General features: G+C 61.8%; 45 protein-coding genes and 1 pseudogene (2 of these 46 only partly in view). 28 read left to right on the forward strand and 18 right to left on the reverse strand.

The genetic code is table 11. The features are described 5' to 3' along the window. Together NFC98_RS07860 and NFC98_RS07865 are read left to right on the forward strand one after the other, a co-directional pair. A protein-coding gene (locus NFC98_RS07860) for a hypothetical protein (RefSeq protein ID WP_254277527.1) crosses the window boundary here: on the forward strand, nucleotides 1-65 show its end. The gene continues 4,714 nt to the left of window position 1, outside the view; 65 of the gene's 4,779 nt are visible here — the last part of the coding sequence; its start codon lies off the left edge, out of view; the stop codon is at nucleotides 63-65. Between the two features lie 27 nt (nucleotides 66-92). Beyond that, on the forward strand, nucleotides 93-2,909 hold the full coding sequence (locus NFC98_RS07865) for a hypothetical protein (protein ID WP_254277528.1): 2,817 nt from the start codon (nucleotides 93-95) through the stop codon (nucleotides 2,907-2,909). Between the two features lie 80 nt (nucleotides 2,910-2,989). Here NFC98_RS07865 and NFC98_RS07870 read toward each other — a convergent pair whose 3' ends face one another. After that, nucleotides 2,990-4,213: a sensor domain-containing diguanylate cyclase gene (locus NFC98_RS07870; RefSeq protein WP_254277529.1), complete on the reverse strand. Its 1,224-nt coding sequence runs from the start codon at nucleotides 4,211-4,213 to the stop codon at nucleotides 2,990-2,992. A gap of 156 nt (nucleotides 4,214-4,369) precedes the next feature. Between NFC98_RS07870 and NFC98_RS07875 the strand changes: the two genes are divergently transcribed. From NFC98_RS07875 to NFC98_RS07890, 4 genes are all read left to right on the forward strand, one after another. Continuing rightward, nucleotides 4,370-7,024, forward strand: a complete 2,655-nt coding sequence (locus NFC98_RS07875; protein ID WP_254277530.1) for an EAL domain-containing protein — start codon at nucleotides 4,370-4,372, stop codon at nucleotides 7,022-7,024. Nucleotides 7,025-7,400: 376 nt separating this feature from the next. Continuing rightward, nucleotides 7,401-9,389, forward strand: a complete 1,989-nt coding sequence (locus NFC98_RS07880) for a nucleoside-diphosphate sugar epimerase/dehydratase (RefSeq protein ID WP_254277531.1) — start codon at nucleotides 7,401-7,403, stop codon at nucleotides 9,387-9,389. Nucleotides 9,390-9,631: 242 nt separating this feature from the next. After that, a complete protein-coding gene (locus NFC98_RS07885) occupies nucleotides 9,632-13,243 on the forward strand; it encodes a bifunctional diguanylate cyclase/phosphodiesterase (RefSeq protein WP_254277532.1) in 3,612 nt (1,203 codons plus the stop codon). A gap of 67 nt (nucleotides 13,244-13,310) precedes the next feature. Continuing rightward, a complete protein-coding gene (locus NFC98_RS07890; RefSeq protein WP_254277533.1) occupies nucleotides 13,311-15,005 on the forward strand; it encodes a diguanylate cyclase in 1,695 nt (564 codons plus the stop codon). A gap of 352 nt (nucleotides 15,006-15,357) precedes the next feature. On the opposite strand, the gene NFC98_RS07895 is transcribed toward NFC98_RS07890, so the two are convergent. The 6 genes from NFC98_RS07895 to NFC98_RS07920 are packed head-to-tail and all read right to left on the reverse strand — an operon-like array spanning nucleotide 15,358 to nucleotide 20,851. Next, entirely contained in the window at nucleotides 15,358-15,921 is a 564-nt protein-coding gene (locus NFC98_RS07895; RefSeq protein WP_254277534.1) for a cob(I)yrinic acid a,c-diamide adenosyltransferase, read from the reverse strand. A 22-nt stretch (nucleotides 15,922-15,943) separates the two neighbouring features. Then, the gene (locus NFC98_RS07900; RefSeq protein WP_254277535.1) at nucleotides 15,944-16,861 is read right to left on the reverse strand and encodes an ArgK/MeaB family GTPase; all 918 of its coding nucleotides are present in this window, start codon (nucleotides 16,859-16,861) and stop codon (nucleotides 15,944-15,946) included. 4 nt (nucleotides 16,862-16,865) lie between these two features. After that, nucleotides 16,866-18,044, reverse strand: coding sequence for a CaiB/BaiF CoA-transferase family protein (locus NFC98_RS07905; RefSeq protein WP_254277536.1), 1,179 nt, complete (start codon nucleotides 18,042-18,044; stop codon nucleotides 16,866-16,868). Beyond that, nucleotides 18,041-18,436, reverse strand: a complete 396-nt coding sequence (locus tag NFC98_RS07910) for a cobalamin-dependent protein (protein WP_254277537.1) — start codon at nucleotides 18,434-18,436, stop codon at nucleotides 18,041-18,043. The genes NFC98_RS07905 and NFC98_RS07910 overlap by 4 nt, the downstream gene beginning before the upstream one ends. 34 nt (nucleotides 18,437-18,470) lie before the next feature. Next, nucleotides 18,471-20,078 (reverse strand): methylmalonyl-CoA mutase, encoded by a 1,608-nt coding sequence (locus tag NFC98_RS07915; RefSeq protein ID WP_254277538.1) that lies wholly within the window; start codon nucleotides 20,076-20,078, stop codon nucleotides 18,471-18,473. Next, nucleotides 20,075-20,851 (reverse strand): enoyl-CoA hydratase/isomerase family protein, encoded by a 777-nt coding sequence (locus NFC98_RS07920; RefSeq protein WP_254277539.1) that lies wholly within the window; start codon nucleotides 20,849-20,851, stop codon nucleotides 20,075-20,077. Before NFC98_RS07920 ends, NFC98_RS07915 begins: the two co-directional genes overlap by 4 nt. A 143-nt stretch (nucleotides 20,852-20,994) precedes the next feature. On the opposite strand from NFC98_RS07920, the gene NFC98_RS07925 reads away from it, so the two are divergent. Further along, nucleotides 20,995-22,260 carry an MFS transporter gene (locus NFC98_RS07925; protein ID WP_254277540.1) on the forward strand — a complete coding sequence of 422 codons (1,266 nt, stop codon included), beginning with the start codon at nucleotides 20,995-20,997 and terminating at the stop codon, nucleotides 22,258-22,260. On the opposite strand, the gene NFC98_RS07930 is transcribed toward NFC98_RS07925, so the two are convergent. Further along, nucleotides 22,233-23,021 carry an IclR family transcriptional regulator gene (locus NFC98_RS07930; protein ID WP_254277541.1) on the reverse strand — a complete coding sequence of 263 codons (789 nt, stop codon included), beginning with the start codon at nucleotides 23,019-23,021 and terminating at the stop codon, nucleotides 22,233-22,235. The two genes, NFC98_RS07925 and NFC98_RS07930, sit on opposite strands and share 28 nt — an antisense overlap. A gap of 306 nt (nucleotides 23,022-23,327) precedes the next feature. Between NFC98_RS07930 and NFC98_RS07935 the strand changes: the two genes are divergently transcribed. From NFC98_RS07935 to NFC98_RS07950, 4 genes are all read left to right on the forward strand, one after another. Beyond that, nucleotides 23,328-24,347: a TAXI family TRAP transporter solute-binding subunit gene (locus NFC98_RS07935; protein WP_254277542.1), complete on the forward strand. Its 1,020-nt coding sequence runs from the start codon at nucleotides 23,328-23,330 to the stop codon at nucleotides 24,345-24,347. A gap of 108 nt (nucleotides 24,348-24,455) precedes the next feature. Next, nucleotides 24,456-26,459, forward strand: coding sequence for a TRAP transporter fused permease subunit (locus NFC98_RS07940; protein ID WP_254277543.1), 2,004 nt, complete (start codon nucleotides 24,456-24,458; stop codon nucleotides 26,457-26,459). 264 nt (nucleotides 26,460-26,723) lie between these two features. Beyond that, complete coding sequence (locus NFC98_RS07945) at nucleotides 26,724-27,419, forward strand: SDR family NAD(P)-dependent oxidoreductase (protein WP_254277544.1); 696 nt, start codon at nucleotides 26,724-26,726, stop codon at nucleotides 27,417-27,419. A gap of 51 nt (nucleotides 27,420-27,470) precedes the next feature. After that, nucleotides 27,471-28,232, forward strand: coding sequence for a glucose 1-dehydrogenase (locus tag NFC98_RS07950; protein ID WP_254277545.1), 762 nt, complete (start codon nucleotides 27,471-27,473; stop codon nucleotides 28,230-28,232). Between the two features lie 256 nt (nucleotides 28,233-28,488). Here NFC98_RS07950 and NFC98_RS07955 read toward each other — a convergent pair whose 3' ends face one another. Next, entirely contained in the window at nucleotides 28,489-29,922 is a 1,434-nt protein-coding gene (locus tag NFC98_RS07955; RefSeq protein WP_254277546.1) for an aldehyde dehydrogenase family protein, read from the reverse strand. 271 nt (nucleotides 29,923-30,193) lie between these two features. On the opposite strand from NFC98_RS07955, the gene NFC98_RS07960 reads away from it, so the two are divergent. The 7 genes from NFC98_RS07960 to NFC98_RS07990 all read left to right on the forward strand — a co-directional run bounded on the left by NFC98_RS07960 (nucleotide 30,194) and on the right by NFC98_RS07990 (nucleotide 38,449). Next, nucleotides 30,194-31,279, forward strand: a complete 1,086-nt coding sequence (locus tag NFC98_RS07960; protein WP_254277547.1) for a TRAP transporter substrate-binding protein — start codon at nucleotides 30,194-30,196, stop codon at nucleotides 31,277-31,279. Nucleotides 31,280-31,325: 46 nt separating this feature from the next. After that, complete coding sequence (locus tag NFC98_RS07965) at nucleotides 31,326-31,895, forward strand: TRAP transporter small permease subunit (RefSeq protein ID WP_254277548.1); 570 nt, start codon at nucleotides 31,326-31,328, stop codon at nucleotides 31,893-31,895. A gap of 3 nt (nucleotides 31,896-31,898) precedes the next feature. Next, entirely contained in the window at nucleotides 31,899-33,227 is a 1,329-nt protein-coding gene (locus NFC98_RS07970; RefSeq protein WP_254277549.1) for a TRAP transporter large permease subunit, read from the forward strand. A 63-nt stretch (nucleotides 33,228-33,290) separates the two neighbouring features. Beyond that, on the forward strand, nucleotides 33,291-34,922 hold the full coding sequence (locus tag NFC98_RS07975; protein WP_254277550.1) for an AMP-binding protein: 1,632 nt from the start codon (nucleotides 33,291-33,293) through the stop codon (nucleotides 34,920-34,922). 56 nt (nucleotides 34,923-34,978) lie between these two features. After that, nucleotides 34,979-35,599 (forward strand): TetR/AcrR family transcriptional regulator, encoded by a 621-nt coding sequence (locus NFC98_RS07980; RefSeq protein WP_254277551.1) that lies wholly within the window; start codon nucleotides 34,979-34,981, stop codon nucleotides 35,597-35,599. Nucleotides 35,600-35,604: 5 nt separating this feature from the next. Beyond that, nucleotides 35,605-36,375 carry an enoyl-CoA hydratase/isomerase family protein gene (locus tag NFC98_RS07985; protein ID WP_254277552.1) on the forward strand — a complete coding sequence of 257 codons (771 nt, stop codon included), beginning with the start codon at nucleotides 35,605-35,607 and terminating at the stop codon, nucleotides 36,373-36,375. A 118-nt stretch (nucleotides 36,376-36,493) separates the two neighbouring features. Continuing rightward, a complete protein-coding gene (locus NFC98_RS07990; protein ID WP_254277553.1) occupies nucleotides 36,494-38,449 on the forward strand; it encodes an NAD(P)/FAD-dependent oxidoreductase in 1,956 nt (651 codons plus the stop codon). Here the strand turns inward: NFC98_RS07990 and NFC98_RS07995 are convergent. After that, the gene (locus NFC98_RS07995; RefSeq protein WP_254277554.1) at nucleotides 38,440-40,122 is read right to left on the reverse strand and encodes an amidase; all 1,683 of its coding nucleotides are present in this window, start codon (nucleotides 40,120-40,122) and stop codon (nucleotides 38,440-38,442) included. The genes NFC98_RS07990 and NFC98_RS07995 overlap by 10 nt on opposite strands. 329 nt (nucleotides 40,123-40,451) lie before the next feature. Between NFC98_RS07995 and NFC98_RS08000 the strand changes: the two genes are divergently transcribed. The 8 genes from NFC98_RS08000 to NFC98_RS08035 all read left to right on the forward strand — a co-directional run bounded on the left by NFC98_RS08000 (nucleotide 40,452) and on the right by NFC98_RS08035 (nucleotide 47,899). Further along, nucleotides 40,452-40,817 carry a transposase gene (locus NFC98_RS08000; protein ID WP_254277555.1) on the forward strand — a complete coding sequence of 122 codons (366 nt, stop codon included), beginning with the start codon at nucleotides 40,452-40,454 and terminating at the stop codon, nucleotides 40,815-40,817. A gap of 144 nt (nucleotides 40,818-40,961) precedes the next feature. Continuing rightward, nucleotides 40,962-41,150 carry a transposase gene (gene tnpB / locus NFC98_RS08005; RefSeq protein ID WP_254277556.1) on the forward strand — a complete coding sequence of 63 codons (189 nt, stop codon included), beginning with the start codon at nucleotides 40,962-40,964 and terminating at the stop codon, nucleotides 41,148-41,150. Nucleotides 41,151-41,230: 80 nt separating this feature from the next. Continuing rightward, nucleotides 41,231-42,760 carry an IS66 family transposase gene (locus tag NFC98_RS08010; RefSeq protein ID WP_254277557.1) on the forward strand — a complete coding sequence of 510 codons (1,530 nt, stop codon included), beginning with the start codon at nucleotides 41,231-41,233 and terminating at the stop codon, nucleotides 42,758-42,760. A gap of 243 nt (nucleotides 42,761-43,003) precedes the next feature. Further along, nucleotides 43,004-43,849, forward strand: coding sequence for an ABC transporter ATP-binding protein (locus NFC98_RS08015; protein ID WP_254277558.1), 846 nt, complete (start codon nucleotides 43,004-43,006; stop codon nucleotides 43,847-43,849). Beyond that, complete coding sequence (locus NFC98_RS08020; RefSeq protein ID WP_254277559.1) at nucleotides 43,846-44,682, forward strand: ABC transporter permease; 837 nt, start codon at nucleotides 43,846-43,848, stop codon at nucleotides 44,680-44,682. The genes NFC98_RS08015 and NFC98_RS08020 overlap by 4 nt, the downstream gene beginning before the upstream one ends. A gap of 61 nt (nucleotides 44,683-44,743) precedes the next feature. After that, the gene (locus tag NFC98_RS08025) at nucleotides 44,744-45,724 is read left to right on the forward strand and encodes an ABC transporter substrate-binding protein (protein ID WP_254277560.1); all 981 of its coding nucleotides are present in this window, start codon (nucleotides 44,744-44,746) and stop codon (nucleotides 45,722-45,724) included. A 72-nt stretch (nucleotides 45,725-45,796) separates the two neighbouring features. After that, entirely contained in the window at nucleotides 45,797-46,585 is a 789-nt protein-coding gene (locus NFC98_RS08030) for a sulfite exporter TauE/SafE family protein (RefSeq protein ID WP_254277561.1), read from the forward strand. Nucleotides 46,586-46,624: 39 nt separating this feature from the next. Next, on the forward strand, nucleotides 46,625-47,899 hold the full coding sequence (locus tag NFC98_RS08035; RefSeq protein ID WP_254277562.1) for an amidase: 1,275 nt from the start codon (nucleotides 46,625-46,627) through the stop codon (nucleotides 47,897-47,899). 147 nt (nucleotides 47,900-48,046) lie between these two features. On the opposite strand, the gene NFC98_RS08040 is transcribed toward NFC98_RS08035, so the two are convergent. From NFC98_RS08040 to NFC98_RS08050, 3 genes are all read right to left on the reverse strand, one after another. Beyond that, nucleotides 48,047-49,342 carry a TRAP transporter large permease gene (locus tag NFC98_RS08040; protein WP_254277563.1) on the reverse strand — a complete coding sequence of 432 codons (1,296 nt, stop codon included), beginning with the start codon at nucleotides 49,340-49,342 and terminating at the stop codon, nucleotides 48,047-48,049. Nucleotides 49,343-49,353: 11 nt separating this feature from the next. Next, the gene (locus tag NFC98_RS08045; protein WP_254277564.1) at nucleotides 49,354-49,908 is read right to left on the reverse strand and encodes a TRAP transporter small permease; all 555 of its coding nucleotides are present in this window, start codon (nucleotides 49,906-49,908) and stop codon (nucleotides 49,354-49,356) included. A 61-nt stretch (nucleotides 49,909-49,969) separates the two neighbouring features. After that, nucleotides 49,970-50,974, reverse strand: coding sequence for a TRAP transporter substrate-binding protein (locus NFC98_RS08050; RefSeq protein ID WP_254277565.1), 1,005 nt, complete (start codon nucleotides 50,972-50,974; stop codon nucleotides 49,970-49,972). A gap of 790 nt (nucleotides 50,975-51,764) precedes the next feature. Between NFC98_RS08050 and NFC98_RS08055 the strand changes: the two are divergent. Further along, a pseudogene (locus tag NFC98_RS08055) lies at nucleotides 51,765-52,016 on the forward strand (IS481 family transposase); the annotation flags it as partial. 219 nt (nucleotides 52,017-52,235) lie between these two features. Here NFC98_RS08055 and NFC98_RS08060 read toward each other — a convergent pair. Genes NFC98_RS08060 through NFC98_RS08080 form a run of 5 tightly spaced genes read right to left on the reverse strand, consistent with a single transcriptional unit; the run spans nucleotide 52,236 to nucleotide 56,924 of the window. Next, nucleotides 52,236-53,192 (reverse strand): D-2-hydroxyacid dehydrogenase family protein, encoded by a 957-nt coding sequence (locus tag NFC98_RS08060; protein ID WP_254277566.1) that lies wholly within the window; start codon nucleotides 53,190-53,192, stop codon nucleotides 52,236-52,238. A gap of 11 nt (nucleotides 53,193-53,203) precedes the next feature. Further along, nucleotides 53,204-53,911: a 4-carboxy-4-hydroxy-2-oxoadipate aldolase/oxaloacetate decarboxylase gene (locus NFC98_RS08065; RefSeq protein WP_254277567.1), complete on the reverse strand. Its 708-nt coding sequence runs from the start codon at nucleotides 53,909-53,911 to the stop codon at nucleotides 53,204-53,206. Between the two features lie 31 nt (nucleotides 53,912-53,942). Next, complete coding sequence (locus tag NFC98_RS08070) at nucleotides 53,943-55,448, reverse strand: tripartite tricarboxylate transporter permease (RefSeq protein ID WP_254277568.1); 1,506 nt, start codon at nucleotides 55,446-55,448, stop codon at nucleotides 53,943-53,945. Nucleotides 55,449-55,451: 3 nt separating this feature from the next. After that, complete coding sequence (locus NFC98_RS08075) at nucleotides 55,452-55,895, reverse strand: tripartite tricarboxylate transporter TctB family protein (protein WP_254277569.1); 444 nt, start codon at nucleotides 55,893-55,895, stop codon at nucleotides 55,452-55,454. Between the two features lie 57 nt (nucleotides 55,896-55,952). Continuing rightward, on the reverse strand, nucleotides 55,953-56,924 hold the full coding sequence (locus NFC98_RS08080) for a tripartite tricarboxylate transporter substrate binding protein (protein ID WP_254277570.1): 972 nt from the start codon (nucleotides 56,922-56,924) through the stop codon (nucleotides 55,953-55,955). A 248-nt stretch (nucleotides 56,925-57,172) separates the two neighbouring features. On the opposite strand from NFC98_RS08080, the gene NFC98_RS08085 reads away from it, so the two are divergent. Further along, a protein-coding gene (locus tag NFC98_RS08085) for a FadR/GntR family transcriptional regulator (RefSeq protein ID WP_254277571.1) crosses the window boundary here: on the forward strand, nucleotides 57,173-57,671 show its 5' portion. 215 nt of this gene lie beyond the right edge of the window; 499 of the gene's 714 nt are visible here — the first part of the coding sequence; it begins with the start codon at nucleotides 57,173-57,175; its stop codon lies off the right edge, out of view.

Consider the following 57,671-nt stretch of genomic DNA (forward strand, 5'->3'; position numbering starts at 1 on the left):
CGCCGCTTGTGGATTTCAATCATGCCGCGGCCGTGGCGCTGCAGCATGCGATCAACTGTCAGTAGACAAGGCTTATCTTATCGGAGGATACCATGACGTCGTCAGCGCCCATTTCATCCCCCAGGATGGACCTGCGGACCAATGTCATCGACCTTGGCTTGGATCCGCATCGCCCTGGCGCCGGCGATCGTGCTGCACAGCTGGCCGAGCGGCTCCTCTCCTACTGCCATGCGCAACTGTTGCCTGGCGAATCACTGGCAATTGTGCCGCTGCTGTATCCCGAAGAGCAGGCGATTCCCGGTGAGGTGGATGTGGACCCGGACGCGCCTGAACAGGCCGCGCGTCAGGAGGAAGAGGGCGGCGACGATCCGTTGGCGGTGAGCGTGGGGGAGACGCGCGCTTCTAGTCGGCTGGCGTCGCAGTTATCGGGCGCTGAAGTGGCGGAGCAGTTGGAGTTGGGCAGTGGCGATGTGATGGGTGCTGAGTCACTGGACTGGGACGCTGCATGGGTTGACCCCATTAGCGATACCATTTCGGGGGCACGCTTGGGTCGTATGGCTGCTGCCAGGGCCACTCGGCTGATTGCCCTGACTCATGGATATGGGCGCACACAGGCGCGCTCACTACGTTTCGCCTGCGTGCTGGATGTCGGTATGTGGGGGAACCGGCCTCAAGATAGAGCCGCCAGTGTCATGGGGATCTTCGGGGGGCATCGGCCGGATCAGCCGATGGACACGCTCTGGAGGCAAGCCACAAAGATGGATGGAGCGCCTCAGTGGCGCAAGTGGGTTTATGACAACCAGATTCATGAGTGGGGCGGTAGGCGCGGGATGCAAGGCAAGATCGCACTGGTAAGACTCATGACGCTGGCGTTCCGAGTCTCGCTGCGGCGGGCCGGTCTCGATGGGGATGCTCGGGATCATGATATGGGGCTGCTGCTGGGTGAGGCGGTGTTGCTGCAGGCCTCGCTTGATCGCTCGAGGGATGGTGCGGGCGTTCTGAGGGGCTACGAGGTACGCCTTGAACTCGATGCTCGAGGCCGGCTGGTTGTTGAAATGCCCCGGCGAGTGCAGCGACTACCAGCCGAGCTGGCGGATGCCCTGTCAGAGGCGCCGTATCGGCTGGGGTCGAGGGCGGTGGCGGTGCACAGCCTATGTCTGGCACGCCGTTACAAGTTGAATGCCACCCGGTTCGGCAGCCAGATGGAGTTCTTCTATTTCCTGTCGGGATCGCGCCAGTCGCGACTGGAGCACAGGGTACGGACGCGCGGTGTGGATCCAGAAGCGGCGGCGGCGTGGCAGGACGACCAGACGAGACGCGTCATGAACAGCGGGTTGGTGCTCAAGAATCGCGGCATGGATCTCGTCGAGGCCTTTCTTGATGAGCTGGGAGAGGATGTTGAATGGAAGTCCGAGCGATTCCAGCCAACTCAAGTCACCCAGGTGGCGATTCGAAAAGCAGGGACGCAGCAGCCAGCCTTCCGAGACGTTCCGGTCACTGACCTGCAGATTGTGTATTCACCAGAGCTCCGGCGAGATTCGCGTTGGCCACGCCTGCACGATGGATTGATCCAGGCGCTGGAGCAGAAAGTGGCGGCTGGTGGTTCTGCAACTGAGCTTAATTGGCGAGTGGTTGACACCCTCGAAGAGACAGTGGCGGCGAACCCTGTGCTCTACGTGCAGTTGCCGGAGACGCTTCGCACGTCCTCGGGGGCTCAGCGCCCTTCGAGTGCCTGGTACGAATTAACCAGAGGGCAAGGGAGGAAACCGCTGGTCGGGTTTTCTCATGCCCTGGCGGTTCGCGAACTTGAGCGGGAGCGGGGCAGGGGGGCTGCATTGACCTTTGACCCTTATACGACCCTGAAGCTTGAGATTCACGACGCGGTATGGTCCGCCTGGCGGCCGATCCAAGGGCTGAATCTCACCCTTGACATGGTGGATGCGCTCAGTGAGGGAGTGGTGGTGGAGAAGTCGCTGCTGGCGCACAAGCTGCGAGAAATCATCCAAGAGCTCCGCCTGAAGCAGGGGCTGGGAGTGCGGCGCGCGTTTGTCGTGCGACATCAGCCACCTGGCGTTGCACAGGATGCGGGACTGATCGCCATGCGCCCAAGCGACAAGCACTACGTGTGCCTGAAAGCACTGTCGCACCGTGGTGCGCCGGCACGAGCTGCCATCATGGAGTTCTGGTGGCACCAAGGGGAGCTGCATATTGGGCAGGTGGCGATTGCGAGCCATCGGCTTCCCCGTGATGAGCGGGTGGGCGGTGGCAGGCGAATGAAATCTGCTGATGTCGCCCGGCGCCAGATCGCCAGGGCTTATGAAGATGCACTGACCAGTCTCGAGGCGCCCTGGTGCGCCCCCTTGTGTGAGCACGTCGACCATCTGGCAGCCTCCAAGGCACTGACGAGCGGCCAGACACTGCTCTACTCGGTAGTCGACGACACCCTGCTGAGAGAGGAGCAGGTGACACATGGTAAGCCGGAGTTGCTGGGTGCCACCTGGCGAGACTTTCCTTTTGAATCATTGCTCACCGATGGCCAGCTTGGTAGTGAACACCTTGGGCTGAACATGGGACGCTCGGGGAGTAGGGGGCGGGTGCCGTTGGCTCAACAGTTGATCGGCAATGCCCGTGAGGATGTCTATCTTCAGCCTGAGGAAGCGGCCGTGAGGGGGTTTCGGGCCTTGATCAGTACCCAGCAGTCGGTACTGCGCAACAATCCTGTGATCGAATGGCGGGTCCAGGGCCGAGACCCTGAGGCGCCAGACCGCATAGGTGATCTGCATGACCCTCACCTGGCGCCGGTCTTCAAGACCTATGTCGAGACGTTAACTCGAGATTTGCTCAAGGTAGGCCAGGTGAGCCGCATGAGCCTGCCTGGCAAGCTGGTGAGTGTCCTGGTCGGGAATTAGCCATGCCCGCCCTTGCGCTCCCGACTGTGTTTCAACTGGTTTGCTTCACTCCCCTGAGGCTCTCCCGGCATGCCCTGCCACTAAAGGCGAGCATCCTCGTGGGGCGCCTGCCACAGCGCCCGGTTTCGTCCTGCTTCCTTGGCGGCGTAGAGCCCCCGGTCAGCGCGTTTAATGGCGGGTTTCAGTGACTGCTCACCCGTGCTGACCAGCGTCACGCCCAGCGAGGCGGAGTAGGCGAGCCGGCCCCCTTCGACGACTTCGTGCCCGACTTCGGCCGGGCTGGCCTCCACCGCCTGGCGCAGGCGTTCGGCGACCTGCATGGCCTGCTCGCGGGTCGTGTCGGGCAGCAGGACGGCAAATTCCTCGCCGCCCATGCGGCACAGCACATCACCGTCGCGAAGCTGATGGCGTGCCGTGCCGGCGAAGGCCTGCAGCACCAGGTCGCCGACGTCGTGGCCGTGTGTGTCGTTGATGCGCTTGAAGTGGTCCAGGTCGACGGCAATCAGGCAGAGTGGGGTTCCGCTACGCCGAGACCGGGCGATTTCCAGCGCGGCCTGGCCCTCCAGGTAGCGCCTGTTGCCCAGCCCGGTCAGCGGGTCGGTCAGGGCCTGCCGTTCCAGGCGTGCCTCCAGCTGTTTGCGCTCGCTGAGGTCGAAGACGGTAGCGCGGGTGTACTGAAACCCGTCGTCGGTGACCTGGGCGGTGGCCTGAATCGCCACCGGCAGGGTGGTGCCATCGCGACACAGCAACTCGCATTCGGCGGCCCCTTCCTGCGCCTGGCCCAGCACCTGCTGGAAGGCGGTATCGAAGGCGCCACGGGTCTCGGGGGTGATGAAGTCCCGATAGTGGCGCTGGCCGATGACCTCGTCGGCGCGATAGCCCAGCCAGTCGAGCTCGGTGCGATTGATCTTGATCACCCTTCCCTCGGCGTCCAGCGAGTGGTAGCCACAGGGGGCATTCTCGTAGAGATCCTGGACCTCACCGGCGTACTGGCGGGCTTCACGGGACAGCAGCAGCGCGCGCTTGCGCAGTTCGCGTTGACGATGATGGCTCAGCACCCAGAAGACCGCGAAGGTGACCGACAGCAGGTAGAGCAGGGCGATGGCCAGCAGTGGATAGAGGCTCTCGTTCATGCCCAGGTGCAGCACCCCGGACTCAATCTCGAGGGTGGTTTCCGCCATCACGCGCAGCTCCTCGGCCCGATGGTGCCGATGAGCCCGGAAGATCGGGTAGAGCAGTGTGCTCACCAGCACCACCGGAACGAGGATGGCCGCCACCAGGCGAGCCCAGAGCGATGTCAGCATCAATGACAGACTCTCAAAAGGGTCCAATAACGAAGAGCGCGCGTCGACGGCCTGAAAGGCAAGTCAACACCTGGCATCGGCTGCCGCTGCGTCGTCGCGTGCAGTATCAGGCAATCGCCTCGGCAACGCCATCCAACTCGAGCAGCGGTGTGGTCAATGGATACTCCCCTCTTGCCCATCGCGCGCCGATATCTCACTATCGACCCTGCTGAATGGAAGCAGGATAACGATGTCGTGCAGGGAGGCACGCGAGTGCTCAATGAACTTACGCTCATGGAAACCCAGCAGGAGGTGCATGAGCTGATCGCTCGGCAGGCACCTCTGGAGCAGACGCTGGCGGCCATCGGTCGCTGGATTACGGCGATGCTGCCCGATGCCATCGTCGCCTTCATGCGCTTCGATCCGGCCAGCCAGACGCTGAACCTCTATCCCAATCCCGTGCTCTCCGAGGCCTACCAGGCACGCCTGCAGCAGGTGCCGATCGGGCCAGACTCGGCCTCCTTCGGCTGCGCCGCCTTCCAGCGTGAGCTGGTGGTAACCGAGGACATTGCCAGCGATCCGCGCTGGACTCGGTTCTGTGAGGCGGCAGGTCGCGAAGGCCTGAACGCCTGTTGGTCGAGTCCGGTGATGACCACCGACGCCGAGCTTCTCGGCACCTTCGGCACCTACTACCGAGAGCCCTGCTATCCCTCGGACACCAGCAAACGGCGGCTGAAGCAGGCTGCGGCCCTGGTCGCTCTGGCGCTGATCCGCGATCGCGACACTTCCCGCCATCGGGCCCTCTCCGAATGGCACCGCTCGCTGTTTGTGAACCACCCGGATGGCGTCTATGAATTTGACCTGGAAGGGCATTTCCAACGCGGCAACGTCGCCCTCAGCAGGATCACCGGCTATCCGGAAGCCGCCTTGATCGGGCGCCACTTCAACGAGTTCATCGAACCCGACTACTGGGCGGTGACCCAGGCCGGCTTCGATGCCGCGAGGGAGGGGGGCTCACGTCAGTACGAGACCATGGGCTCCCACCGCGATGGCCACCCCTACCACCTGGAGATCATCAACTTCCCGGTGACCCTCGACGGCGAGGTCGTCGGGGTCTACGGCATCTGTCGTGATATCACCGAGCGCAAGCGCCAAGATGCCGCACGGCATCTGCTGGAACGAGGTATCGAGGCCACGCCCAACGGGGTGCTGATGGCGGATGCCACCCAGCCGGATATGCCGCTGGTGTATGCCAACGAGGCTTTCTGTGCGCTGACCGGCTATGTCCCCGATGAGGTGCTGGGACGTAACTGCCGCTTCCTGCAGGGGCCCGATACCAACCCCACGGCGGTGACCACGATTCGCCAGGCGATTGCCGCCCGGCAGCGCCATGAAGTGACCCTGCTCAACTATCGCAAGGATGGTACCCCCTTCTGGAACCACCTCTCGCTGAGCCCGGTGGTCGACGAACAAGGCGTCTGCACCCACTATGTTGGCATCCAGCAAGACATCACCCGGCAACGGGACCATGAAGCGAAGATCGCCTATCAGGCGACCCATGACCTGCTGACAGGCCTGCCCAATCGTACCGCCTTTGATGAACGCCTGGCGGCCGCCTTTGCCCAGGTCCAGCAGACCCAAGGGCTACTCGCGGTCATGCACCTGGACCTCGACGGCTTCAAGGCCGTCAATGATGGCCTTGGCCACCACATCGGCAACCGGGTGCTGAGCGAGGTCGCCGGACGCCTGACACACCTGATCGGGTCGGGGGACAGTCTGGCTCGCCTGGCCGGTGACGAGTTCGTACTGCTACTGCCAAACCTGGCGAGTCAGCAGGACGCTATCGCCCTGGCCGAGCGTATTCTGGAGGCGCTGAACCGCCCCTTCCTGATTGAGGGCAAGCCGCTGCATGTCACCGCCAGCATTGGCATCGCCTGTAACTGCCCCGTCACCGAACAGGCCCACGAGCTGCTGCAGCGCGCCGATCTGGCCATGGCCCGGGCCAAACGGGAAGGACGCAACACCTGGCACTGGTACCGGGGCAATGGCCAAGCCACCACCGAAGACAGCGTGCTGCTGCGTCATGACCTGCACACCGCGCTGCGTGAGGATCAGTTCGAACTGCACTATCAGCCCATCGTGGATGCCATCAGCGGGCGAATTCGCGGTGTCGAGGCGCTGGCCCGATGGCGCCACCCCCAGAAGGGTATGCTGTCCCCCGGCATGTTCATCCCCCTGGCCGAGCAGACCGGGCAGATCATCCCGCTCGGGCGCTGGGTGCTACACCGGGCGTGTGAAGATCTTGCTACCCTCAATGCTGCGGGAGGCCCGGTGGTCCCGGTGGCGGTGAACATCTCCTCGCTGCAGTTCCGCCGCGAGGGTTTTGTGGAGGAGGTGCAGCAAGCACTGGCCCAGTCGGGCATGCCTGGTAAGTTCCTGGAGTTGGAGGTCACCGAGAGCGTGCTGCTGGACGGCGCCGATCAGGCAATTGCGCTGGTTCAACGGCTAAAGGCGCTGGGGGTCCGCGTTGCCCTGGACGACTTTGGCACCGGCTTCTCCAGCCTTAGCTATCTCCGCGACCTTCCGATCCACAAGGTCAAGTTGGACCGCGCCTTCATCCAAGACATCCTGACCAGCCGCAGCAATGCTGCCATCGTGCAGGGCATCATCACTATGGCGCACCATCTGGACCTAATCGTGGTCGCCGAGGGGATCGAGGAGAGGGCACAGCAGCAGGATCTGGTTCGGCGAGGCTGTGATCTACTTCAGGGCTATCTGTTCGCTCGACCGATGCCGCTACAGGCACTATTCGATTCGGTGCCAATCGCGTAGTGAAAGCTGCATTACGTGGTCTCCAGCCTGCGTTACAGGCGCCAAGATCGCCTTGTTCGACTAGTCCGGACAACGTGGTTCGTCGGCATTCGGATCGCGTGCGATATGGCTGTGCCCACCGGAAGGAACCTTGGTGTAGCCACAGTGGCTACTTCCTAAGTAGCCAGAGGAAGGGGGATATCATCTCTCAATCTTCTAGAGTTGCCTCCCGGCTGAGCATCCGGCTCCACTTGCTTTCGTTGTAAGCCCTGTCTTACAGCGCTTGTCGGCAATCAGCTCGGTTCAAGAAACTGAACCCCGGGCCGGTGACTGGTAGAATCGCTCCTTCTTCTGGTATTTCTCCTTCCTCAAGGATGAGAGGTCTCACCCTGTGCTCATGAGTTTTCTTCAACCGCTGTTCCGGTTGCCCCGGCCGCACAAGCGGGCGATCCAGCTGCTGGCGGATGCCGGGCTGATCGTGGCGAGCTTCCTGCTGGCGATGCTGCTGCGCCTGGACAGCTGGGCGTTCGCCCGCGATCCGCAGGTCTGGGCGGTGCTGCCGGTGATGATCCCGGTAAGCCTGGCGATCTTCATTCGGCTGGGCTTCTACCGCGCGGTAATCCGCTACATGAGCATGAAGGCGGTGAAGGCGGTACTGGCCGGGGTGGCCGGCTCCGCGCTCACCCTGGTGGTGGTGAACTACCTGTTCAACCTGCCGGTGCCGCGCTCGGTGCCGTTCATCTACGCCATGCTGGCGATGCTGACCATCGGCGGCGTGCGCTTTGCACTGCGCGCGCTCTATCTGCGCAACCAGCTGCGCTACAAGACGCGGGTCGTGGTCTACGGCGCCGGGGCGGCGGGCCGCCAGCTGGTGGTGTCGCTTCGCCACGGTTCGGAATACGAGCCAGTGGGCTTCGTGGACGATGCCCCGGGACTGGAGGCTGCCTTCATCCAGGGCCTTAAGGTCTATGCGCCCGGCGATATCCGCCGGCTGATCGACGACTACGGCGTCGAGAAGGTGCTGCTGGCCATCCCCAGCGCCACGCGGGCGCGGCGTCGCGAGATCCTCGAGCGCCTGGAACCGCTGGACGTGCCGGTGCAGACCATTCCCGGCATGGCCGACGTGGTGGCCGGCCGGGCCCAGATCAATGACCTGCGCGATGTCTCGGTGGAGGACCTGCTCGGCCGCGACCCGGTGCCGCCGGAGCCCGAGCTGATGGGCGCCAACATCACCGGCAAGGTGGTGATGGTGACCGGTGCCGGCGGCTCCATCGGGAGCGAGCTGTGCCGCCAGATCCTGCGCCAGGCCCCGGCGCAGCTGCTGCTGCTCGAGCTCTCCGAGTTCAGCCTCTACCGCATCGAGCAGGATCTTGTGCAGATCGCCCGCGAGGAGGGGATCGCCTGCCCGGTGAAGGCGCTGCTGGGTTCGGTGCAGCACCGCAACCGGGTGCAGAAGATCCTTGATGCGTTCAAGGTGCAGACGATCTATCACGCCGCCGCCTACAAGCATGTGCCGATGGTGGAGCACAACGTGGTGGAGGGGCTGCGCAACAACGTGATGGGCACCCTGGAAACCGCCCGGGCGGCGGTGGAGACCGGGGTGGAGAGCTTCGTGCTGGTTTCCACCGACAAGGCGGTGCGACCCACCAATGTGATGGGGGCGAGCAAGCGCCTGGCCGAGCTGGTCTGCCAGTCCATGGCGCGGGCCCAGAGCGCCACCCGCTTCAGCATGGTGCGCTTCGGCAACGTGCTGGGCTCCAGCGGCTCCGTGGTGCCGCTGTTCCGTCGCCAGATCGCTGCCGGCGGCCCGGTGACCGTGACCCACCCCGAGATCACGCGCTACTTCATGACCATTCCCGAGGCCGCCCAGCTGGTGATCCAGGCGGGCGCCATGGCCCGCGGCGGCGACGTCTTCGTGCTCGACATGGGCGAGCCGGTAAAGATCGCCCAGCTGGCCGGTCATCTGATCCGCCTCTCGGGGCTGGAGCCCAGCTATCCGGGCATCGACGACAACGACCGGGTCGCCGGCGACATCGAGATTCGCTACACCGGCCTGCGCCCCGGCGAGAAGCTCTTCGAGGAGCTGCTGATCGGCGAGAACGTCAGTGCCACCCGCCACCCGCGGATCATGACCGCCAGCGAGATCTCTCTGGGCTGGAACGAGATGGAAGGGTTGTTGGAGTCGCTGTTCGACGCCTGCCTGATCTTCGATGCCCCGCGGATCCGCGATCTGCTGATGCAGGCCCCGCTGGGCTATCGCCCCCAGAGCGAGCTGGCCGACCTGGTGTGGGAGCAGCAGGGGTTTCGGAGCGAGATGCGCGTTCCCGCGCCGGAGGATACCAAGGTCGTTGCGATGCGCCCACGGTCGACGTCCACGGCCAGCTGACGCGGATCCTGCCTCGGCATGATGTCGTCAGGTTGGCCCCGACCAGAAGCCGCCGCTTCGAGCCCTCGAAGCGGCGGCTTCTACGTTGATGGCCCGCCTGCCACGGCGGTGATGGTGCGCTGAAACCGTATTCGCGGTAGCTTCATCAGGGGCTGCTGTCGTCAGGGCCGGCAATCGTGCTGGCGAGAGAAGATGTCATCACGGCGACCTTAGCGCCGAGGGGCGGGATCCAGGGAGGGGTCATGCCGATTACCACACGTCATCTGATGTTGGACAGCCTGCTGCTGCTGCTGGCGGCCTCGTTCATCATCGTGGGTCTCAACGGACTGCTGCTGGGCTGGATGGAGCTCGTCTATTCGCCGCTGCACCTGCTGCTGGTGGCCGACGGCTTCATGGCCATGCTGCTGGCGGGGGCGGGTCTGATGGCCCTGCTCGCCGGGTCGTCGGGCGCCCGCCTGTTGGCCGGCGGGCTGCTGATGGTCCTGTTGCTGCATACCCTGGCCCATGCGCTGCTGAGCCCCATCGGCATCATGCCGGCCGGAATCGAATCGCGGCTGGCGATATTGCCCGCCGTGGCGATGTTGCCGGTGGCGGTGTTTCTGCTCATCGGCCGGTCCGGCGGGCCCTGGCGGCGGCTGTGGCTGTCCCTCGGGAGCGTGCTGGCGGTTCTCGGTGGGGTCGCGATGTTGCCGCTGATCCCCGTGCTCCGCCCCTGGTTTCTGACTCGCTTCGATCCGGCGCTGCTGGTGGCGCTGGTGGTGGCCGGACTGCTTGGCGTTGGCATCATGGTAGCGGCCCTGCGCGACGAGCGGCCCCTGCAACTGGGGCGCTATGCCGTCATCACCGGTCTGGTGGGCGTCATGGCCAGCAGCCTGGCCTGGTTCGTGCTCAGCTCCCAGCAGGATGAGGCCCTGGAACGCCAGGCGACCTACCTGCTGGATAACATCCAGTTCAACGCCGAGCAGGCGATGATGTCACGGCTGGCCCTGATGCGCCGCATGGCCGAGCGTCTGGATGCCGGCAATGGGGAACTCGACTCGCAGGTGCTGCAGCGAGACCTCATGGCCTATCTGCGCGACGTCAGTAGCTTGAAGGCCGTGGGGCTCTATCGGCCGGGTGCCGAGTGGGCCTGGCTCAGCGGACGGGATGCCGCCAGCCAGCGGGTGCTGGTGGAGAAGGTGGAGCAGGCGTCGGTGCAGGAGTGGCTGAGGGTGGATATCGGTCAGCCGCGCCTCATGCTTGCCGCGCCCGAAGCCCCGTGGATGGGACTGCTGGCCGTTGCCGTTCCCAGCAGCGGCCACCAGCTCCTGTCGCTGGTGGATCTCTCCGAGCTGCTGTCCCAGGAGCTGCAGTGGCAGCTGGGGCTCTATCGGGTGGTGGTCCTGCGTCAAGGCGAGACGTTGACCGAGCTTCGCCAGTCGACGCTTGCCGCGGGGGAGGCAGAGAGCGCTTTCGTGCATCACCTGATGCAGCGGCGTGATATCGGGCTGCCCGGCGGACCCATGCTGACGCTGGAGGCCTATCCGGGCAGCCAGCATGACTGGTTGCTGGCCGGTCTCATGCCGGTGGGGGTCGCCAGCGGGGGGCTGACCCTCAGCGGCATGCTGGTGTTCAGCCTGGCGCTCGCCGGCCAGCTGCTGGGGCGCACGCGTGCCCTCGGTGAAGCCCGCCAGCAGCTCGAGGCGCAGCAGGCCGTGCAGACACTGATCCTCCGCGAGGAGCCGCTGGCGGATATCCTGTCGGCCATCTGCCGCATGCTGGAGCAGCAGGTGCCGGGTTCGTTCTGCTCGATCATGCTGGTCAATGACAAGCGTACGGCCCTGGCGCTGGCGGCGGGCGATAGCCTCCCCGAGGCGTTTCGGGAGGCTGTCGCGACGCTCCCGATCGGCGACGGCATCGGCGCCTGTGGCAGCGCGGCCCAGCTCGCCGATACCGTGATCTGCGAGGACCTGGGGGAGGATCCGCGCTGGGAGGGCTACCAGGGGCTGGCACTGTCCAACGGGCTGCGGGCGTGCTGGTCATTTCCGGTATTCGGCAGTGATGGCAAGGTGCTCGGTACCCTGGCGAGCTATCTGCCCGAGCCTGGGGCGCCCGGCGTCGCATCGCGTCTGTTGCTGAGCAAGGCGGCCGACCTGGTGGCCCTGGCCGTGGAGCGCCACCAGAGCCGGCGCACCCTCCGGCTGCTCGAGCGCAGCGTCGAGGACAGCATCAATGGAGTGGTGATCGCCGATGCGATGCAGCCGGACCTGCCGATCATCTTCGTCAACCCCGCCTTTACTCGAATCTGCGGTTACACCAGCGACGAGGCGCTGGGGCGAAACTGTCGCTTCCTGCAGGGACCGGACACCGACGCCGGGGAGGTGTCCCGTCTCCGGGAGCAGCTACGGGGGGAAAGCCAGGTCCATGTCACGCTGCTCAACTATCGCAAGGACGGCACGCCGTTCTGGAACGCGCTTTCCATCTCTCCGGTGCGCGATGACCGGGGCCAGGTGACCCATTTCGTAGGCATGCAGCATGACGTGTCGGAGCAGAAGGCCTATGAATCCCGGCTGGCCCACCACGCCAGCCATGATGCCCTGACCGGCCTGATCAACCGTAGTCGCTTCGAAGAGCGCCTGGCCCAGGAGGTGGCGCTGATGAATCACCTCGACGCGCGGCTGGCAGTGCTCTTCGTCGACCTCGACGATTTCAAGCCGATCAACGACACCCTGGGCCATGCGGTGGGCGACGATATGCTACGTGAGGTCGCCCGGCGCCTTCAGGCCTCGGTGCGACCGGGAGATACGGTCGCGCGCATGGGCGGCGACGAATTCGTCCTGCTGATGCGCGATATCTCTCGCGAGGGACAGGTGCTGAGTCTGGTGGAACCTCTGATGCAGGACATCGCGCGTCCCTATCGGGTCGATGACCATGAGCTCTACCTGACCTGCAGCGTGGGCATCGCGCTGAGCAACCCGGCGATGAATGAGCCCCGCGAGCTGATCCAGCAGGCCGACATGGCCATGTACAAGGCCAAGCAGCAGGGCCGCAACGCGTATCACTGGTATACCCACGAGATCACCGAGCAGCTGGGCGAGCGGGTGGCGCTGCGCAACGAGCTTCAGGAGGCCATCGAGGCTCGCGGCCTGGAGCTGCACTATCAGCCACTGATCGCGCGGGATGGCTCGCTGGCTGGTGTCGAGGCGCTGCTGCGATGGCAGCATCCGGATCGCGGCTATGTCTCGCCGGAGGTCTTCATTCCCCTGGCGGAGTCCACTGGCCAGATCATTCCGCTCAGCCGCTGGGTGCTCGAGCGGGCCTGCTGCGACATGGTCCTGCTGGGTCGGCAGGGCGTCGGCACGGTGAGGGTGGCGGTCAACCTGTCACCGCTGCAGTTCCACCGACCGAACTTCCTGGCGACATTGCGCGAGGTGCTGCAGCAGACCGGCATGCCAGCGCACCTGCTGGATCTGGAGCTGACCGAGGGCATCCTGATGGACAATACCGAATCGGCCATCGATATCCTGCATGCGCTGAGGGGCATGCAGATCGGGGTCTCCATCGACGACTTCGGTACCGGTTTCTCCAGCCTGAGCTATCTGCGTGATCTGCCGATCAGCAAGGTGAAGATCGATCGCAGCTTCATTGCCGAGATCACCAGTAACCCCCATGACGCCGCTATCGTGCAGGGCATGATCTCCATGGCGGGGCACCTGGGGCTCGAGGTCGTGGCCGAGGGCGTCGAGACGCCGGCCCAGCGCCAGCAGCTTGACGCCTGGGGCTGCGATATCTATCAGGGGTTCCTGCTGGCCCGGCCGATGCCGCTCTCGGCGTTGTCACGGTGGATTACCGAGTCAACGGAACCATCAGGGTAAGATGATGTGTCATGCCTGATCCCCGGCTGGGCCCGCCAGATGACGTCCAACAATCAAGGAGAGCACCTTGAGCCTGAAATTGCGCTTCATGCTGGTGGCGGCTGTGCTCATGCTGGGGGCCTCGCTGCTTGCCTGGCTCAGCTTTCAGTACATGGCCGAACGTATCGTCGAACAGTGGGGGCGACGGGTCGCCGAGGTTCAGGTGCAATACGACAGTGCCAGGCTGTTGCAGCCCCTTCAGCGTGAAATCGCGCTCGCCCAGCAGCTGGCCAACTCTCAGGTGTTGCGCAGCTGGATACACCATCCCGAGGATCCGGAACTTGAGGCACGGGCGTTTCGTGAGATGGAGAGCTTTCGTCGCAACTTCCGCGATGGCAACTACTTCGTGGCCCTGCTGGAGAGCGGCGGCTACTACCACAACAACGCGGCCAATGAGTTCGGGGAAGATCCGCTGCGCTACCATCTGCGCGCCAACCGTCCGGCCGATGCGTGGTTCTACCAGCTGATCGAGGAGGGGCGAGACTTCCACCTCAACGTCAATCCCGACGTGGAACTGGGCGTGACCAAGCTGTGGATCGATGTGCTGATACGCGACGAGCATGGCGACATTCTCGGGATGGTGGGCACCGGCATGAATCTCGAGACCATCCTCGAGCAGATCGTGGACATCGACCAGCAGGGTATCACCACGGTGTTCGCCGATTATAACGGCGCCATCCAGCTCTACCGTGACCCACGATTCATCGATTTTGCCAGCCTGGTCAAACCCGAAGGGCAGAAGCGTACCGTGGACCTGCTGTTCGACCTGTCCCGGGACGGCGAACGAGTGCTCGACCGGATGCGCTCCATGCGCGACAACCCCCTCGACAATCCTCTCGTCTATACCGACTTCGTGACCGTGGACGGCAAGCGCCACCTGGTGGGTATCGCCTTTCTCTCCAGCATCGGCTGGTTCGAGATCACGCTGCTGGACCTCGATGAGGTGATGCCCGTGGCCAGTTTCGCGCCTGCGATCGGCTTGATGATGGCCTTCATGCTGTTGAGCCTGCTGCTGTTCTACTGGGTGCTGCGTCGCCTGCTGCTCAACCCCATGGCGGCGCTGGAGCGTGCCATGGTGGGACTGCGTGAGGGCCGTCAGGATGTCGCCCTGCCTCGAGGCGTCGGCGAGATGGGCCGCTTGATCAACCACTATCGAGACATGGCCAGCGAGGTCATCCGTCACACCGGGGAGCTGGAGGCGCAGGTCAAGGCACGTACTGAGCAGCTTGAGGAGCTTGCCCGGGTGGATGTGCTGACGGGGCTGCTCAATCGCCGCGGCATGACCCAGCGGCTCGAGGAGCAGGCGTCCCGCGCGACCCGGGACGGGGAGTGCTTCGGGCTTGTCTGGGTTGATATTGACCGGTTCAAGGAGATCAACGATACGTTGGGCCATGCCGCTGGCGATGAGGCGCTCTGCCAGGTGGCCGAGGTACTGCAGACCAGCCTGCGGCCCTATGATCAGGCGGCGCGCTGGGGAGGTGACGAGTTCCTGGTGCTGCTGATGCCCTGTCGGCCGGAGGACCTGGTGACCATTGCGTCGCGCCTGCGTGAGGTGGTGGCCGAGAGGACGCAGCGGTCGGAGGGCGGCATCACGGTCAGCGTCGGGGCCAGCCTGGTTCGCCCGGGCGAAGCGCTGGCCGGCGCACTTCAACGCGCCGACGATGCGCTCTATCGCGCCAAGGCGGCCGGACGCAACCGGCTGGTGGTGGCCGAGACGGAGTGACCCCGTCACATCTCATGCAATGGACCAGCTCGGAAATACGGGGCATCCCGTTTGATACATCGACGATTTCGCTGATGCGCAGGTCGCCGCACACCGGGCAGAGCATGCAGGTCTGCTCGGCCGGCAGGTTCCGCGTCTTGCCTATGCCAGGCGATGGCGCCTTCTACCGCCTGGCGAGCACCGGTCATCAGGTCGGGTCTGCGTGAACGCCTTATGGCCGGCGACGCTCAGCGTGCCGTGGGTGGGCTTGAACCCCGCGACACCGATGCCTCGCAGTGCCGCGGCAGATGACGTGGCGCTGCCTTGCGCGTGTGTCTCTTCCTCGGCCGGCGCCGATCCCGGGCATGGTGGGTCAACGGTTGGCTCCCGGTACCCAGAGCACGTCATCAGTGCCGTTGGCATTGGCCTTGCGGGCTGCGACGAACAGCAGGTCCGAGAGCCGGTTCATGTAGCGCAGTGCCTCATAGTGGGCCGGCGCCACTTCCAGCAGCTGGCTGATCAGCCGTTCGGCCCGGCGGGTAATCGTGCGAGCCATGTGCAGGTGAGCGGCCAGCGGCGTGCCGCCGGGCAGGATGAAGGAGCGAAGGCTGGCCATGTCCGCATTGAGCTCATCGATGCGCGCCTCGAGAAATTCCACCTGCGACGCGCTAACCCGCAAGGGCGGGTAGGGCGGCGCCTCCCGCTCGGGGGTGCAGAGGTCGGCACCGACATCGAACAGGTCATTCTGCAGAATGGCCAGCAGGCGGTGCATGTCACCCTCTGAATAACACTGCGCCAGGCCGATCGCGGCATTGGCTTCGTCCACCGTGCCGTAGGCGGCCACTTGCAGGTCATGCTTCGGTACCCGGGTGCCATCGCCGAGGCCGGTTTGCCCCTTGTCCCCGGTGCGGGTATAGATCTTGTTGAGCTTTACCATCCCATGTCCTCCCGCCGGCGCTTCATTGCCGGCTGTCCAGGGCGAGCGTCCGCAAAATGTCTGCATAGGCCTCTGGCAGCGTCGGCGCATCGAGCAGCTGCGGGTGGTGATCCAGTAGCTCGGAAACGCGGCGAACGATCAGCGACTGGACGTGGTAATGACGTCGCCGCCTAAGCGTTTCGCCCGCATTGCGATGGTCCGATTGCCAGGCGAGATGCTCTGTCACCGCCGAGTCCAGTGCCATCAGCCCTTTCTCCTCGGCCTGGCTGACTTCGATCACCGGTGGGTGCCAAGCTCCCTGAGGCTGCGACCGCTGAACGATGCCACGAATCTCCGACGCACTCTTTTTGGCACCGGGCAGGTCGGCCTTGTTGATCACGTAGATATCGGCCAGTTCGAGAATCCCCGACTTCATCGCCTGGACCGCATCGCCGGCGTTGGGCTGCAGCACCATGACCAGGGTGTCCACCGAATGGCGTATGGCATGCTCGGCCTGACCGACGCCGACGGTTTCCAGCAGCACTTCGCTGAACCCATAGCCCTCCACGGCTTCCAGAAGGTCCAGTACGTTGTCGGCGAGGCCGTCGTTGGAGCTGCGACTGGCTAGTGAGCGGATATACAGGTCCGGCTCATTGGCGATGGCATCCATGCGGATGCGGTCGCCCAGAATCGAGCCGCCCGAGAGGGGGCTGGTGGGGTCGATGCCGAGGATGGCCACGCCCCCCTGGTCGCGGCATGCGGCCAGTCGGTACTTGGCCAGACGGCTGATCAGGGTGCTCTTGCCGGCACCCGGCGCCCCGGTAAAACCGATACGCGAGGTGTCAAGGGAGGGTTCCGGCCGCTGGGCTCGGTAGGTCAGGCTCTCGGTCACCGAGGCCTGGGACAGGCGGGTCAGTTCTCGGCCGAGCGCGCGGCGCGTGCGAGGGGCGAGACCACTCATGATGTCAGCCTCCGCGGACGTTATTGGAAGGGTCAATACGCCAGCCCAACTCCGTTAGCTGGCCTGCATCCTCGTCAAGCAGCGGTGGTGCACCGTATTGAGTCGGCTGACCCTGGAGCTTGATGGGGTTACCCACCATGCGAATCTCGCCATGGGCCGTAGGTACCGAGACCACCATCTCTCGGGAGCGGGTTAGCTCTGACTCAAGGGCGTCCTCAAGGCTCTGCACACCGGCGACGACGACGCCGAGCGGAGCGAGCCGTGTCACCCAGCTGTCGGTGGAGCCCGTGGCCAGCACCGCCTGGACGTCAGCAATGACCGCTTCGCGGTTCGCGGTCCGGGCGGTCATGGTGGCGTAGCGCGGATCCGTGATCCACGCCTCGCGGTCGATTTCCCGACAGAAATCGGCCCAGAAGCCGTCATGGGTGATGAACAACGCCAGGTGTCCGTCGCGGGTGGGAAAGATCTGCGCCGGTACGATGTAGGGATGCCCACCACCGGGATATCGCTGTGCCTTCTGGCCAGCGTTGAGATAGGCGCCAGCCAGGTAGTTGAGCTGAGAGAGCATGGTGTCGTAGAGCGAGACATCTACCTGGCCGCCCTTGCCCTCGACCAGCTTGGCGGCTAAGCCAAGCGCGCCCATGATCCCGGCGGAGTTGTCGACGACCGAGTAGCCCGTCTTTACCGGCGGTCCATCGGGATCACCGGTCATGGCCATGACGCCGGCCAAGGCCTGAATGACGTAGTCGTAGGCGGGTTTCTCGGCGAAAGGGCCATCGAGGCCGAAGCCTGTCAGGGCAAGACAGACGATCTTCTCGTTATGTCGGCGCAGGGCCTCGTAGGTGAGCCCCAGCTTGCGGATTGCCGCGGGCCGAACATTCGTGATCAAGGCGTGAGAGCTAGCCGCAAGCTCGCCCAGCCGCTGTTGACCTGCCTCGCTGGTGAGATCAAGGCTGACGCTGCGCTTGTTGCGGTTGAGGCTGGCAAAGTAGGCGTTGTGGGGGCCGATGAAGTGGGGGCCGATCTGGCGGCCGATGTCCCCCTTGCCGGGAGCCTCGATCTTGATCACTTCGGCACCCAGGTCGGCCAGCAACATGCCACAGTAGGGGCCCGCCAGCATGTGGCTGACCTCGAGGATGCGAATCCCGCTGAGGGGGCCAGAGGGGGTAGCCGTCTGTGTCATGATAGCTCCCTCTCGATGGCAAGAATGACTTCATCCAGCGGCATGTCGGCGGTGAACACGCCGCACACGCCGGCCTCCAGCAGCGCCTCTCGGTCCTTTTCGGGAATGGTGCCCCCGACGAAGATCTTGATGTCGCCGGCGTCATACGCTTCGAGGCAGCGCATGGTGTCGCTGACCAGTGCCATATGGCTGCCGGACAGCATGCTCAGTCCCACGACATCCACGTCCTCGTCTACCGCCACCTTGGCGATGTATTCCGAACTCTTGCGCAGCCCGGTATAGATGACGTCGGCGCCGGCATCTCGAAGCGCCAGGGCGATCACCTTGGCGCCCACGTCATGGCCGTCGAGGCCGGGTTTGGCGATCAGGATTCTCTTGCCTTTCAAGCTCATGGGGTGTCTCCACTGGTGGCGGGGGATAGTCGGCTCACAGTCGAATGGGTTCCTGAAACTCGCCCCACTGCGACTTGAGCGTGGCGACCATCTCGCCCACCGTGGCGTAGGCATGACAGCAGTCGATGAGATAGGGCATGAGGTTCTCGTCATCCTGCGCTGCTGCTTTCTCGAGGGCCCTCAGCGTCTGCTCCACCTTCGACGCATCGCGTTCGTCCAGCAGGCGTTGATACTTTTCCTGCACTCGCTGCGCGGCCTGGGGGTCCACCTTGAAAACTTCCCCGAAGTCGTCCGTCTGGTCGTCGCGGCGGAAGTAGTTCTGTCCGACGATCACCGTCTCGCCCTTGTCGACCTTTTGCTTGCGTTCATGGGCCCGCTCGGCGATACGCGCCTGCAGGTAGCCATCTTCAATCGCTTTCTCCACACCGCCGTATTCGTCGATCTCGTCGATGACTCGGCGTGTCTCCTCTTCCATCTTGTCGGTCAGCCACTCCACGTAGTGACTGCCGCCCAGGGGGTCCACCATCTTCGAGATACCGCTCTCGTAAGCGATGATCTGCTGGGTGCGCAGCGCGATTTCCGCGCTGAACTCGGTGGGGATCTGGAAGGCCTCGTCGTAGGCGCAGGTGAATACCGACTGTGCGCCACCCAAGGTGGCGGCCAGCGTCTCGATGCCCACGCGAACGATGTTGTTGTAAGGCTGGGCGGCGGTCAGCGAGGAGCCTCCGCAGACCACCCCGAACCGGAAACGCTGCGCCTTGGGGTCGGTGATGCCGAAGCGCTCCTCGAGCAGTGTCGCCCAGAGCCGCCGTGCCGCGCGGAACTTGCAGATTTCCTCGAAGAAATCCATGTGCACATAGAAGAAGAAGCTCAGCCGGTTGGTGAACTCGGTGGCGTTTCCGCCGCGCCGAATCAGTTCTTCCACGTAAGCCAGGCCGTTGGCCAGGGTATAGCCGAGTTCCTCCACCGCAGTGGCGCCGGCGTCTCGCACATGGGCGCCGGCGATGCTGATTGGGTTGAAGCGTGGGGTCTCGCGGTTCGAGAACAGGATGGTGTCGGAGATCAACCGCATCGAGGGCCGCACCGGGAAGATCCAGGTGCCGCGGGCCACGTACTCCTTGAGAATGTCGTTCTGGATGGTGCCGGTAAGTTTCTCGCGTGGCACCCCCTGCTTGTCGGCCACTGCGCAGTACATGGCATAGACGATGGCCGCGGTGCCGTTGATGGTGAAGGAGGTCGAAATACCCCCCAGGTCGATGCCATCGAACAGGATCTCCGCTTCGGCGAGGTTGGACAACGAGACGCCCACCTTGCCCACCTCGGAGCGCGCCATGGGGTCGTTGGGGTCGAACCCGCACTGGGTCGGCAGGTCCAGCGCCACCGACAGCCCGGTCTGGCCGCTCTCCAGCAGGAAGCGATAGCGTGCGTTGGTGTCTTCCGCGGTGCCGAATCCCGAGTACTGGCGAAAGGTCCATAGCCGCCCCCGGTAGCCGTTGGCGAAGATGCCTCGCGTGTAGGGGGGCTCACCGGGGCTGCCGGGGTCGGGATGGTGAAGCATGTCGGGCGTGATCCGCTCGGGAATCTCGATGCCGGAGGCGGTTCGCGGTGTCGGGATGGGCGGCGTGCGGTTGGTATCGCTCATGAAGACTTCCTCGCTTTCAGGATCTTGTCGGCGGCTTCCCAGTGATCGTCATGGGTCCAGGTGGCAACCAGGTGGCGCGTCTCGATATCGGCCAGCGCCTCTGTCGACAGACCGTCGGCATGCCCCAGCGCGAGTGCCTTGAAAGCCCGGAGAACCTGTGGGGCCTGAGCGAGCATGGGCTGTGTGAAGTTCTCAACGCACTGCTCTAGCGTCTGCCCATCATGGGCCACGTGATCGATCAGGCCGATGCGCTCGGCGGCATGGGCGTCGAGCAACTCGGAGCGGGTGAGCAGGCGCAATGCCAGCGGTGGCGGCAGGCGACGGAAAAGCCGAACGCCACCTCCCCAGGCGGTGGAAATGTTGAGCTTGCCCTGAATGAAGCCGATGCGGCTGGTCGGCGGGGCGACGATGAAGTCACAGGCCACGGCGAGTTCAGCGCCTCCGCCGAGCGCATCTCCGTTGAGAGCGGCAATCACCGGGACCGGAAAGTGACTTACTGCATCGAGGGCGCGTCTTGCCTCATGGCTCATCTCGGCGGCTTGCGCTTCGCTGCGAACCTGAGCCAGATCCTTCAGATCGCCACCGGCCGCGAAGCTCTTGTCACCGGCACCCGTGAGCACGACGGCTTTCCACTCGGTCCCGGCGGCGTATTCGGTGAAGACGTCAGCGATCTCACTGAGTACCGCCCGCGACAGGGCATTGCGCTTCTCGGGGCGATGGATGGTGATCCTCAGGAGAGGGCCTTGCGAGTCGACAAGGAGGTGTTCGGCCATGGAGGCGCTCCGACGGAAGATGTTGTGGTTGTTAATTTCCGCATAGTGAATAAACATACTTATATGTGAAATTATCTGTCAAGTTATGGTTCCCCGGACGTTACCTCGTTCAGGGAGGTCAGCCCTGCGGCAGGAGGCGCGGCATGTCGAAATTCTCACCACCACCACCGAAGTCCCTGGCGGGTCAGCCAGCCAAGCCTTGGGGGGAGGCTTGGGTGGTGGTGGCCGCGACCACCTGGGTCCAGGCGCTCACCAGTGCCGCCATGCTGCTGGTACCCGTGTTGGCGCCGCAGATCGCTGCCGATTTCGGTGTCCCCACCGGTCTGGTGGGGATGCAGGTGAGCCTGCTCTATGGGGTGGCGATGCTGGTGTCATTGCAGGCAGGATCATTGGCGAAGCGCCTTGGTGCCTGCCGGGCCAGCCAGGTGGCCATGGTGCTGGTGATGACAGGATGTGCGGTGGCGGTGGCAGGAACCCTGGCCACCCTGCTGGTTTCGACGTTGTTGCTTGGCGTGGCCTATGGACTGACCAATCCGGCGGCGGCGCAGCTCCTGGCTCGCTATACGCCGCTGCAACATCGCAACCTGCTCTATTCCATCAAGCAGTCCGGCGTGCCGCTGGGTGGTGTGCTGTCGGGTGCGCTGGCACCGTCAATGGCTCAGGCCTGGAGCTGGCACGTGGCCTTTGGGGTCCTGTGTCTTGCCGCGTTGGTTACCGCTCTGGTACTGCAGCTGCGTCGTCGCGAGTGGGACAGTGATCGCGTCCCGGAGGCGCGTTTGCGGGGCGCCGGCAGCCTGGGTGTGCTCTACCGGCGTCCACCGATTCTGTGGCTGGGAATGACCGGCTTCTGCCTGGCCGCGGCGCAGCTGTCCCTGTTGAGCTTTACCGTGGCGTTCATGGTGGAAGAGCTATTGATCACCCTGGTGACAGCCGGGGTGATCATGTCGGTCATACATGCATCGGGGGTGTTTGGCCGCGTCGGCTGGGGGATGCTGGCTGATCGGCTAGGCAAGAGCATGCCGGTGCTGTTCGGTCTGGCCATCGCCATGCTGGCGGTCTTTGTGGCGGTCTCGCTGCTGGGCCCCGGCACACCGAGCTGGCTGGTGATCGTGCTGCTGAGTGCCGCGGGGGCTACCGCGATAGGCTGGAATGGGGTGTACCTGTCCGAGGTGGCACGACGAAGCCCTCAGGGAGAGGTGAGCGAGGCCACTGCCGCGGTACTGGTACTGACCTACATGGGGGTGCTGACCGGGCCGGCGCTGTTCAGCGTCTTCGTTTCACTGGGGGGCAGCTATGCGCTGGGCTTTCTGCTTCCGGGATTGGCATCACTGTTGGCGCTGTTCTGTCTGCGTTGTGCGGTTCGGGTGCCCGAGGCGAGATCTCAGAGGGCGGCAAGCCGGTCGCCATGACGCATCAGCGCCTCGCGATAGCGGTCATAGTGACGGGACATGCGCTCCATGGGGCCGGCGATGGCCAGCCCCAGTGTTTCACCGAATACCGGGCGCGCGATGGCGAGCGCCATTACATCGTCGACGTTCTCCCCGCGGGTGACGAAGTAGCCACGGCGCTGGCCATTGAGGATGTCGTCGAGTAGCTGGTCGCGGTCGGTGATCGTGCTCGAGGTCACGGAAGGCATGGTCAGGCGCTCCAGCAGGCGCTTCAGTTGCTCGCCATGTTCCTCGCCGAGCATGGCCTTGCCGATGGCGCTGGAGTGCAGTGGCTTGGCGTCTCCCGGCGTCGCCGCATAGCGCACGGTATGGGTGCCTTCGATGATGTCCAGGTAGACCACCCCGTCACCCTGGCGCTTGCCGAGGATCACCGTCTCACCCAGCTCATCCCGTAGGTCGTGCAGCAGGGGAGAGGCGCTCTCTAGTAGAGGGTCATGGGTGGCGATCGACTGGGCGACCTGCAGCAGCCGCTTCGTCGGGTAGACACGCTTCTTCTGCTCCAGCACGTAGACGTAACCGAGCGCTTGCAGGGTCTTGATCAGGGCATGGCAGCTGCTGACGGGGGCGTCGATGCGCTTGGCCAGATCCGTGAGTGGCAGGGGGGTCTGGGCCTCGGCGAAGGTCTCGAAGAGGCTCAAGGTGCGGGCCGCCGTCTTGACGCTGTCAGGCCGGCCGAGAGGCCCTGGGTGGTTATCGGCATGGCGGTGGGGGGAGTGTTTCATGGTTGCACGTCCTTGCTGTCTCGTCGCCCGGCTGAAGGCGCACCTGGCCATTGGCCGCTTCCGCACAACGCCAGGTTACTGGATGATCGGGGAGTTGCAAAAGCGTTGGGGCCCATGCTCGAACTTGTTCACGATGATGAATAGTATTACACAGGCGTGAAAACCTGCTAGGTTTGTACTAAACCTGATAACGATGCCGGTGGCAGGCCCCGAGGCTTGAGCCTGGCGAACAACAACACCCAGGACGGGCTCGACTCCCAGGGCGGGAACTCAACGCATCACCGACACGCCACGAGGACAATAACAATGCATCCCATTTTTAAACCCGTGCTCCCCCTTGGGCGACATGCCCTTACCCTGGGCGCCGCCGGCATCCTGGCAGTTGGGCTGGTGCCGCAAGATGCCCAGGCCCAGGCAAGAATGGCCATGGGCGGCACGCATAGCGGTTCGGCCTTCTACTCCTACCAGGTGGCCGTTGTATCCGACTGGAACGATAACGTTGACGGCGTCAACATGAGCATTCAGGAGTTGGGGGGCGCCTCGGCGTCGACCCAGGGGCTGTTGCGTGGCGAAGTCGACATGGGCATTGCGGTGACCTCGTCGGATCACCAGGCCATGCAGGGCGAAGGTGAATACGGTTCACCGGCAGAGAACCTGCGAACCCTGTATTTCTTCGCACCCCTGCCACTCAACTGGGTCGTATCGGCTGATTCCGACATCCATTCGCTGGAAGACCTGGCCGGGCAGGATTTCAACTCCGGCGGCCGGGGAACGGCCACCGAAGGGCAGACCGAGACGGTGCTGGAGGTGCTTGGCATCGAGCCCGACTACTACCGTGCCGGCGCCAGTGATGCACTGGATGCCTATCAGAACCGGCGCCTGGATGCCTTCGTCAAGGCCGGCCTGCATCCCGATGGCTACATTCAGCAGGCGCATTCCTCTCGTCCGGTCAGGCTGCTGTCGATGACCCAGGAACAGGCGCAGCAGGTCGCCGACGCCCGGGCCTACTTCAGCGTCGGCGAGGTCGATGCCAAGGACCACTACGGCGAACAGCAGAGCCCGCTGGTGACCATCCAGACTGGCATCGGCATTAACACCACCAGCGACCTATCCGAAGAGGCCGCCTATGGCATCGTGGCGCGTGCCTTCTCGGAGCCGGGCATCCAGGCCGCGGCAGATGGTTATGCCCCCGCGGCCGATATCGATCCGCTGCAGCTGACCCTCAATGCGAGCGTGGCACCGCTGCATGCTGGAGTGGTTCGCTACCTCGAAGAGCAGGGATACGACGTCCCCGACCGTCTCATTCCGCCCGAGTATGCCGAGTAGGTTTCTGCTTGGCAGACTTTTCCCTATTCCGTTGCATGGTGGGCGGAGGAGAGCCCTGGGCTTTCCTCCGCCCGTTTGCCGTGAGCTCGAGCCGTCGGGGCCTTTTCTATGAGTTCGGATGAACGCGTCGCGCATCTTCGCCGCTTCAGCGGGGTGGCCGGCTGGCTGGTCGGTAGCCTGGCGCTGGCATGGATCCTGTTTCACGTCGTCACTGCTGGGGTGGGCACGCTCCCCAACTATCAGCAGCGCGCCGTCCACCTGGGTGGGGCGCTGTTCTTCGTGTTTCTGCTTTACCAGGGACGTGCTCGCTTTCCACGCCTGCAGCTCTTCCTGATCGACCTGCCTTGTGCCTGTGCCTGCCTGGTGCTGCTTGGCTACGTGTTCGTCAATTATGACGCCATCGTGATGAGCAACTGGTACGTGAACGAGGCAGTCGAAAAGCTCTTCGGGGTCACCCTGTTCCTGTTGTTGCTGGAGGCCGTTCGACGCACCTTGGGCTGGATGTTCGTCGGACTGATCACGGTTTTTTGCTGCTACGCCTATTTTGGTCCCTACCTCCCGGGCCCGTTCGGGCACAGGGGGCTGTCGTTGGAGCGGATGATCTACGTCTTCTACCTGGGCAACAACGGGCTGCTGGGCACGCTGATGGGGATCTCTGCCACGGTGGTAGCGCTGTTCCTGATCCTGGGTGCCCTGCTCAATGTCAGCGGGGCCGGCGATACCTTCATTCGTATCGCCATGCGCCTGGGCGGGCGCATGCGTGGCGGTGCGGGGATGGTCGCGGTCATCGGTAGCGCCTTCATGGGCATGATCAACGGCAGTACCGTGGCCAACGTGACCAGTACCGGGGTGCTGACGATTCCACTGATGCGCAGGCTGGGCTTCAACCGCAATCTGGCGGGGTCCATCGAGGCCGTCGCTTCCACCGGCGGCCAGATCATGCCACCCATCATGGGGCCCGGGGCCTTCCTGATGGCGGAACTGCTCGGAATTCCGTATCTCGAGGTGGTAAAGGCCGCACTGGTGCCTTCGGTGCTGTTCTTCACCGCACTGCTCCTGGGGGTCTATCTGATGGCTCGGCGATACGGTCTCGAGGCGCTGCCAGCGCAGCTGATTCCGTCTCGACGCGAGGCCTTCGAACCGCGGGCGATGGCCAATCTTCTGGTGCCGATCGTGGTGCTGCTGTTCTTCATCCTGCAGCACTACACGATCCAGACGGCGGTATTCTGGTCACTGATGTCGATCATCATCATGATGTTCCTCAACTCGCTGCTCCCGCAACGCCATCTGGATAGCGATGCCTGCGATCGATCATGGGACCTGGCGGGGCTCGAGGCGCCGACTCCCCGGCAGAACGAAGCGTCGACCAGCCAGCGTCTGGTCGGCCTGCTTCGCGCGACCTACGAGGGGCTCTACAGCGCAGCGCTCAGCGTTGTCTACATTGCCATGATCATTGCCGCTGCCCAGGTCATGGTCTCGGTCATCAACCTGACCGGACTGGGCGTCACGCTGTCGCAGGTGATCCTGTCCATCGGTGGAGATTTCCTGATCGTCTCGCTGCTGCTGACCATGGCGCTAGCCATCGTGCTCGGGATGGGCATGCCGACGCCGGCAGCCTACGCGGTGGGGGCTGCGGTGCTGGCTCCGCCCTTGTTGAACCTGGGCTTCGAGCGCCTCCCGTCCCATCTGTTCCTGTACTTCTTCGCCAGCGTGTCGGCGATCACACCGCCGGTGGCCGCGGGGATCTTCGCCGCGATTGCCATCAGTGGGGGAACCTTCCTTGGCACCGCTCGCTATGCGCTGACCCTGGCCTGCAGCCTTTTCCTGCTCCCGTTCCTGTTCATCCTCAACCCGGAGCTGACGCTGGCGGGTGAACCGTTGACCATTCTCCTGGCCGTGTTGAGCGCGATGCTGGGAATCGGCTTTCTGTCTGTCGCGGCCATCGGTCAGCTGGGGGAAAGCATGAAGCTGCTGCCTCGGCTTCTGGTGGGTGCAGGCGCCATCGTAATGGTCACCCCGGGGCTGTGGTTTGACATGGTCGGCATGGTCGGCGTGCTCGCGGGCATCTCACTTCATCGCCTTCCTGCCAAGCGAGGTGACAAGCATGCATGATCTCATGACCGATGAGCAGCGTGAGCGTCGGCTGGCAGGGCCATCGCGAAGGGGACTAGCGCTGATTTGGCGGCACAATGGGGCGCTGACCGTCACCGGGCACCCCCTCTGTGGACAGCCGCTGCAGCGGGCGTCGGCTGTCCGACGCCCGCATTGTCTCCCTGAATCACGCATACCCGGTAGAACAAATTGACTTCCGGTAAAGTGGGACGCGCGCGGGTGACCGGGTTGCCAATGCAAGCCTTCTCTCTCGCAGGAAAGACCGTGCTGATCACGGGTGCCGCAGGCGGCATAGGTGCCGAGACGGCACGTGTCTGCGCGGAACAGGGCGCTTCGCTGGTTCTTGTGGATGTGGACGGCTGCGGCGCGCTGCTCGAGGAGCTGGGCGAGGGCGGCATCCGGGCCACGGCCCACGCCGTCGATGTCACGGATCGCCACGCCGTGGAAACACTCATCGACAGCCTACCCGAACTGCATGCAGTCGTCGCGAATGCCGGAGTCCATCCCATGGATGAGTGGCAGGACGACGACTGGGACGCCGCTTTCCAGCGCGTCATAGACGTCAATCTGATGGGCGTGATCAACGTTGTCCGGGCCTCCCTGCCGCGACTCTCTGCCCAGCAGCAGGGAAAGGTCGTGATCGTCTCCTCCCTTGCGGCGCGAATGGGTGGGTTGCTGGCGAAGCCGCACTACGTGGCCTCCAAGGGCGGACTTGCCGCCCTGGTGAAGTGGCTGGCGAGAAAGGCGGCCCCGAATCGGGTGAACGTCAACGCCGTTGCGCCGGGGGCGACAGCCACGCCGATGACGGATGGCTGGGGCTACTCGGCCGAGGGAATACCGTTGAAGCGTCTCGCGACGCCGCGGGAGATTGCCCTGCCCATCGCCTTTCTCTGCTCCGAGGGCGCGGATTATATGTGCGGCGCGATGCTGGATGTGAATGGCGGCGTGTTCATGAATTGAAGCGCGCCCTGAAAATTATTTCGAATAAAAAGCAAATGCGAGGAGAAGACAATGAGACTGCGGGAACGTGTCGCGATCGTTACGGGGGCCGGTTCGGGGTTCGGGGAGGGCATCGCACACCGTTTCGTTGAGGAGGGCGCCTGCGTTATCGTCAATGACGTCAACAGGGACGCCGGTGAGCGCGTGGCCGAAAAACTGCGGAGCGAATTCGGCGCGGACAGGGCCGCCTATCAATACGCAGACGTCGCAAACCGGGAGGACGTGCGTCAGCTGGTGGCGGCGGCAGTGGAGCGCTTCGGAAAGCTGGATATTCTGGTCAACAATGCCGGTGTCTCCAACCGCAACATGCCTACACTGGAGATCGCGGAAGACGATGTGGACCGGATTCTCGCAGTCAACATCAAGGCCGTGTGGCTTGGCATCTGCGAGGCGGTGCCTGTGCTCCGCCGTCAGGGTGGCGGCGCCATCATCAACATCGCGTCCACAGGCGCATTCCGTCCACGCCCAGGTCTCACCATCTACAACGCTTCCAAGGCGGCTGTGGTCAACATGACGAAATCGACAGCCGTCGAGTTCGCCCCGGATGCAATCCGGGTAAACTGTATCTGTCCGGTCGCCGGCGATACACCGCTGCTCGCCACCTTCATGGGCGAAGACAGCGATGAGAAGCGCGACGCCTTCCGTGCCACGATCCCCCTCGGTCGGCTGTCACAGCCGCTTGATATTGCCAATGCCGCCCTGTATCTGGCCTCCGAAGAAGCGGCCTTTATTACCGGTGTGGCGCTTGAAGTAGATGGTGGTCGCTGCGTCTGATTGCCTGATGACCGCGGCCTTTATTACCGGTGTGGCGCTTGAAGTAGATGGTGGCCGCTGCGTCTGATTGCCTGATGACCGCGGCCTTTATTACCGGTGTGGCGCTTGAAGTAGATGGTGGCCGCTGCGTCTGATTGCCTGATGACCGCGGGGTTTATTACCGGTGTGGCGCTTGAAGTAGATGGTGGCCACTGCGTCTGATTGCCTGATGACCGCGGGGCCTGGCTGTCGCCGGCCCCCGCGCGTGCCTGGCCTGTCAACCGAAGTGGTTGACGACCGTCTTGGTCGTGCAGAACTCCTCCATAGCGAGGAAACCCTTCTCCCGACCATGGCCACTCTTCTTCACGCCGCCGAAGGGCAGTTCCACGCCGCCTCCGGCGCCGTAGCAGTTGATGAACACCTGGCCCACCGCGAGCCGCTGCGTCATGCGCTGTTGCACGCGGCCATCCCGCGTCCAGATGCTTGCGATCAGCCCGAAATCCGTGTCGTTGGCAAGGTGTACGGCGTCGTCCTCGTCCCGGAAGGGGAGTAACGCGAGCACAGGCCCGAAAACCTCCTCGCGGGCGATGAGATCGTCCCTGGGCACCGGGCCGAGCAGCGTCGGCGGCACGTAGTACCCATCCGGGGAAACGCCCTCCGCGTAGCTTCCCTGGGCGAGCAGGGGGATCTGCGTCTCGGCTGCATGGCTGAGGAAGCGCTCCACGCGGGCCTTCTGCCGAGCACTGATCAGTGGGCCGCAATCGAGGTCCATTGTCGGGTCACCAACCCGCAGTTGCCTGAAACGCTCGGCGAGCCGTTGGGAGACGGTCTCGAAAATGCTCTCCTGGATGAGTACCCGGCTACCGGCTGAGCAGGTCTGCCCAGCGTTCTGCAGTATGGCACTCACCAGCAGGGGCAGGGCCGCTTCCAGATCAGCATCCTCGAAGACAATCTGCGGTGATTTGCCACCCAACTCGAGCACGCAGGGGGCGAAGTGCTCGGCCGCGGCCTTCTGAACCGCAATGCCCGCCTCGGGTGATCCGGTGAAGGCGACGAAGCCGACCCCGGGGTGAGCAGCGAGTGCGGCGCCGGCCTCGGCACCTGTGCCGGTGACTACGTTGATCGCACCGGGGGGAAACCCCACCTGAAGTGCCAGTTCAGCAAGGTACAACACGCTCTGGCAGGCATCCTCCGCCGGCTTGATGACGGTGGCGTTGCCCACCGCCAGAGACGGCGCCAGCGTCCGGCCGAACATCTGCGCTGGGTAATTCCACGGGATGATATGCCCCGTGACACCGAATGGCTCGTGGATGACCGAGACGTTGTAGTTTCTGAGGTAGGGAATGGTGTCACCGTGGAACTTGTCCGCCGCGCCCCCGTAGTACTCGAAGTAGCGCGCCACGGCGGTGACGTCGGCGCGGGCCTGTTTCATCGGTTTCCCAGTATCCCGGGCTTCGATGTTTGCCAGTTCGTCGGCCCCCACAAGAATCCGCTCCGAAAATCGATGGAGCAGGCGACCACGTTCCACGGGCGGCAGCGCGCCCCAGTCACCTGTATAGGCCGCTCGCGCAGAGTCGACTGCATCAGAGACGTCCTTCGCACTGCCACGGCCAATGGTGCCGAACTCTTTGCTGCTGCTGGGCTCCACCACCGGCAGGGTCTCGCCGGACGATGCCTCTCGCCATTCACCGTTGATCAACAGACTCTTCATGGATACCGCTCTCCTCGTACTTGTTTTCTGGTGGCCGTTCCCGCTCCGGGAGCCGCTGGTTTGCTTTCGGTATACACGTAGGTAGATTAATTTACCAACCAGTAAAGTCGTGGTTGACGCCCCGGGCAAGTCGGTATACGTTGATTTCAGGCTGTCGATAACAAATTCAGTATTTCGAAAAGAATGTCGGGCCTGACTCGCCACCTCTGGCGAAGACAACAAGAGTTCCACTCAACCAGCTGATTAATAACGATAAGGTAAGGAGTAGGACATGGGTATTTCACGCCGTGTATTTCTTGGTTCCGCGGCCGGCGGTCTGGCGGTTGCCTCGGGTATGTCGCCGGTATTTGCGCAGCGTGCGCGAGTGCGGTGGAACATGCCCACCTCGTGGCCGTCGGGTCTGCTGCTTCAGGATTCTGCAACCATGTTAGCTAACCGGGTGGCGGAACTTACTGATGGCGAATTCCAGATCCGTGTCCGGCCGGCCGGGGAGCTGGTGCCGCCGCTTGAGGTGTTCAACGCCGTGCAGGCGGGCACCGTCGAGTGTGGCCATAGCTGGAGCGCCTACCTGATCGGCCAGAATCCCGCCCTTATGCTGGAGGCCGGCATTCCGTTCGGCCTCACCACCGAGCAGCATGCCACTTGGCTGCGCGATGCCGGTGGTGCGGAGATGCTCGATGAAGTACATGCCCGCTTCAATGTGAAGTCCTTCCTTGTCGGCGACATCGGCGGTCAGATGATGGGTTGGTTCAACAAAGAGATCAACAGCTTGGAGGACCTCCGTGGGCTGCGTCTGCGCATTGCCGGGCTGGGCGGGCAGATCTTCGAGGATGTGGGTGTCTCTGTGCAACTAATCCCGGTGGGCGAAATGTTGGCAGGGCTGGAACGGGGCGTCATTGACGGTGCCGCCGGGGGGACACCAACAGACAACGTGCGGCTCGGCCTTCACCAGGTTGCCCGCTACTGGTACTACCCGGGCTGGAACTCGCCAAGCGCCGCCATGAGCGCCTACGTGAACAGGGACGCCTGGAACGAACTGCCCGACGACTTCAAGACCGCGTTCGAGACGGCTGCGCTGGCTGCTCACAGTGAACATGTTACGCATTGTCAGGAAATGGACAGGAAGACTATCGCGGAACTTCGCGAAACGCACCCGGAGATCGAGTTCCGCGCCTTGCCTGATGACGTTATGCAGGCAGTGGAGCAAGCGGCCAACCGGCACTTCGACCGGTTCGCCGAAGAGGAGGAGGACTTCGCGCGCATCTTCCCGGAATGGCAGAAGTTCGCCGCTGAAATCCGCTCGGTGCAGGACATGACGGTCTACCCCCTTAACCGTCACAGGAACGTCCACGGCTAGGTTAGCGGGCGCGTTGCACCATGGATGTGGCTGGAGGGGGGGGGACATGGGTTACCTACTTGGGCTGAGCCGCCTGATTGACACATTCAACCGGGGCGTTGCGAGTGTGGCGATCTGGTGCTGTCTCGCCATGATCGTTGTCTCCTTCGGAAATGCATCACTCCGACGCCTGGGGCGCAGCATCGGCGAGAACCTAACCTGGGGGACGGCGCTAGATCTTCAGTGGGTGCTGTTCAGCATGATGTTCCTACTGGTCGGCGGCTACACGATTCTGACGGACTCCAACGTCCGGGTGGATATTGTTCACGCTCGGCTCGGCAAGAAAACCAGAAGCGCCATCGAGGTGTTCGGTGCGGTGTGCTTCATGCTGCCGTTCTCCCTGCTGGTGATCTACATGTCCTGGCCAATGGTGGCCAATGCCATCGCCGTATGGGAGCGCTCGACCCTGCCCGGCGGGATCTCTCCCTGGGCCATTAAGCCACTGGTGCCAATCGCCTTCGTGCTGGTGCTTCTGCAGAGCGTGTCCCACGCGATAAAGCATACGGCATTCATGCTCGGGCGCGGGCCCGATCCCCACGAACCCGACTCTAGAAAAACACTCTCCGAGGCAGACTAAACGATGGATGGCATTCTCGGTCTCGCGATGTTTGCGCTGCTCATGGTGCTGTTGTTCACCGGGTTGCCCGTCGCCTACGTGCTTGGTGGTGTGACCCTGCTGGCCGGCGGCGTGGGCCTGGCTCTGGGCGAGTTCAACTTCTTTTTCCTGCAAGCCCTGCCGCAGCGAATCTTCGGCATCATGCAAAATTTCACGCTCATCGCGATTCCGTTCTTCATCTTTATGGGGCTAATCCTCGAGCGGGCGAAGATCGCCGAAGATCTACTGACCACCGCTGGATTGTTGTTCGGGCGGCTCAAGGGCGGCATCGGTCTCTCGGTGGTGGGTATCGGCGCGCTGCTTGCGGCCAGCACTGGCGTAATCGGCGCCTCGGTGGTTGCCATGGGGCTTATCTCGCTGCCGGTGATGCTGAACTACGGCTACGGCAAGGGAATCGCCAGTGGCATCGTAGTGTCGGCGGGGTCACTCGGCCAGATTCTGCCACCGAGCATTGTTCTGATCGTGCTGGGTGACCAGCTCGGCGTGTCCGTGGTCGACCTCTTCGCAGCAGCCCTAATCCCCGGGCTTATGCTTGTCGGTGCCTACATACTCTTTCTGGCCGGGCTGGCATTTGTCCGGCCCGAGCTGGTGCCGGCGATACCGGAAAGCGAGCGCTCATCGATCAGCACGCTGGAACTGACCAAGCGGGTCCTGCTGGTCATGATTCCGCCGCTGCTGCTGATCGTGGTGGTGCTCGGGAGCATATTCACCGGCTTCGCCACCCCCACCGAGGCAGGCGCGGTAGGTGCCATCGGCGCAATGGTGCTTTGCCTGTTGCGTGGCCAACTCCGCTGGGGGCTGCTGCGACAGGCGCTGGACTCCACCGCTCGATTCACCAGCATGATCCTGTTCATCCTGATCGGGGCGACGGCCTTCGCGCTGGTGTTCCGCGCCCTGGATGGCGACTGGCTGATCCGCGACCTGATGGCGATGATGCCAGGTGGGGCGGCAGGCTTCGTGATCCTGACCTTGCTGGCGATCTTCATTCTTGGCTTCTTCATCGATTTTTTCGAGATCGTCTTCATTCTCGTGCCGGTGCTGCTGCCCGCCGCAGTCATGTACGAGGTCGATCTTATCTGGTACGCCATCCTCATGGCGCTCGTCACCCAAACCTCGTTCCTGACGCCACCGTTCGGCTTTGCGCTGTTCTATCTGCGCGGAGTGGCGCCGAAGGGCATAACAACTATTGATATCTACCGCGGTGTTGTGCCCTTCATCGCCCTACAGGTTGTGGTCGTTGGCATTGTCTATATATTTCCGGAAATCGCGCTCTGGCTTCCTTCAATCCGCTAGTCGATGCGCCTGAGACAGGTAATGGCCTGCCTTGACACTGGTAACCAGTAAGGAGAGAAGTGCATGACCTGGGAGCCCATTACTATCGGAGCCGCTCTTCGGCGTACCGCCGAATCATACCCGGACCGGCCTGCGGTGATTGGTGAACACAGCCGGCTCAGCTTCGGTGAGCTCGACCGCATGGTGGACGAGGTGGCGGCGGGCCTGATCGATGTCGGTATCCAGCACGGTGACAACGTGGCCGTCTGGGTCGCCAACTCCCCGGAGTGGGTCGCGATCTGGATGGCCTGCGCACGTATCGGGGCCGTACTAGTGCCGGTGAATACGCGCTTCAAGACACGAGAAGCCCGCTACGTGCTGCAACAGTCCAATGCCAGCGTGCTGATCATGATGGACCAGTACTGGGATATCGACTTCTTCGCCATGGCGCAGGAGATGGTCCCAGGGCTGGATACCATGGAACCTGGTAGCATTGTCTCGGATGACCTGCCGGCGTTACGTTCCATCATCCTCTGGAACGACGTGGCGCAGCCAGGGACATCCACGCTGAACGCCCTGCGAGAGCGAGGCCGCGGCAACGATGGCCTGGCGCAGCGCGAGGTGGAGGTGTCCGTCGACGATACGGTGATAATCGTCTACACATCCGGCACGACGGGCAACCCCAAAGGGGCTATGCACTCCCACGTGATGCTGCGCAATGCGGCCAATGTGGCCCGCGAAATGCACATCGAGCCCGGCGAGCGCATTCTCGGACACATGCCTTTCTACCATATTGCCGGCACGGTCACCGAGGTGCTGCCATGCATACTGCTCGGCTGTACCCTGGTCACCATGTCCAAGTGGGATCCGGACAAGGCAATGGAGATCATTGCCCGTGAGCGGGTCAACTTCCTTGGCGGCATTCCAACGCATTTTATTGATTGCATTGATGTGCTTCGCAAAAAACCGTATGACACCTCCTGCCTGAAAAGTGCCTGGATCGGTGGCGCGCCGGTGACGCCCGACGTTGCCAGGGCGGCCTTCGAAATCATGCAACTCGATGCCCTCCAGGCGGTCTACGGGATGACCGAAACCACCTCCACCACGGTGCTGAGCGAGTTCGACGCCCCGTTGGAGGTACTGTTCGACAACAAGGGCAAGCCCGTCGGCGAGTTCGAGGTGATCGTGGTTGATGCCCGTAGCGGGGAGAAGTTGCCCGCCGACGCGGTGGGGGAAGTCTGGGTGCGGGGCCACATCGTCATGCAGGGCTATTACCGTAATCCCGAAGCAACCCGCGAGGTGATAACGGAGGATGGCTTCTTCCGGACGGGCGATCTCGGTTGCTTCGACCGCCAAGGGTACCTGAAAATTACCGGTCGGGTGAAGGACATGTTCATCGTTGGCGGGACCAATGCCTATCCTGCCGAAATCGAGCGGATCATCCAGGGCCATGACGCGGTCAAGCAAGCAATCGTGGTGGGTGTGCCGCACCAGCGTCTCGGCGAAGTCGGTTTTGCCTATGTCCAACTTGCGGAGAACGCGGCCCTGACTCGTGACGAGTTGCTGGTGTACTGTAGTAGCAACATGGCCGATTACAAGGTTCCCAGATTCGTGCAGTTCGCCGACGAATTCCCCCGGACACCAACCGGCAAGATACAGCGTTTCGTCCTGGCGGAGCAGGCACGCGAAAAGAGCCGGAACGATAGTGCCGACTGAGGCGGGTGGTGGACGCCCCCGCCCACGGATTGAGCCCAAGGAGTAACAGACGACCGATGGCAATGCGCGACGAAGTGCAGAGTTTCAAGAAGGAACGCATCCTGGAGGTTGCGGCAAGGCTCTTTTATGAACGCGGTTACAGGGGAACCAGCCTTGACGCAATAGCGGAACGGCTGTCGGTCACCAAGCCCTTCATCTACCAGCATTACAGGAACAAGTCGGCTTTGCTGGTGGAAATCTATCTACGGGTGGTTCACCGGTCGGTGGACTGCGTCAGCCGGTCGCGCCGGACCTCGGGGTCGCCGACTGCGCGAATTCGGCGTTTTGCGGACGAGTACACGCGCCTGGTGATCGCTGAGCAGCGGACAACAGCCATCTTCTTCCGGGAAGAGAACAACATCCCCGATGAGTACAAAGACGAGATCAATGCACTGAAGGGCCGCTTTGACAATGAGCTCTCTGCCCTTATCCAGGAGGGCGCCGACAGCGGTGAGTTCCATATCGCCGATGTTCGTATGGCGACACTGGCCATCGTCGGGATGATCAGCTGGATCTACACCTGGTACCGGCCGCACGGCCGCCTGTCGGAGACCGGGCTTGCCGACAGGATGGTCATGTTCACAGAGCGCATCGTCGGTGTTCTGCCCGCCGACGCCGCGGAAGCCGGGAGGCCTTGAGGCATATGGGCATCGAGGTGTTTCAGGGGGGCGGCGGCATCGCACGCATCACGATCGATAACCCGTCGCGTCGTAACGCGCTGGATATCACCATGTTCCGGGATCTGGCGGATGCCTGGCGTGTGCTCGACGCGGATCGCTCGGTGCGCTGCGTGATACTGAGGGGCTCCGGCGAGGAGGCCTTCTGCTCCGGCGCCGACCTCTCTGTGGACTGGGACGCATGCCAGGACCGGGATGTTCTCATCGACCAGGCGCTGCTGAAGAGCCGGGTTTTCAGCAAGCCCATCATCGCTGCAATCAACGGCCACTGCGTTGCCGGGGGCTTCGAGCTGGCGCTTGCGGCCGATATCCGGGTCGCCCGAACGGACGCCCGCTTCGGGCTGCCGGAGGTGCGGTGGGGTATCTTCCCTTCCGGTGGGGGGGCGCTCAAGCTGACCCGACAGATACCGCGCGCACTGGCGATGGAACTGCTGCTCACCGGCAGGTTGATCAGCGCCGAGCGTGCCTGCGAGTCGGGTTTCCTCAACGCCGTCGTGGCCTCATCAGCGCTCGACGACTGGGCGCTCTCCGCCGCCGAGGCGATCTGCTCGAACAGTCCTGCGGCGGTGCAGGCCGTCAGGGCATTCTGCGCCGGGCTTGAGCTGGGTGATCCGGCGTCGTCAGCACAGGCGCTCCGCGAACAGACCTGCGTTGACCGGGTCCGAGAGAGTGGTGACTGGCGTGAGGGCGTCGCGGCTTTTCTCGAGAAACGCACGCCCGACTACCCGGACCGCTGAACAATATAATGGCTGCCGTTGCAGGACGCTGCTGCGCCAATTTGGTACCGAAATCTACCGAAGGGTATAATTTACTACCTACTGGTTGTGCCAGCATGTCACCGGCACTGGAGAGACCATGACGACCGAAACGCACAACAACAAGGCTGAACTCGGCGAGGCGCTCCGCGCCGCGAACATTCCGTCGCTGCTGATGACACTGTTCCAGTTGACCGGTGATGACAAGTGGCTGCGCGCCCCCTACAAACCCACCAAGAACCGGGGCCTGGGCGATCATCGCACCGGTGGGCTACCCGAGCAGCGCCAGGAGGAGATACGCGCTGCTGCCGGCACGGCAATCGCCGAGTGCCTGAACGGAGCGCGTGCACGGGTGCCATCACCAGACACCACGCTGCTGCATCGGATGATGGAAGTGTGCATGGGGGAGGAGGTGCCGCCAGACTACATCCCCATGGTGGCCTCCCAGATGGGCTTCGGTGCCGACGGCACGGAAGCCGGGCCAGGCTCACCCGATAGTGTCGCTGATGCTGGACTGACCGTGATCATCGGTGCGGGTGTCTCCGGTCTCCTGGCTGCGTTGCGCCTGAAACAACTGGGACTGCCGTTCGTGATACTTGAGCGGCAGAGCGACGTCGGCGGCAACTGGCTCGGTAACCGCTACCCCGGCTGCGGCGTCGACACACCCAGTTACCTGTATTCGTATTCGTTCTTCCAACGCGACTGGTCGACGCATTTTGCCAAACGCGACGAAGTCATGACGTACCTGCGGGACATGGCTAATGAGCATGGCCTGCTCCAGTACATCCGGTTCGGCGTGGACGTGGCAGCCGCGCGATACAACGAGACGGCACGGCGTTGGCAACTCGAGTTGCAGCCCCGGGACGGGGATGCCTACACTCTGGAAGCCTGTTTCGTCATCTCCGCCGTGGGGCTGTTCCACACACCGAAGGTGCCGGCGTTCCCTGGGCTGGAGCAATTCCAGGGAGCGATCTTCCATTCGGCGACCTGGCCGGATGATCTGGATATTAGCAAAAAGCGCGTTGCTATCGTCGGAACCGGGGCCAGCGCCATGCAGATCGTGCCGGCGATCGCCAATAAGGTGGCGGAACTGCATGTCTACCAGCGCTCACCGCAGTGGATTGCGCCCAGTGACGAATACTTCCAGCCGCTGGAGTCGGGCCATCACTGGCTGGTGAATAACGTCCCCTACTACTACAACTGGTATCGGTTCCGGCTCGCTTGGACCTGGACTGACAAGATCTACCCGGCGCTCCAGAAAGACCCGGACTGGCCGCATCCGGAACGTTCGATGAACGCCATCAACGACGGCCATCGGGAGTTCTTCACGAAATACATGATGGATATGCTCGACGGCCGGGATGATCTGCTGCGCAAGGCGCTGCCGGATTACCCACCCTTTGGCAAGCGGATTCTCCTCGACAACGGCTGGTTCACGACACTTCGCAAGCCGCACGTCTCGCTGCACGCCGAGGCCGTGTCCGGTTTCACCAAGACGGGTATCACCTCGGCCAGCGGCGAGCATGTGGAGGTGGATGTCATTGTCTTGTGCACCGGCTTCGAAGCGCAAAATTTCGCCCAGACGGTGGATTTCCGCGGTCGTGGCAATGTTGCCCTACGGGATGCCTGGGACGGGGATAATGCCCGTGCCTACCTGGGTATCGCCACACCGGGCTTCCCAAACCTGTTCTTCATGTACGGCCCCAACACCAATCCGATCGGCGGCAGCTACATCAGTATTGCCGAATGTCAGGTGAATTACATTGGCAACCTGCTGGACCGCGTGCGGGAGCAGGGCGCCGATGCGGTGGAAATCCGCAAGGATGTGCATGATGCCTACAACAGGGACGTGGACAGCATTCACGAGGGCATGGTGTGGGCCCACCGGGGCATGCAGACCTATTACCGGAACAGCCGGGGGCGCGTAGTGACAAACATCCCCTGGCGCTTCGTGGAATACTGGAACATGACGCGTACCGCCGATTTGTCCGAGTATGTCGTCGAACCCGCGGACAGCAACAGGGCTGCCCTTGCGCCGCAGCGCCATCACGGCTGATGCCGATGCCAGTCCGTTGCACTCTGGTAGGCGGCACCGGCCGCCGCCAGTTCCAGCTCTGAAAATGGGTGGCCGACCAACTGGAAACCGACCGGGATGGGCTTTCCCGCAGGCGATCGCATGAACCCGCAAGGCAAGGTGATTGCGGGCAGCCCGAGGTAATTGAAGGGGCGCGTCAATCGGGTCAACGCCGCCATGTCGGCCCGATCTATCGAAGGTTTGCCCGCCTGCCAAGTGATTGATGGTGTCGGCATGGCGATCACCGGAGTGTGCAGCATGTCCACATACGCCATGACCTGATCTAGGAATTCGGCCAGACGCAGTCCGCGCAGGCCGATGGCCTGATTGTAGGCGACGGCGGGAATACCGAGACCGAGCTGCAGTCGCCTGCGGATCGCACGCGAGTAGGCATGGGGTCGGGTTTGCAACGACGTCAGGTGCACCGTGGCTGCCTCGGCCTGTAACGTGACGGCGGCGAGCGCATTGAGTTCGTCGTAGTCGAAATGCGGTACCGGCACGAGGTCAGCGCCGAGTTCCCGCAGCGCCTTGAGGCTGTCGTCAAGCAGGGCCTGGGCATCGTGGTGGAGGTAATCCCGGAAAAACCCTTCCGGCACGCCAATACGGCGCCCCGCCAGCGAGACGCAGCCGCCGACGGCCAGCGCGCTCCCCATGGGGTGCTTGCTGCTGGTTGCGTCGCGCGGATCATGCCCTGCAATGGCTTCAAGTAGCAGCGCACAGTCCCCGGCAGTGCGGCCAAGCACGCCGACGTGATCGCAAGAGAAACTCACAGGAAGCACCCCGTGCCGACTGACGCGCCCATAGGTCGGTTTGATGCCGGTGACACCGCAGAGGGCAGCCGGAATGCGAACGGATCCACCGGTGTCCGACCCCAGCGAGCCGAAGACTGCCCCGCAAGCCACCGCAACGGCGCTGCCGCTCGATGAACCGCCGGTGATCACGGTTTCATCCCAGGGGTTGCGGCACGGACCGATGTGGCATTCAAGGCCTGAGGGGTCAAGGGCGGCCTCGGTGGTGTGCAGTTGGCCCAGATCAACAGCGCCGGCGGCATCGAGACGCTCAAGTACGGTGGCCGTCGCGTTGGGCACGAATCCGCGTCGCGCCGCCGCACCGCTTGTGCTTTCCCGACCGGCACGACCATAAAGCGCCTTATGTGCCAGCGGAATGCCCAGCAACGGGGAATCCGCCTGACCCGCCTGGCGACGCCTATCGGCGCAGCGTGCCGCCACGAGGGCCGCCTCCTCGTCAACGGCGATGACGGCATTGAGGTCGCGACCAATGGTGTCGAGGCGTTTGAGCGAGTCGATGGTCAGTTCAGTCGCAGAGACCTCCCCGCGCCGCATTGCCTCGGCAGCAGCCGTCAGCCCGAACTCCGGCCTCGTATAGGCGGGTTCCGGTCGGACTCGCTCTGAGGGCCCGGTCCCGTCCGGTGTAACGTCCTGCGGATGTGCCCTCTGCGCCATCACAACCGCGAAATCCGACGGCTCCGATAGCGGCCAGGGGGCTTGCCATGCATGATCGAGCTGGTCGTGCCAACTCCGCAAGGCGCTACTCTGGTGACCACAGTCGGACGAGGACAGGTCTAGACCAAACCAGGAGTCCGCAAGGCCGATGGCATCTCGCAGGTGAGTATCGTCTTCACGTCGGTCGGACATCGGGACACACCTTTGCTGAATCAGCCGTGCCTTGCCCCTGCTAATATGCAGGCAGCGGGTTTCGCGGGTCAGTGCAAGAAGGAAAATCGACATGACTATTTTTAGGATTTTCCTGCTTGTATGTAAAGCAGCATGTATGAAGTGGTCTAATTGGAGCGGACACCCCTGTCAAGCGACAGCAGAAAGTCCCCCCTCTGATCCTCTCGCTACCTGCTCGTGATGGTGGATGGAATCGGGCTTTATCGTAACCGGCCGCTGAACACACCTTCCGCGGAAGGCCTTGTGCGGTGACATTAGGTGCCCACGTAACAATAGATGGGCACCTATTCATGACACCCCCAAGCACCGAACGTGAGATCCGTCGCCGCCGTCGCTACGCCCCGTCGTTCAAGGCCAAGATCGTCGCGGCCTGCCTGGAGGGCGACGCTTCAATTGCCCAGGTCGCGTTGCAGCATGGGCTCAACACCAACCTCGTCCAGACCTGGATCCGTAAGGCCAAGCGGCAGAGCCAACTGCCGGCCGTGCCGGATTTTGTGCCCCTGCCGGTGCCGCCATCAGCCGACCTGCCAACGCCACCTGCCACTGCCAGCGAGATCTGCATTGAGCTGCCCTCATCACAGGGCACGATCACCGTGCGGTGGCCCGTCGCCGAGGCGGCTCAGTGTGCCCACTGGCTAAAGGGGCTGCTGGGATGATCCGCATCGACGAGATCTGGCTGGCCACCGAGCCGCTGGACATGCGCGCCGGCCCGGACACGGCCCTGGCTCGCGTGGTTAAGGTGTTCGTCGCGGCGCGCCCGCACTGTGCCTATCTCTTCACCAACCGGCGCGGCAAACCGCATGAAGGTACTGATTCACGATGGCCTGGGCGTCTGGCTATGTGCCCGGCGCTTGAACCAGGGCAAGTTCCACTGGGCCGGTAACTGGCATGGCGATCGCGTCGCGCTCTGCCCCGAGCAGGTGACGGCGCTGGTTCAAGGACTGCCCTGGCAGCGTCTCGGCGCCGGCGGAGTGATCTCCGTCGTGTGATCCGCGGCACAGACGTGGCGGCCCGGCTATTCGCGGATGCGCTAATCCCGCTGTCAGCGTCGGGCTGGCATACTTGTCGGATGACCACGTCGCCCGATCTGTCTCAGCTCTCTCCCGATCAGCTCCGCCACCTGGCGGCAACGCTGATGTCGCAGGTGGAGGAAAAGGATAAAGCCCTCCGCCACAACGAGCAGGTCAACCAGAAGCTGACCTATGAACTGGCATTGCTCAAGCGCCACGCCTTCGGCAAGCGCAGCGAGCAGCTCAACGTCCTGCAGATCAGCCTGCTGGAGGAGGTGGTAGATGCCGACATCGCTGCCATCGAGACCAAGTTGGAAGACCTGAAGCTCGCCTCCACGCCGCCGGCGGCCAAGAAGGCCCCCAAGCGCGCTCCCTTGCCCCCCGAACTGCAGCGCACCGAGATCCACCATGACCCGGAGAGCGAACATTGCGCCTGCGGCTGCCAGCTGCGGCGGATCGGCGAAGAGAGCAGCGAGAAGCTCGACTACACGCCGGGCGTGTTTCACGTCGAGCGGCATATCCGTGGCAAGTGGGTCTGCGACCAGTGCGAGACGCTGACCCAGGCGCCGATGCCGGCCCAGATCATCGACAAGGGCATCCCCACCGCCGGCCCGCTGGCCCAAGTGTTGATCGCCAAATATGCCGATCACCTGCCGCTCTATCGTCAGGCGCAGATCTTTGCCCGCACCGGCGTGGCGATTCAGCGCTCTACCCTGGCCGAATGGGTCGGCATCTGCGGCGTGCGACTCCAACCACTGATCGATGCGCTACGCGACCTGCTGCTCAGCGAGCCGGTGCTGCATGCCGACGAGACGCCGGTGCCGATGCTGGCCCCGGGCAAGAAGAGAACCCACCACGCCTACCTCTGGGCCTATGCCACTTCGCCCTATGCCGGGTTGAAGGCGGTAGTCTACGACTTCAGCGAGGGGCGCGGCGGCCAGCATGCCCGCGACTTCCTTGGCGACTGGCGGGGCAAGCTGGTCTGCGGCGACTACAGCGGCTACAAGCAGAGCTTTGCCAACGGCGTCACCGAAATCGGCTGCATGGCCCACGCCCGGCGCAAGTTCGTCGATCTGCACGTGGCCGACAAGAGCCAGATCGCCGGTCAGGCCATCGAGCTGATCGGTCAGCTCTACCAGGTGGAGCGCGAGCCCCAGTCACTGAGCGCTGAAGAGCGCCAACGGCTGCGGGAGACACGAGCAAAGCCCATCGCCGGCGCGCTGCACCGCTGGATGTTGGCTCACAGAGAGAAAGTGCCGAACGGCTCGGCGACAGCGAAAGCGCTGGATTACAGCCTGAAGCGTTGGGCGGCGCTGACGCGCTACCTCGACGATGGCGGGTTGCCGATCGATAACAACCGGGTCGAGAACCTGATTCGCCCCTGGGCGTTGGGTCGCAGCAACTGGCTATTCGCCGGATCACTGCGCAGTGGCCAGCGTGCCGCCACCATCATGAGCCTGATCCAGTGCGCCAAGCTGAATGGCCATGAGCCCTACGCCTACCTGAAGGATGTGCTGGAACGGCTGCCGAGCCAGAAGGCCAGTCAGCTCTACGAACTCCTGCCTCACAGCTGGCAGCATACCGCCTGATCACTGACAACCGGTGATGCCCGTTTGCTTACATCTTTCCTGCCTCTCTGCCGGCATGGTGCATACACGGAGGGATTCTGCACCATGGGCGGGCGTGGCGTTGTCAATGCCAAAAACCCCCAAGCCGGCATTTTCTCACCTAACGCGCTGATTATTTCCAATTAATACCTTCCTGGCATCAAAAGTGCTGAGTGTTTTGCATTCATAATTCTTTGCACTTGCTAACCTGAAGGAGGGTCACCAATGAATGCCCCTATATCCCATTCGGCCACGCTGCCTGAACAGAAGCGTAGTCCATTGCCACTGCGAGAAAGTGTCATTTCCCTGGAAGGTGTAAAGAAAACCTTTACGAGTTCCAATAGTGAGAGTGTTGAGGTCATCGAAGACATTACCTTGGATATCAAGCAGGAGGAGTTTGTCAGCATCGTTGGGCCGAGCGGCTGCGGGAAAAGCACGATGTTTAATATTATTGCAAGCCTTCTCGAGCCAAGCGACGGCAGCATCACTCTACGTGGAAGTGATCCGAACTGCGGCGCTCGGATCGGCTACATGCTACAGCGTGACCTGCTGTTCCCTTGGAGAACTATCATCGATAACGTGTGCCTGGGCCTCGAGATACAGGGCATGCCCAAGGCGAGACGCTATGAGATGGCCAGGGATCAACTGGCACGATACGGACTTGCTGATTTTGCCGAACAGTATCCCAGCACTCTGTCAGGAGGAATGCGGCAGCGGGTTGCATTGATACGCACACTGATTACTGAGCCGGACCTGATTCTTCTTGATGAGCCTTTTTCGGCTCTTGATTACCAGACCCGTCTTGTGCTGGAAGAAGAAATTGTCTCAATTCTTAAAGAGAACCATAAGACAGTTGTACTGATTACGCACGATATCGGTGAAGCTATTGCTATGTCGGATCGCGTAGCCGTGATGACTCAGCGACCGACATCAGTCAAAAAAATTTACGATGTAGGACTCTCTCGTGAGCTCGGTTCATGTCTCAAGGCTCGCAGTGATGCTCGATACCAAACCTTTTTCGATCGGATCTGGGATGACTTGGACATCCAGATTACCGGGGGTGATTCATGAGCGAGTCTCAGCTTCATACGCATGTAATCCGAGCCGGTAGTGTCAAGGAGAATAGCGAGAGCTTATCCGGTAATACACTATTGACCGATAATCTTTTTCGCAGTGCGGGATTAGCGTTGGTGATCGTTATCTGGCAGTTAGGAGTGAATCTTGGCTGGATCAACTCCTTCCTCATGGGCTCACCCGTGGGAATTGCAGGCGAGGCCTGGCGGCTCATTCAATCCGGACAGTTGCTGAACGATACTGTTGCTACCGTCTATGCGACTGTTGTCGGGTTCCTGATGGGCAGCATCCTTGGCTCGATTGCCGGTTTGCTGCTTTGGTTCTCGCGCACCACGGCACGCATCATTGATCCATTCATGGTGGCGCTCAATGGTCTGCCGAAGATTGCGTTGGCACCGATGATCATCATCTGGTTTGGCTCGGGCATGTTTTCGAAGATAATGCTGGCATTTGTTGCCACCTTTGTTGTTGCGTTGCTTTCCGCCTATCAGGGTACTCACCAGATAGACCGTAACCTGATCAATCTGATGCGCTCGTTGGGTGCCAGTCGTCGTGAAATCTTTTCCAAGGTGGTGGCACCAGCGACCTTGCCGTGGATCATTTCTGCATTTCGGTTGAATATCGGTTTTGCACTGATTGCCGAAATCGGAGGGGAATTCATCTCGTCAGATCGTGGCCTCGGGAGAATGATCTTCGTCGCTGGCAACCTCTTCAATCTAAATGTCGTGTGGGTTGGTGTCATCATGCTGATGATTGTTGCCATCGTGCTGTACATCATTGTCTCACAAGTTGAGAAGCGTCTCTTGCCATGGGAAAAGGGGCAGAAGTAAGTAGTTTTGCTGTATCAGCAAGATTTAGCGTAGTTTCACATAAACAAAGGGGTATTATAAAATGAGTCACTCTTCATCCTACAAAGGTGTCGTCCTGGGCACAGGCCTGCTGGCAATGAGTGCTTCCTTCAGCACTCAGGCCGACGAGATGGATACCATCCTGATCAACGAGGCTTTTCATTCGTTGCTCTATCTTCCCGTCTATGTGGCCAAGCACGAGGGGCTGTTCAATAATCACAATATCGATGTGCCGGTGGTGCGCTCTGCCGGCTCCGGTCCGGCCGCGCTGGCCTCGGTGCTTTCCGGTGAGTCGCAGTTCTCGGTGCATGGTCCGGAACATGTCGGCTTTGCTCAAGAGCAGGGTGGCAGTGGTAAGGCTATCAGTGCAGTGGCTAACAGTGCGCCGGTGTGGGTGCTTGCCCACCCAGACCTGGGTTACTCCTCGCCTGCAGACCTCGAGGGCAAGGAAGTCGTGGTAGGGTTGGCACCGGGCACTTCCAACACCCTGATCAGGCGTCTGATCGAGGATGCCGGTCTCAACGGTGAAGTGACTGTCACCGAGGTTCAGAACGGATCCGAGCTTGGCCCGGTACTGTCCGGCCGAGGCGATATTGCCGTCGCCTACCAGCCTCAGGTGGAGCAGGGCATCTCGCAGGGGCTGGAGATCATCCATGCATTTACGGATGATTATCCTGAGTATGCGTTTTCGACTATCAACACCTCGCAGGAGATGATTGATAACAACCCCGACCTGGTCGTGCGTTTCGTGAGTGCCATCAATGACTCTCTATCACTGATCCATTCCGATGCCGAAATCGCGAAGGCGGTAGCTCGACTGGAGTTCGGTGACCTGCAGGGTGATGTCGTGGATGCTGCGGTACAGCGCATGATCGACAATAACGTTTATCCTGAGAGCGTTATGATCACCGAAGACGCCTTCGCTAACGCCATCGAGATGCAGCAATTCGTGGGCAATATCCAAGGAGAGATGTACTACGAGGATATTGTCGATATCTCATTTGCAAGTGATGTCTTGGAATAAACACCACAACTGCGTAACCACGGGTGGGGCTATTCAGACCCCACCCGTCTTTTTGAATGGAGTGAGTTCTGAATGCTGTCAGCGCTACTGTTCTACTCCTTGGTGGGTGCCGTGGCCGGACTGATTGCTGGCTTGTTCGGCATCGGTGGAGGAGTGGTTGTTGTGCCGGCGCTAATCGTGGCCCTCAATCAGCAGGGTGTGGACCCTGCGGTGGTGATCCATCTTGCTATCGGCACTTCACTTGCAATCATCACCGCCACCGGCGCTGCCTCGGCGATGGGGCATTGGAAACAAGGTGCGGTGTCTGTCGAACTGCTCACTCGTATGCTTCCAGGCCTCATTCTCGGTGCAGTGCTGGGTGGCCTCATCGCTGGGCAACTTCAGGCCGAACGTCTTGAGCGCTACTTCGGGGTGTTCATGCTATTGCTGGCGTTGCGCATGCTGCTTGCCAAGTCCCCAAGAGCGGGCAGGAAGCCGGCCGGATTGCCGGCGATGTTTACTGCAGGAACGCTGATCGGCACCTTTTCGGCACTGTTTGGTGTGGGTGGGGGGGTTCTCAGCGTACCCTGGCTTGCCAGGAACGGGGCTCGCCTCACGATGGCGATAGGTACCTCAGCGGCATGTGGGCTCCCGATCGCTGCGGTAGGGGCCGCGACCTTTTTCTTCACGGGTCAAGGGCAATCCATACTTCCCGCCTACAGCTCCGGTTATCTCTATTGGCCTGCATTCGCCGGTATCGCTCTGTTCAGTGTGCCCTTTGCCAGGCTGGGCGTGCGGCTTTCCCATAATTTATCGCCGCGGCTGCTCAGGCGTCTATTTGCGCTATTGGTGGTGCTGGTTGGCTTGAAATTGATCATTTAGGCGGACCGCCTGTCTGCCTGACACCAAAGGAGAAACAACGTGAATGATAATTCCGATATGACCATCAACGCGTATCAGGCCGCCCTGGCCGAGGGTCGAGCCAAGCCCCTCGACTGGTGGAACTCCTGCACGACGCGTATCGAACAGCGTGAGCCGGAGGTTCAGGCCTGGGAGGCCCTGTCTGCTGAGACTCCGAAGTTGTCTGGCGATTTGAGAGACAAGCCTTTGTACGGCGTGCCGGTGGGCATCAAGGACATCATCGAGACCGAGGACTTTCCGACCCGCTGGGGAACGGGCGGCTATTTGCATTCACCTTCATCTCTTGTCAATGCGGCGCTGGTGACATTGCTGAAGGAGCAGGGCGCGTTGATCATGGGCAAGACAGTCACAACCGAGCTTGCCTACTTCACTCCAGGGAAGACGTGTAACCCCCACGACCCCTCCCGAACACCCGGTGGCTCATCGAGTGGCTCCGCAGCCGCGGTGGCTGCCGGCATGGTGCCGCTTGCCTTCGGCACCCAGACCGCCGGCAGCATGATTCGCCCGGCGAGTTACTGCGGGGTATTCGGTTTCAAACCGACGTTCGACACGCTCAGTGCCGCCGGCGTCAAGTCGTTTGCCCCCTCGCTGGATACCGTAGGGTGGTTCGCACGCCATATCGAGGACATCTGCACCACCTTCTCGGCGCTGACACGGGCGCCTCGTATTGCGCCCCGGGATGACCTCGTTGGTGTGCGTGTCGGTGTCCACAGTCTGCCCAGTGCTCTAACCTTCGAGGATGATGTCGAGCGGGCGCTTTTGGATGCTCAGGCAAGGCTGGAGAAAGCAGGGGCCGAATTGGTGCCACTGGCACTGGACGAACGCTACGAAGCCTTGGTGGAGCAGCAGAAGGTCGTGATGGCCTATGAGGCGGCCCAGACGCTTGCCAGCGAATACTCCCGGCTTTCCGCCTGCATGGGGCCCAAGCTCGTTGAACTGATCGAGGAGGGTCGGGCGATTGGTTATCCTCGCTACCGTGAGGCGATGCTCGCGGCAGCAAGCCTTCAACAGGAATTAACAACTGTTTTCGAGACTCAGGTTGACGTGATACTTGCCGCGAGTGCGACCGGCGTGGCGCCAAAAGGTCTCGAGGCTACCGGCGACCCCGTTTACTGTCGGGCCTGGACGCTACTTGGTGTGCCTTGCCTCAACCTGCCGTTGAGCCATGGTAAATCCGGCATGCCGCTGGGGGTTCAGCTGGTGGCTAACCGCTGGCAGGATGATCGACTGTTGGAGATCGCCAGTACGCTGATGGCAAAGGAAGCGACTGAATAGGCCATTCCAGAATAACCAGAACCCCATGCCGGAAGCCGTGCTGTTGGACCGGAATCCAGAATTTTCAGGCGTGATGACTGGCTGCAATTGCTTTCTTTTCGTCGAGATATCACCAGGCCTTGCCGTGTGGCGAAGGCCTGGGTTAACTCAAGCCAGTAGGTTAACAAAGAACAATGTGAAACCAGGGACGAAGGTCACGATCATCAAGGCGACAATTTCACATGCCACAAAGGGTAAGACAGCCTTGGCAGCCTTAGTGAACGGGATGCCGGCTATCTGTGAGGCCAGGTAGAGGGCTAGCCCGATTGGTGGAGTGATGTGTGCCATCGATAAATTGGTGGTCATGATGGCGCCAAAATGCACGGTGTCTACGCCAACAGCCTGTATGGAAGGTAACAGAAGCGGCACGAGCAGGTATATTGCAGAGACCGGATCGAGAAACGCGCCGGCAAAAAACAGGATGATGTTAACGAGCAGCAGCATGATAACGGAACTACCACCGCTTGCGGTTAATAGCCAATCTCTCACCTGCATTGCCGTTCCATCTACCATGAGTATAAAAGATAGTATGGAAGCCATGGCCAGAATGAGCATGACTACGCCAGTAGTCAGCCCGGACTGTAGCATTAAGTAGGGATAGTCTGTCAGGCGAATTTTGTGGTAGAAGAAGCGGTCAATTAAAAATACATATATAACGGCTACAGCGGCGGCCTCAGTGGCCGTAAAAATTCCACCATAGATGCCCCCAAGAATTATAATCGGTGCCATCAGCCCCCAAAAGGCATCTTTAAAGGCAATCCTGAAGGCGGGCCAGTTTCTTTCGATATCGGCAATTGGGAAGTTTTCCTTCTTGGCCACAATGTATATATATGTGCATAATACGACCGCCAAGATTATGCCGGGCCCGATGCCCGCAGCAAAGAGAGCCGGTATAGATGCGTTAGCAATCACTCCATAAAGAATCAGGTTGATGCTGGGTGGGATGACCACCCCGAAGGTGCAGCCTGCTGCAACGGTAGCGCATGAAAACCCTAAGGGATATCCGGCCTTTTGCATGGCCGCGATCATGAAGCCTAACGCTGCGATTGCGGCAACATTGGATCCCGACAGCGCTCCCAGAAACGCGCCTGCTACGATCACTGTGATGGCAAGCCCTCCAGGGATGCGCCCAAGCATGAACTGTGCCAGATAAACCAGCTTTCCTGCTATTCCAGTTTGAGCAATCATGTTGCCTGCAATGATGAATAGCGGTATTGCCAGTAGTGTGAAGGAATCGATTGCGCCAGAAAATATCTGGGGCAATGTCGTAAACGGTGCAATTTGCTGATACGCAAAAACTGCAACCCCACCCAAACCCAAGGCAACAGAGATGGGGAAGCTCGCAAACAGGAAGAGAAAAAAGAGCAGTAATGCAACTATTCCGGAGCTGGTCAATATGTCCATTGGTGGCTCGCTTAAGATTTTGGTGTGGACCCAAGGTTGTCTTCAGATATTATGTTGGATGACACAGGAACATTCGGGTATCTACTCATCCCTATAAGATCGCGAACAATGGCTATGACACAGCGTATTGAACACATGCACAAGGCCGCAAAGATTCCGGCATTAACTGTCCATACTGGAATGCCAGTAGCAGGGCTGGTCTGCCCAACTCTCATCGACTGGTTGAGGAACTTCCAGCTGTAATAAGAAAGAAAGCCGAAGAATGCGGCTGTTATGCTCAAGATGAATAAATCTGAAGTGCGGCGTATTTTGGTTGGTAGAAAATCAACCAGGATTGGCACTCCTCCATGCTTATTATATTTAAAGGCTGCTGCCGCACCAAATAGCGATGCCCATAGAAACATATAAGTTGCGACTTCATCAGCTCCTGCAATAGGCATGCGAAATACATACCTTGCAATGACCGCGGTGAATGTCAAGATGACTATGCCAAACATGCAGATGACCACGATGATTTCTTCAAAATGGTCGATCAGGAATATTGCTGGTTTCTTGAAGAGCTTCATTTGGACTCTCCCCATTTTTATGAATGTCAGGCGGCCTGCAAAGCAGGCCGCCTGCGAGATGCTACTGTTGAGCTGCAACTCCTTCTTCAAACAGGCTGACGAAGTCTTCGCCCAGTGACTCCTTGTATTGCTCATAGACGGGCGCGAGGACCTCCTGGAAGGCACTCAGTTGATCATCGCTGAGCGTAGTAACTACCATTCCGGCGTTTTCCAGTTCTGCTACCAGGTCAATATCTTCCTGCTTTACCACCTCACGCTGGAAGTCCATGGCCTCCTTGGCAGCGCGGCGGAACATATCTTGGTCTTCTTCACTCAAGCCTTGCCAGACAGGGCCGCTGCCGATGAATGCCAGCGCATCATATGAGTAGTTCCAGATCGTCACATGGTCCTGGACATCATGGAACCGTGAGGACCAGATGAGAGAGAGGGGGTTTTCCTGTCCATCGACGGCTCCAGTCTGCAGGGCAGTGAATACCTCAGCGAAATTCATGGTAGTGGGAGAGGCACCCAACTCCTCGAAGATGGCCAAGTACAACTCAATGCCGGGTACACGAATGCGCAGTCCATCGAGATCTGCCGGCTCGGTGATGGGGCCACGTGAGTTCGTGACTTGGCGGAAACCATTGACGCCCCAGGCTAGCCCAACCAGGTCCTGCTGCTCCAAGTCCTGTAGCAGCGTGTCGCCTGCTTGGCCGTCTAGCACTGCATTGGCTGTGTCATGGTCTGGAAACAGCCAGGGCAGTCCTAGTACCTGGTATCGAGAATCCAGCCCTGTCATCCAGGTGGTTGATTTGATCAAGAAGTGTATGGCCCCTGACTGAGTCATTTCCATTTCTACACGATCGCTGCCGCCTGCAAGTGCAGCATTGGGGTGCAGGCGAACTTGGAAGGCACCTTCCGAGTAATCGGCTACCAGGTCACGAAAGCGCTCGGCACCTTGGTGCCAACTGGAACCTTCAGCCACGTTATATGAGACATTAACAGGCTGTTGCGCATAGGCGGCACTGCTAGCCATCAGGCCTGCCAGAGAGATGCTTGCTGCAAGTAAGGTTGTCTTGATAGTCATGGGGAATCTCCAAAGGATATCTAATTTTAATTTCTTAGGTTGGTGCAGGGTTTTTGGTGTTGAGTGATGCTTAATTCTCTTTTTCGATGGGGTTTATAGTTCTGAATATTCATCGATGATTTTCCCATTTGTGCCGTAGATTTCCTTGCCTATATGCAGAATGTTTTCTGCTGCTTAATCCTTCTTTATTGCCGTTGTTAATGGGTTAGTGATTACTCTACAACGCGAACTGTTTGGTCCTTTTTGGTGCGTTTTTGTCTCATGATTCACCTCTCAAGTCTCATCATGGTGCAGAGTGATATGCTCCATCAGCCTGGTAGCACGGGAAAAGAATAATGAATTCAAAATTTTGGGCCATGGGCCACCCTCCTGCTTTTGCTTCATGGGGTTGATCATGCCTATCACGCACTAATGCCAATGCATGATCCATGCCAACAAGTCATGAGGTATTTCTCTTTTTCAGCAGGGCTATGCGTTGTGATGGAGCTTGCGGTCGGTAATTGACATCCTCATACGGCTCGAGGTCATCGAGTCCCTGAGCGAAGCGAGAAGGTCAAATTTTTGAATACTTGATGGGGAAGGCCGAAGACTCGTGCTTGAACCGCTACCTCGCCTTTTGCCAGCCGGCGACCAACTCACGGGCCTGCCGACCGACCTGCTCGGGAGACTGGCCGGGGCGGTAGAGGGCGCCACCGAGCCCGGCGCCGTCGATGCCGGCGGCTCGGTAGGCCGCGAAGTTCCCGACCCCGATGCCGCCCACGGCATAAAGCCGGGTGTCCGCCGGAAGTATCTCCTGTATCTGGATATCAAGAAGCTGGGGCGCTTCGCACGCCCGGGCCATCGGGTCACTGGCGATTGCCAGCAGAACACGCCTGGCGCAGGGTGGGGGTATGTCCATGTGGCCATCGACGACCACTCGCGGGTGACCTTCGACACCCTCTAACCCAATGAATCGGGCTGGGGCGCGTGCTACGCGCTGCTGGGCGCCGTGCGCAACTACCGCAGGCTTGGTGTCCGCTTCACCCGTTTTCTAAACGATAACGATTCCGCTGCTTGTGCCAGCGCATGGGTTCAGTTTTGCGTATCGCCTGACAAGCCTATGCGCGGTCCTACGATAGCTCAGCGCAGCCAGGCCGGCATCTGCCGGCCTGGATTACTGCCCTTCAATTGACCGGTTGGGTCTTTACGTGAACAACTTGGTGGGCTTACACCATTAGACGCCACCAACCAGCTTTTCGATGACTTTGGCTATGTTGCCGATCTATTCGAGTTGACGGATTGGGTTGCCATCGCGCCAGGCCTTGATGTCCTCGACCATCTGTCGATAAAAGAGCTCGAATGTCTGCTGGCTGGTATACCCTAGGTGTGGCGTCAGCAGCAGCCGACCACTGTCGATCAGCTCCTGGTCCCGGATCGGGGCGTCATTGGGCAGGGGCTCTACCTCGAAGACATCGATGGCGGCCGAGCCTACAACACCTTCTCGCAATGCCTGTAGTAACGCTGCGTTATCGATGATGGGGCCGCGTGAGGTATTGATCAGGCAGGCATCGGGCCGCATATGATGTAGTGCTTCGCGGCCGATCAAGCCATGGCTGCGGGGTGATAGCACCAGATGCACCGATACGATATCCGCCTGGCCCAGCAGCGCCTCCAGCGAGCGGGCATAGGTAACTCCATGCTCCAGGCAGGTGGCTTCGGTGAGGTTCTGAGACCATGCCGCCACCTGCATGCCAAACGCTTTGGCCAGGGCGGCGACCTGCTGACCTACCTTGCCAAGTCCGACGAGACCCAGGGTGAGACCGGCGAGATCGCGGCCGAGCCCTTGCTGCCAGTGGCCCTGGGCCAGGTGGCTGGCCTCCACCACGATCCGCCGCTGACTGGCCAGCATGAGGGCCAAGGTGAGCTCGGCGGTGGTGGTCTTGCGAAGCTCGGTGCCGCAAACCGTGATGCCTTGGCGCTGTGCGGTGTCGAGATCAATCGCGAGGTTGCGTGTACCTGACGTGACAATCAGTTTCAGCTGAGGAAGCCGTTCCAGCAGGGAGCCGGGCAGGGGCGTGCGTTCACGCATCACGCAGAGCACATCAAATAGCCTCAATCGCTCCACCAGCTCGTCGTGCTCCTTAAGCGTGTCACGAAAGACGCTGACCTCGCCCAGTCCCGACCAGTCGGCCAGCCGAAGGGCGTCGTTGCCGTAATCATCTAGAATGGCGATCTTCATGACACGGCTCCTTATGCCCCGCGGGGTGACCAGTCGACAGGCCCGTCTTCATACTTGAGCCCCTTCTCGATGACCTTGTCGCGCAGGCCCAGCAGGTCCAGGGTATTGCCACCCTGCCGGATGGCTTGACGCATGGCCTCTTCCTTGTCGATGCGCTGACGGGAGGCCTCCAGTACCTCGGCAGCCTGCTTGCGTGTCACCATGACCACGCCATCGTCGTCGGCCACCACGACGTCACCGGGGATTACCAGACGACCACCGCATTGGATTGGCACGTTGACGGCGCCTACCGTCTCCTTGACGGTCCCTTGAGGGCTGACGGCACGTGACCACACCGGGAACCCTTGGGTCCTCAGATCCTTGACGTCGCGAACCCCGGTATCCAGCACGACCCCGGCGCCGCCACGCTGCGACACGAACTCGGCGAGAATGTCGCCGAAAAAGCCGTCGAGGCTGCGCGAGGTGGTGCCGACCACCAGTACGTCACCGGGCTGCATGAGCTCGATGGCGACATGCAGCATCCAGTTATCGCCAGGTGCACAGAGAACGGTGACGGCAGAGCCGGCCACGGCGGCTCCCGGCACCACGGCGCCAATCTCGGGCTCCATCGCCCCGGTGCGCCCCTGGGCTTCATGTACCGTGGCCACCCCGCATTCGGCCAGCCCTTCGATGACAGCGGCGTCGGCGCGCTCGATGGTCTTGATGGCGACTTGGTTCATTGTGTTGTTCCTCGTGAGGTGTGTTGTAGGACTAGACCTTGACGGTGGTGCGGTGGCGAGGCCTCAGGCTGCCCCAGATGACCCACAGCAGGAGCAGCACCGACATGGCCAGAAAGCCGGCGCTGACGGGGCGCTCCAGAAACACCATGAAGTCGCCTCGGCTCAGCAACATCGAGCGGCGCAGGTTCTCTTCCAGCATGGGGCCGAGGATGAAGCCGAGCAGTAGCGGTGCGGCCTCGAACCCCAGTTTGATAAGCAGGTAACCCACCGCTGAGAACCCGGCCACGAGCAGGACATCGACGACCGAGCGCTCCAGGCTGTAAACGCCTGCGCAGATCAGCAAAATGATGGCGGGAAAAAGCAACCGGTAGGGGATCTGCAGAATCCGTACCCACACCTTGATGAGCGGGATGTTGAGGACGAGCAGGATCAGGTTGCCGATCAGGAAGCTGACGATCAGTCCCCAGAAGAGCTCGGGGTTCTCGGTCACGACGCGAGGCCCGGGCGCGATGCCGTGAATCATCAGCGCGCCCAGCATGAGTGCCATGATGGCATCACCAGGAATTCCCAGGGTCAGGGTCGGGATGAAGGATGACTGCGCCGCGGCGTTGTTAGCCCCCTCCGGGGCAGCGATCCCCGGCACCGCGCCCTTGCCGAAGGTCTCGGGCTTGGACGAGATGCGTTTCTCGACCGCATAGGCCATGAAGGAGGCCATGGAGCCACCGCCGGTGCCGGGCAGGATGCCCACGGCCGTGCCCACGCCGGAACCGCGCAGAATGGGCCAGCCTGACTCTTTCCACTCCTTTCGCGTCGGTAGCAGCGAGCGGAAGCTCACGTTGATGCCGCGTGCACCGTCTCCCGTCTTGCCGATGCTGGAAATGACTTCTGACACCCCGAACAGGGCCATGGCGATCACGATAATGCTGATCCCATCGAACAGTTCGGGCACCCCGAAGGTCATGCGCATCACGCCGCTATTGACATCGATGCCGATCAGGCCGATCAGCAGGCCAAGCACCACGCTGGCCAGGCCTATCAAGGGCCGGCCCTGGCTGATGGAGCCGGCGGCCACCAGGCCCAGCACCATCATCGAGAAGTAATCGGCGGAGTGGAACGACAGCGCCAGCTGGGCTAACGGCGGGGCCATCAAAATCAGCACCAGAATCGCAAAGCAGCTGCCGAAAAACGATGCGATAGTAGTGATCATCAGTGCCGCGCCGGCGCGCCCTTTCTGCGCCATGGGGTAGCCATCCAGACAGATGACGGCGGAGGACGCCGTGCCTGGCAGGTTGAGCAGGATCGAGGCAATGGAGCCGCCGTACTGGGCCCCGTAGTAGATGCCGGCCAGCATCACCAGCGCGGCGGTCGCCGGCACATGGAACGTCAGGGGCATCAGCAGGGACACGGCTGCCAGGTGGCCGATGCCAGGCAGCACTCCCACAATCATGCCGACGCTGACGCCAAGCAGGCAGTAGAAGAGGTTTTCCAGAGTGAGGGCGGTGGCCAGACCGAGCTGAAGACTCTCCAGGAGATCCATGGGTCACCTCCAGGTCACGAAGGGAATAGGCACGCCCAGCACCAGAGCAAAGAGCGCCCATACGGCGGGGACCAGCCCGGCTGCCAGCAGGATCAGCGTGGCAACCTTCGCCCCACGATCCGCCAAGCCGGCCAGTACCACCACGGCGAACCCCGCAGGGGCAAACCCAACTCGAGGCAGCAGCAGGGCAAAGGCGAGAATGGCCGCAGGAATGACCAGCCAGGGGCGCAGGTTCAGCGCCGGCAAGCGATCACGGACGCGAAGGGCGCCGAACACGATACCGGCCCCCAGCAGGACCAGCAGCGTGCCGAGGGTCATGGGGAAGAAGCCAGGGCCCATGCGCCGTGGGGTGCCAAAGCTGTAGTCGGAAGACACCACTAGCACCAGGCTACCTAACAGCACGCAGACGAGCCCTGCCAAGAAGTCCTTGGAGGTCAGTACGTTCATCGCGAAATCCTGTCAGAGATGGCCGGGACAGGGAGAATCGGTCCCGGCCGGATGGCGTCAGTCGGCGCTGATGTCGGCAGCTTCGATGATGGTCGAGAACTGCTCTCGCAGGTCACTCAGCATCTGGCCGAACTCCTCGGAGGTCATGGGCGAGACGATGGCGCCACGCTCGGCAAAGGTGTTGCGGGCCTCATCCGTCGCCAGAAATGCCGATACGTCCTGATAGATCTTGTCGGCGATCTCGTCACTGACCCCAGACGGGGCAAACAGGCCTGCCCATTGGCCCGCGGCGACGTTGGGCACCCCGCCTTCGATTAGGGTTGGCAGGTCAGGGTGGGATTCCACACGTGCCTGTCGCGCCACGCCGAGCATCTTAATGTCGCCGCTGTCGACGAATGGCCCGACAGAGGAGAGGGCCAGCACACCGACTTCCGCCTCACCGGAGGCCACGGCGGTGGCAGCCGGGGCGCCGCCACGATAGGGGATATGCACGGTATCGATGCCGGTCTCGTAGTTGATCCACTCAGGCACTATGTGATTTAGGGAGCCGATACCGGCTGACGCAAAGCTGATCTCACCCGGGTTCGCCTCGGCATAGGCAATGTACTCCTCCGTCGTGTCGAAAGGTGCCTCGCTGTGGGCCGCAAGGACCAGCGGCGTATCGCTGATCATGGTGATCGGTCGAAAATCGGTAGCTGGGTCGTAGGGTGTCTCGTCAAACAGATAGGGGTTGATGACATTGACCCCCATATCGGCCACAAACAGGGTGTGACCATCGGGGGTGGCCCGGGCCACGGCGGTGGCCGCGACGAAGCCAGCACCCCCGGTCCGGTTGTCCACGATGACCTCCTGGCCCCAGGTCGAACTCATTGCCTCGGCGACGGTACGTGCGGCGATGTCGGCAATGCCGCCAGGGGCGTAGGGGACGATGATGGTTACTGTTTGGTCTGGCCAGGCGTGCGCGGCGAGAGGGGTGGTGGCGATTGCAATGGCGCTGATCGCGCCGGCGAGAGCCTTCTTGTTGTTCATGGCGTGGTCCTTGATTGCTGTTGATGTTGTGGTGACTGCCATTACCGTTTGTCGAGCCGAGCGCCTCGGGGTAAGGCGATGAGGCGTGCCGACAGACCGGGTCTTGCCCTCCGATGGCTGGCCTGGGGCCGTTAGGTCCTGAACACAGATTTGACCAATTTATCGAATTGGTCAAGCAATGGTTGCCCAATTATTCAATTGCGCCTAAAGTTGATGCTGAGGGACTGAATCTTGCTGGGGAGGGAGTTATGGACGAGCAGCACGCGGCACTCATTCAATTGCGTGCCTATTTGTCTCAGGGGGATAGGCGGGCAAACGAGCGCCTCCCCCCTGAGCGTGAGCTGGCACAGCTGATCGGTGTCACGCGGGGTGAGCTTCGCAAGGCCTTGTCAATTCTCGAGCAGGAGGGATTGGTGTGGCGGCACGTCGGCAAGGGGACCTTCGTGGGCGACCGTTCAGCCCTCAAGGCCTTCGATCCAGCGAGCCTGCTGCAGCAGTGCAGCCCCTCTGATGTGATGCGAGCCCGCATGACACTCGAGCCGGCCCTGGCGGCTCAAGCGGCACTTCAGGCAACGCCAAGGGACATCGACGAAATGCTCGATGTTGCCCGGCGTAGCCGAGAAGCCACCACGTGGCGAGAGTACGAAGCCTGCGACAACCAGTTTCACAAGCTCATAGCCGACTCCACTCAGAACCTCATCATGTCGTCGATGTTCGACATGCTGTCGGCCGTCAGGCGCGCCATGG

It is taken from the genome of Halomonas sp. 3H, from assembly GCF_024206005.1.
In the GTDB taxonomy this organism is placed as follows: Bacteria; Pseudomonadota; Gammaproteobacteria; order Pseudomonadales; family Halomonadaceae; genus Halomonas; species Halomonas campaniensis.

Bases quoted from the DNA above. Each gene is read 5' to 3' on its own strand.
- NFC98_RS07865 (WP_254277528.1), top strand. From the start codon at position 93: ATGACGTCGTCAGCGCCCATTTCATCCCCCAGGATGGACCTGCGGACC.
- NFC98_RS07870 (WP_254277529.1), bottom strand. From the start codon at position 4,213: ATGCTGACATCGCTCTGGGCTCGCCTGGTGGCGGCCATCCTCGTTCCG.
- NFC98_RS07875 (WP_254277530.1), top strand. From the start codon at position 4,370: ATGGATACTCCCCTCTTGCCCATCGCGCGCCGATATCTCACTATCGAC.
- NFC98_RS07880 (WP_254277531.1), top strand. From the start codon at position 7,401: ATGAGTTTTCTTCAACCGCTGTTCCGGTTGCCCCGGCCGCACAAGCGG.
- NFC98_RS07885 (WP_254277532.1), top strand. From the start codon at position 9,632: ATGCCGATTACCACACGTCATCTGATGTTGGACAGCCTGCTGCTGCTG.
- NFC98_RS07895 (WP_254277534.1), bottom strand. From the start codon at position 15,921: ATGGTAAAGCTCAACAAGATCTATACCCGCACCGGGGACAAGGGGCAA.
- NFC98_RS07900 (WP_254277535.1), bottom strand. From the start codon at position 16,861: ATGAGTGGTCTCGCCCCTCGCACGCGCCGCGCGCTCGGCCGAGAACTG.
- NFC98_RS07905 (WP_254277536.1), bottom strand. From the start codon at position 18,044: ATGACACAGACGGCTACCCCCTCTGGCCCCCTCAGCGGGATTCGCATC.
- NFC98_RS07910 (WP_254277537.1), bottom strand. From the start codon at position 18,436: ATGAGCTTGAAAGGCAAGAGAATCCTGATCGCCAAACCCGGCCTCGAC.
- NFC98_RS07915 (WP_254277538.1), bottom strand. From the start codon at position 20,078: ATGAGCGATACCAACCGCACGCCGCCCATCCCGACACCGCGAACCGCC.
- NFC98_RS07920 (WP_254277539.1), bottom strand. From the start codon at position 20,851: ATGGCCGAACACCTCCTTGTCGACTCGCAAGGCCCTCTCCTGAGGATC.
- NFC98_RS07925 (WP_254277540.1), top strand. From the start codon at position 20,995: ATGTCGAAATTCTCACCACCACCACCGAAGTCCCTGGCGGGTCAGCCA.
- NFC98_RS07930 (WP_254277541.1), bottom strand. From the start codon at position 23,021: ATGAAACACTCCCCCCACCGCCATGCCGATAACCACCCAGGGCCTCTC.
- NFC98_RS07935 (WP_254277542.1), top strand. From the start codon at position 23,328: ATGCATCCCATTTTTAAACCCGTGCTCCCCCTTGGGCGACATGCCCTT.
- NFC98_RS07940 (WP_254277543.1), top strand. From the start codon at position 24,456: ATGAGTTCGGATGAACGCGTCGCGCATCTTCGCCGCTTCAGCGGGGTG.
- NFC98_RS07950 (WP_254277545.1), top strand. From the start codon at position 27,471: ATGAGACTGCGGGAACGTGTCGCGATCGTTACGGGGGCCGGTTCGGGG.
- NFC98_RS07955 (WP_254277546.1), bottom strand. From the start codon at position 29,922: ATGAAGAGTCTGTTGATCAACGGTGAATGGCGAGAGGCATCGTCCGGC.
- NFC98_RS07960 (WP_254277547.1), top strand. From the start codon at position 30,194: ATGGGTATTTCACGCCGTGTATTTCTTGGTTCCGCGGCCGGCGGTCTG.
- NFC98_RS07965 (WP_254277548.1), top strand. From the start codon at position 31,326: ATGGGTTACCTACTTGGGCTGAGCCGCCTGATTGACACATTCAACCGG.
- NFC98_RS07970 (WP_254277549.1), top strand. From the start codon at position 31,899: ATGGATGGCATTCTCGGTCTCGCGATGTTTGCGCTGCTCATGGTGCTG.
- NFC98_RS07975 (WP_254277550.1), top strand. From the start codon at position 33,291: ATGACCTGGGAGCCCATTACTATCGGAGCCGCTCTTCGGCGTACCGCC.
- NFC98_RS07980 (WP_254277551.1), top strand. From the start codon at position 34,979: ATGGCAATGCGCGACGAAGTGCAGAGTTTCAAGAAGGAACGCATCCTG.
- NFC98_RS07985 (WP_254277552.1), top strand. From the start codon at position 35,605: ATGGGCATCGAGGTGTTTCAGGGGGGCGGCGGCATCGCACGCATCACG.
- NFC98_RS07990 (WP_254277553.1), top strand. From the start codon at position 36,494: ATGACGACCGAAACGCACAACAACAAGGCTGAACTCGGCGAGGCGCTC.
- NFC98_RS07995 (WP_254277554.1), bottom strand. From the start codon at position 40,122: ATGTCCGACCGACGTGAAGACGATACTCACCTGCGAGATGCCATCGGC.
- NFC98_RS08000 (WP_254277555.1), top strand. From the start codon at position 40,452: ATGACACCCCCAAGCACCGAACGTGAGATCCGTCGCCGCCGTCGCTAC.
- tnpB (WP_254277556.1), top strand. From the start codon at position 40,962: ATGAAGGTACTGATTCACGATGGCCTGGGCGTCTGGCTATGTGCCCGG.
- NFC98_RS08010 (WP_254277557.1), top strand. From the start codon at position 41,231: ATGACCACGTCGCCCGATCTGTCTCAGCTCTCTCCCGATCAGCTCCGC.
- NFC98_RS08015 (WP_254277558.1), top strand. From the start codon at position 43,004: ATGAATGCCCCTATATCCCATTCGGCCACGCTGCCTGAACAGAAGCGT.
- NFC98_RS08020 (WP_254277559.1), top strand. From the start codon at position 43,846: ATGAGCGAGTCTCAGCTTCATACGCATGTAATCCGAGCCGGTAGTGTC.
- NFC98_RS08025 (WP_254277560.1), top strand. From the start codon at position 44,744: ATGAGTCACTCTTCATCCTACAAAGGTGTCGTCCTGGGCACAGGCCTG.
- NFC98_RS08030 (WP_254277561.1), top strand. From the start codon at position 45,797: ATGCTGTCAGCGCTACTGTTCTACTCCTTGGTGGGTGCCGTGGCCGGA.
- NFC98_RS08040 (WP_254277563.1), bottom strand. From the start codon at position 49,342: ATGGACATATTGACCAGCTCCGGAATAGTTGCATTACTGCTCTTTTTT.
- NFC98_RS08045 (WP_254277564.1), bottom strand. From the start codon at position 49,908: ATGAAGCTCTTCAAGAAACCAGCAATATTCCTGATCGACCATTTTGAA.
- NFC98_RS08050 (WP_254277565.1), bottom strand. From the start codon at position 50,974: ATGACTATCAAGACAACCTTACTTGCAGCAAGCATCTCTCTGGCAGGC.
- NFC98_RS08060 (WP_254277566.1), bottom strand. From the start codon at position 53,192: ATGAAGATCGCCATTCTAGATGATTACGGCAACGACGCCCTTCGGCTG.
- NFC98_RS08065 (WP_254277567.1), bottom strand. From the start codon at position 53,911: ATGAACCAAGTCGCCATCAAGACCATCGAGCGCGCCGACGCCGCTGTC.
- NFC98_RS08070 (WP_254277568.1), bottom strand. From the start codon at position 55,448: ATGGATCTCCTGGAGAGTCTTCAGCTCGGTCTGGCCACCGCCCTCACT.
- NFC98_RS08075 (WP_254277569.1), bottom strand. From the start codon at position 55,895: ATGAACGTACTGACCTCCAAGGACTTCTTGGCAGGGCTCGTCTGCGTG.
- NFC98_RS08080 (WP_254277570.1), bottom strand. From the start codon at position 56,924: ATGAACAACAAGAAGGCTCTCGCCGGCGCGATCAGCGCCATTGCAATC.